The organism is Paenibacillus sp. Y301, assembly GCF_059445505.1.
Genome location: NZ_JCAIUL010000006.1, coordinates 230687 through 288357 on the forward strand (window position 1 = coordinate 230687; position 57671 = coordinate 288357).

Sequence of the window (57671 nt, forward strand, 5' to 3'; positions counted from 1 at the left end):
TTTTCCCGTAACCCCAGTAGAATGCAGACTTTTAGCATTGTTCATGCAGAATCCAGACCGTGTGTTGACCAAAAGGGAAATTTACAAGCAGGTATGGAATCATGAAAACTTTGATGGCAACAATTTGAGTGTTTTCATAAGCAAACTACGTAACATTCTTGAACCAACGGAGGGTTCTCCTCATTACCTTCATAGCATACGTGGAATCGGGTATAGGTTCTCAGGAGATGGACAATGAAGAATCAAACCAAGCTGTGGTTACTTATGCTTATTAGTGCAACCATCAGTATTCTTGTGTTTATTCCACTAAGCATCGTTATTGGGAATATAGGAAATCAGGGGTATGATCTAAAAAGCCTGAACAACGTCTCCCAAGAAATCCTTGATACGGTTGAAGACCATCGAGCTTTTCATGCTGCAGACATAACACCAATACTAGATAATGCTCATCGAAGCCATCCTAATATTCGCTTTGAGTGGATTGCAGCAGATGGTTTGACGATCTATGATACCTTCGGGGAAAAGAAACATTATAATTTTCAACAACTTGCAGATCGTATGATTCATATGCCCGAGACCCTATGGGGCACCGATGATCCAGTTACACTTACTTTTTCTATTAGCCAAGAGGACAAACCCTATTATCTACTCATGGGGTTGTCCAGTGACGCCATGAAAGAGGGCCAATTTTACTTTTTCATGCGTACCTTTAAAGCTCTGTCTGTTTTTATGTTACCGTTAATTGTTGCTTTCATCATTCCCTATCTACTATCTCTAAGGTTCTTCTCTTCCATGAACAAACGCATCAATAAGCTCAATTATGCTATGGGACAGCTTAACCTCCAAAGTGAAATCACTGTACTTGAAGACACCAAAAAGGATGAAATTGCCCTACTTACTGCGCATTATAATGCGATGGCTCGCCGTATCCAGAATCAAGCCGAACAAATCAAGCAATTTGATAATAGACGCAAACTATTACTGTCTAATCTTTCCCATGATCTACGCACCCCACTAACGATGATTTTGGGATACGCGGAAATGATTCGCACTGGATTATATAAGGATGAGAAGGAGCTGCAGGCAGGTGCAAAGGTTTTGCTGCAACGCTCTCGTTATATGGATAAGCTATTGGATCAATTGTTAGATATTGCTCGGCAGGATGAAGACAATATAGAGATTCATGTTACATTGGATAATCTATCTGAAATCATGAGAAAAATTGCTGCAGACTACCTAATGTTCTTAGAAGGGCTAAATTTCACTATTGAAGTAAATATCCCTGACAAAGATATCGAAGCTTGGATTGATTCATCCCTAATCGAACGTGCACTGAGAAACCTAATCGATAACGCGATCCGTTACGGTTCAGATGGTCATTACCTTGAGATCGGGATTTCGGAAAATGATGATGCCATATTCATGACGGTTATCGATAAAGGCCGTGGCATTTCTTTACAGAATCAAGGGCATATTTTTGAGCGGTTCTACCGTGTTGATAGCAGCAGAAATGGCGAAGGACTTGGCATCGGATTATCCATTGTTAAAGAGATCATTACCATCCATGGTGGGTCAATTATGTTGACCAGTACTCCTTATGAAAAGACAGTGTTTGAAATCCAGTTACCGCATCATCAACGTAAATAGTAGCAAATTGTTGGAAGAAAGCTATAATGATACACTAGATTCAGTGATACTTACTTATTTTACTAGTAAAGTGAGATGACGTTATAAAAAAAATATTATCTTTCATGGATTGGGGCATATTTACTCTTCGGTTCTATCATTATATTTTGTTGTTTATCCGGTTTTTCACAGAAAGTGAGCTTTCGAACCATACATTGTTAAACGTCATCTGGCTGATGGCAGCACTTATCGTTCCTATGATATTCTGGTTTCCTGGTCGGCGGATGAACAAAGTCTGGTTTTGCATACTAGAGCTATTGTTGGGCGGTTCTTACTATGTGAATTCTGTCTTCCATCCAGATCTGACTTCAAGAGCAGACTACTTGTTGCCTAGTCTTACAATGGGGTACTTATTGACTAAGCAAACGCTATGGGTTATTCCCGCAGTTACTTTAGTTCCTTTTATCCTTCAGTCTCACTTAAAATCACCTTGGGAACAAACGCTTAGTATCGGAGCAGACAATCTGTTATTCTGCTTCATCGGTATATGGGTAAGCTTCGTAGCCAATGCATATTATCAGAAAAATGAACTGGTAACCGAAGTGGAGCAGCAAAATAAGCTGTTAACCCACTACGCCGCTCAGATTGAGAAGATAACTTTGCTTGAAGAGCGCAACCGTATGTCCAAGGAGCTTCATGATACACTGGGTCACTCCTTTATCTCACTCATTATGAGCCTTGATGCTTCCATAGCCCTTATGGATCGCAAACCTGCCGAGGTCAAAGATCGGTTAATTCGTTTAAGAACATTGGCTGAGCAAAATCTGGACGACATGAGAAATATCGTACATGAGATGGGAGAAGAAGATGAAGAATCTACTCTTATGCAACAGGTTGAGGCGCTTATGGCTAGCTTCCAGGAGCACACTGGAACAATCGTGACTTTGAATACGCTGGGGGCAGAGCAGCCGATCCGTTTTGAAGTGCGACAAACGATTCTTCGGGTCATCCAGGAGTCTTTTACAAATGCATTAAAGCATGGGAAAGCGTCTCAACTGCATTTGGAGTTTCGATTCTCCGAATCAATGCTGCAATTATCCATTCAAAATAATGGAAAACCAATGGATAAGCTGGAATATGGCTTCGGCTTGACCTCTATGAAACATCGGGTTGAGCGGCTGGGTGGCCACCTGTTTGTGTCATCCATGGTGGGAACTGCAGCGATCACTGAAGTCAGATGTGAAATTCCGCTGAAAGGAGCGATGCTGCATGGCAAAAATTAAAGTGCTGCTTGCCGATGACCAAGAATTAATTCTGGAGAGTCTACATATCGTACTGTCCATGGAAGAGGATTTAGAAATTGTCGGGTTAGCCAAAAATGGGGAAGAAGCAATCGAAGGCTGTGAGCAGTTTCAGCCGGATATTGTGCTGATGGATATCAATATGCCCGTCATGGATGGGGTTGCAGCAACGGCCATCATTAAAGAGCGGATACCTTTAATCAAAGTTATCATGCTGACCTCCTATCGAGAAGTAGAATATGTGTTGGCAGCACTAAGCCATGGGGCTGAAGGTTATCTACTCAAAGCCATCCATCCCAAGGATCTGGCTGCAGGCATACGGGTGGTACATGCGGGAGGGACTTTAATCACGCAGGAAATGGCAAGTAAAATGATCAAAAATATGAACAATACCACCACCACAAAAAGTAATGAATACGGACTCAGCGCCCGTGAAATAGAAGTACTACATAAGCTGGCTTCTGGCTTGCGCAATCAAGATATAGCTGATGCGCTGTTTCTTAGCGAAGGAACAGTTAAAAATTACATCTCGACGATTTATTCGAAGCTTAATGTGAGGGGGAGACGAGAGGCCGCCCGTAAAGCCCGAGATTCAGGAATCATGGATCACTAATAAGCCGATATCCAAGAAGCTGGCACTTACTATGGGTGCCAGCTTCTTTTGGCATGGTCATATGAGTAAATCATGACAAAAGCGCACTCTCTCTATATGACTTTTTCAGCCTATACTCATAACTATCAAGCGATAGAGGAGCTGAAGCAAGACATGAAGAAAATGACTGTATACAAAGAAAAGCAGCAAATTGGTGAGAAATTAAGTATATGGCGTTCAATAATGAGCTTTCCAATCATCTGGATGATTGTAGGGACGATCGGCATTATTCTCGTGGATGCACTATTTCGGCCATTAGCAGAGCAAACAGCGGGATTTGCCTCCCTTCTTTTAACACTAACGGCTGGGGTTGTGGCCATCATCATCTATGGGCTAACAATGAAATACATCGCCCATCGATCAGTTCCTGAGATATCAAGAAAACACGCAGGAATTGAAGCTGGCATGGGATTACTAATCGGAGCAATCTTTATGATCGTGTCTACTTTAATTATTGTTGCTGCAGGAGGTTATTCCCTTCAATGGGCGGGTGCTGCGGATACGGGCTCTGTTATAATTCCTTCTATTACAGCAGCTCTAGGGGCAGCCATTGTTGAAGAACTTATCTTTCGCGGGCTTATGTTTCAAGCTATTCAGAAATTGGGGAACAGCTGGATTGCGCTGGCTGTGACCTCACTATTCTTTGGAGTTGCCCATCTTGGAAATCCAGGAGCAACGCTATGGAGTGGGTTTGCTATCACCTTAGAAGCCGGGGTTCTACTTGGAGCTGCATTCTTGTGGCGACGGAACCTGTGGTTTGCCATGGGACTACATTTTTCCTGGAATGCAATTGAGGGTCTGCTTGGGATTCCCGTTTCTGGGCACGCAGCAAGCGGTCTGTTTACTGTAAAGGTGAACGGTGCTGCACTTCTCACAGGGGGGGATTTTGGACTCGAGGGTTCTATTATTCCAGTTATAATCAGCCTTCTAATTGCCATTCCCATGCTGATTGGCGCTGCACGAAATCGGGCGTCGTTAGGAAAGCAATGAGCCAGAAAAACGCAAACAGACTGGATAAATAATAAATCAACTACCGAGGCATTTAGAAACAACAGGCACCTATTGAGGTGCCTGTTGTTTTCGCCCTACTTATGGTGCGGTTCGCCCGCTGTCTCTAACGGTGATGGCCCTCCCCTGATTCACTTTGATCATGTGTCTTGGATCCTTACTTGGATTCGATGCGACTTAACGGACTGGCACCCTCCTCCAGAGCTTTCTGGGCTGCCAGCCAGCTAGAATCGTTGAAATTGAGTGCATTGCAAAGATAAGAACATGTGAGCTGCTGGAGCATAGCAACTCGTTCGGGATTCTCGTCCGTTGTCTCCGCTACGTTATACCCGGCAATTCCGCCAAGAGTGTGTTCTGCCCCAAAGAGGGTGAGCAGGCTCTTGCTGCCCGGACTCAAGAAATAGGGGTCGGTGAACCAGTCCGGCCCCCGATTAGACAGCTGGGATTGGTCATGATCCCCTGCTACTATCAGGGTCGGCGTCTTCATGTCGGAGAAGCTCGGGTTCATAAATGGGAAGTGCTCTGCCGCAAACGGAGTCAAGTCAGCCCCCAGATAGGTTAAATATAAATTGAACCGGCCCCTTCCTCCAAATAACGGAGGGGCGTTTTCAATATACAGAGGGTTTCTCTCGACTAATAAAAAACTCACCCGCATTTCTACGCCGCTCATTTTGGCACCGAATAAGGAACCTAAGAAAATACCTAGTACTAAAAACACACCCCAATTGAGGAAATCCATATTCCCTGATACTAAGTACTGTAAAATGTTCGCCGATGGTGTTGTAATGCCTAAACCAAATATACGGCCAGAAGCCGCACTTAACGGCCAAGCTAATGTAGCAATTAAAGCAAATACACCAACGATCTGAATGGAAATGGCAATCAAAAGAGCATAAAATATACGATTGTCTTTCGCTATATACATATCTCTGAACCCAGAAAACCTCCATATATGAGAAAAAGCCACCTTTATATCGGTAGCTTCGGTCTTAGACCCAATTATGTTTCACTCTTTGTGTGAAATTGAGATTCGCCCTTTATAGAGAACAGTCCGCAGACCGTTCCCTTCGCTGTCTCACTTAGAAGCAGGTGAACGATCGAATCTGATTTAGATCAGTTCCGTAGTATCCCCAGAATATACCGACCCATCTGAACCCTGCAACAGAATTACGCCCAACGAAAACCGGGAAGAACCAGAATTGCTCTCCATTGTTCATCCAAATGTACGTGTTGCGGAATAGGCAGCCTCGGATTCCTCCGGGATCGACAGCAAATGTGGTGGTCTGCATTTGTGGTACGAATTGCGGTGGAGGAGCTGTTGGCGCTTGGGCGCCTCCTGGTGCACCTCCCGGAGATCCACCTGGAAACCCCGGCCCTCCCTGTCCTCCCGGAAATCCCGGCATGCCAGATCCTCCAGGTCCTCCAGGTCCTCCTGGGAATCCCGGAAATCCTCCGCCAGGTCCTGGTGGTGAAAATAAACCCATATGTGGTCACTCCTTTCAACTAGTAGGCATAATCATCATATGCTTTTGCTGAGAGAGCGCCTGTGTGAATGCCCATAAATCGGACATGATTAGTCTACCTGATTCAAATGCATCTTACGGTGTGAGCAAATTCCACTATCGACCTAGAGGAGATATTTTAGTTTTGTTTGATCACTTCAATATTGCCGTTATTCGATTCTATATCCACTAGATTTTCTCCTTTTCCAATGACCGCATCCCCCTTATATTTATTTATAATATTTATTTTACCGTTGTTAGATGAAACCTTAAAGGCGGTATTAGTCGGTTCTTTATCCGTTATAATCGTAACTTTGCCATTGTCGCTCTCTAATTGAATGTTCCGATCTAAGTCCTTTGTAGTGATTGTTATTTTACCATTATTTGAAGAACCCTTGATATTTCCTTCCACATCATTAAGATCCACTCTACCGTTTGCACTTTTCAAGTCAATGTTTTCTGCTACGATCTTCTCTAACTCAATATGACTATTATCCGTTTCCACTTTCAGATTCTTTATTTTTAGCTCAGACATGTTCGTTTTCCCATTTTTATTATCGACGATAAAGGAATCATATGACTTTTGCGGGACATATACGTAGTATAACTTAGATGATCGAATGTTAAATCCAATGCTGAAGGTACTGTGTTCTTTTAATCTAATGGTAAGCTTATTTCCGTCCACTTCGGCAGTGAAATCCAACTTAGAAACATCTATACCTTTTGTTACAAGCTCTACTGTAGTCTCTGTATCCGAAGTCGGAAGAACTTCTACAGTTGCATTGTCCGCTTGAATCTGAACCTCTTTCACCATATCGGAGTTTACCGTTTTCTCTGTCGTGATTTCTTCCCGATTGGTTTGGGAAAACGTAATGAAACTGCCTATACCGCCAATTAATAATAGAAGCACCGCAAGGATTGATAATTTTTTACTCATGCTTCAAACCACCCTTCACAACAGTAATGTTAAATTTCAAATAGCGAATAAATCCTTTAGTTAAAGCTTTTGTGGCTACGAGCATCCCCATCGCTATAAATATGCCAATCCCACAAAGAGCAAGTGAGAAGAACAAATCAGATAATATAAATTGACTCATAAATAGATTAATAACAACAGCGAGTGGTGAAAGAATGAATGCTACAGATACTAACCATCCGGATACTGCCACACATAACAGTACACAAAAGGGTGCGAGGACAATTAAGATATTAAAAAATCCCAACCCAATCAAAGACCAGACTGCACGGAAAATGTTTCCGGCAGAAGTTGTTTGTTCAACCTTATCAAAATGGTAGGAGGCGAGTAGCTCCTTAGCAATTTGTTTCGGGTTCCCAAGGGATGCTGAGATTTCTTGCTCTAACTTTCCCTGTTCCATCCCTATTGCGAAGTACTCTTCGTAATCTTGAAGAATATCTTGTCTTTCCTCTTTAGAAAGCCTTTTTAGAGAAGCTTCCAACTGCATTAAAAATTGTCCTTTATTCATTTGCGTACACCTTCCTCGATTAATTGATTGACTCCATTAGCAAATTCATTCCACTCTGTCAACAATTCGTGAAGGTATACCCGCCCTTTATCAGTCAACTTGTAATACTTACGCGGTGGTCCTTCTGATGATTCTTGTAAATATGTCGTAAAGTACTCTTCCTTCGTCAATCTTCGTAATAGTGGATAAACCGACCCTTCCGATATTTCAATCTGATCCGAAATCCTCTGAACTAGCTCGTAGCCATATCGGTCTTGCTTATCAAGTAATACAAGCACGCATAACTCCAAGACGCCTTTCTTAAATTGTACATTCAATGCACGAACACTCCTTTCTGGTAAGCTTAGGTACTATTCAATGAACAGTACTGAGCATCAACCAATACATCCTTTTTTAACAATTTACCACATGCTACTGTTTATTGCAAGGTACTGTAATTGTCGGATAGCCTCTTTCCTCGCTTAAGGAATTAATCATCTAGCAGACGACCATTATCGTTCCATTGTCCGTACATTTTATTATCTCTCGTGTTTGTTATGAATTTGTCTAATCTGCTTTTAAATAATTCTGGTTGATTCTTATAGCTTTGTATCGTGTCGATCCGAACTCTCTTATATAGATCTGGAAATCCCATGAAGTTCTCATGGACTTGCTTATCCTCTTTTAGCCTTTGCTCTATGACTTGATCTATCCTGAAAGAATTGTGATCCATATCAGGAAGAACCCTTCTACCCTCGTCTCTCATGAGCCCTGACTGTTCGAGGCGGCGAACACGTTCTTTATTTAATTCTGTCCATGAACTTTTTTTACTTCTAGGAGATAGTCTCTGAGCCAGCTCCTTATCGGAAATTTTCTTTTTGACTCCATCAATCCAACCAAAGCACAACGCTTCCTCGACCGCATCCAAATATAACAATATATCCGGGGTGGGCATCATACTAACCAAGACCCAGCAAGAATGTTCACTCTTACCATTGTTCTGCAACCAAATCCTTAATTCTTCTCGCGATTTCACGGGTATTAAATTATTAATATCCATAGATAGAATACATGATCCTTTCTAACTGAGGGCCAATAATACGATCCCACAGCCTGAATTAGTAAACAAAAAAATGGTCTTTGACTGCAAGACCATTTTTTTAAAATAAGTTACTGTTTGTTGGAAAGGACCTGATCCAAGAACTTATCAGCGTCACTATTGAACTTCCAACCCACACCAAACTTATCAACCAACATTCCGAAGCAAGATGACCAAGGCACTTCTGATAGCGGCATGGTAACATAGCCACCCAGTGATTTCTTAAATTATCCTAAATGATTTTTTTGACTATCCAATTAGCTCAAAAACGGCCGTTTTTGCAGCCATCTCACTAAGTCGATGAGATCGAAAAGAATCGCATAAAACAACTCGGAGAAAGACTTCGATACCGAGACAGCCTCAGGCAAACTCAACATCCAGATGCTTGGCGTAATCGCTGAATTCCAGAGAAATACCATCGTGGAAAGTGGTCGCGGCAAGGACTCAATCCTGAGGATCAATCACATAGAGGCAGAACTCGTGCGGAAAATCTTCCGGATGTACGGGACCCTAATACAGACCATAGTGAAGCGGATAGCCGTACAGCAAGGTCAAAAGCTTCAAGGCATTGAACTGGAATTCGACGAGACGCTCGGACAGTGTCTCGTCGTCGCTCATGATAGATCACTTATAGGAGACTCTTTGATCTTAGGTTTGCTTCTAATCTCAAATCGTGTTAACTCTTCCTCTGGTATACTAATCCTCTTTTTCTTCAAAAGCTGATCCTACTTGTCATAGACAAACGCACTAGAGGGATTCGTTCTTTTACTATAAAGATGATAACTTTTAGCCGAAGTATTTTCAACTTTTATGTTATCGCTTTTATAAACAAAGTGTCTTGAAGTGCTTATCAGCCAGTCATAAGCTTGATCGTGAGACTCGAAAGTCCAAACGATTTGGAGATTCCCGCTTATCGCAGGAATCCCCCTATTTTAAAGGGTAGAAAAAAGTTTGGAAAAACGAGACTGTTCAGATATGGAATGTTGTTGTAACATAGAATTACGCACCTTTCTTTTTGGCATGGTTGGTCGTACTTCCATGATACCAAACAAGAAGGGTGTTTTCTGTCAAGATGGGCACATTTATTGGATTTGTTCTTACTAGCTCTAGGTATTAGATTGATTTTCTAGGTGCGAAAGTTGAGTTATTTAATATATAATACAAACATTTACCTTTTACAACCATACAAAAGAAGGATAAGCCATCTTGTCTAAATCTAAAAGTTTTATTGATAAAAAGGGGTTCAAAACCAAAACCAGTGCTTGACGAAATAACCTAAGGTTGAAAATGGAAAAACATCTGCGAATCCTGTAATGTTGTAAGTCCTACCCAACAACAAAGGAATAAGCAGATGCAGACTAATTATATCAATGAAATGCTCAATATACCAGAACTAGAGATCCAACAGATTTTGCGGATAAGCGCAGATGAAATTCATATAGAAGCTTCGCCAGTAGCCTCCAAACAATGCTGCCCAATTTGTCGCTCCGCTGAATACGTCACTCGCAAAGGAAGCAATGAAACGCGTTCCGTACGACACCTGTCCGTGTTTGAGAAGATTGTATACCTATTAGTTCCAACCATTCGTATGCAGTGTTCGCAGTGTAATGTGGGTTTTGTTTGGGTGTATGACTTTGTTGGGCCTAAAAGATGATACAGCAACCTCTTTCGAGCGCGAGCAGCCGAGCAAGCTATTGGATCAACCGCAGTACATAGCGGGATTGGTATTAGGCGTGGATATGTTATTGAAGCCTTGCAAGAGGTTCGCAAAACCATACAGAGTGAGCTTTCGCCACGGGCAAAAGCTTGACTCAAAGCCAACCACCGCCTCCTAAATCCTCAAGAGGAATCTTTATGTGTTGAAAGTAAGAAAACGCTGGAAGAACTGCTCGATTACTCTGCGCTTCTACGAAAGTGCTGGGAATGGAAAGAAGCCTTTACGACTTGGTATAACTATTCACCAAATGTCGAAGTTGCAACACTTGGATTTAACCGTTGGTGTGAACAGGGCGATAAGATCGACCATAAAGCTGTTAAAGGCAGATTGAAAACCATGCGTAATTGGCAACATGAGATCATCAATTATCATCGATGTCGATGGACGAATGCAACCGTAGAAGGTCGTCATAATCGTATCAAAGCTTATCAACGTCGTCACTACTTCACACGTAATCGTGACCGCTATAAGATGGGAATCTTAGTAGAATACAATCGTAATCGGCTTAACTAATTAATCAAGCACTGATTTCGAGGTTGAGCCTAAAAAGGTAAGGAGAAAAGGAGTAATCATGAAAATTAGTACACTTTTGAAAACAACAGCAATTATTATGAGTATTTTATTAATTTTAAGTGGATGGAGTTTATTTTCATTAATAGGCGATACGAAAAAACAAACAGACGCCTTGAAGACGGATAAAGAATTGGAAGTGTTAGCTACACAATTACAAGGAGCTTCGGACTATTTAACTAATGAAGTTCGGGCATACACGCAATTTGGTGAGCAAAAATATTATGATAATTACTGGAAAGAAGCTAATGAAACCAAAACAAGAGACATGGTAGTGGAACGACTTATAGAATTAAAATTACCTAATAAACTATTAGATTTAGTTGAACTTGCAAAGTCAAATTCCGATAATCTCATTAAATTAGAAAAGCAAGCTATGGAGACCGTAGCCAATAATGATTTAACACATGCCCGTGAACTTGTTTATGGACCTGACTACCAATTGGGAAAAGAAATTATTTCAAAACCATTAAATGAATTTAGAACACAACTACAAGAATGGACAGCTGCTAAAGTAATTGAAACCGAAAATACTGTTATTAAAAAAACGACGATTTTAATTACCTTTATGCTTTCAGTCGGCATTGCAATTATTTTTACTTTTATCCTATTATCTATAAAAATAAAACCACTTAGGGCACTTACAGAATTAGCAAAACAACTTTCTTCGGGGAATTTAAAGTTCAACTCTTTACCTGTTCGTTCAAAGGATGAAGTAGCGACTTTAACAGAATCATTTAACATCATGTCTACACAACTAAGGGAAGTCTTATTGATAGTAAATAAAACCAGTGAAAATTTAGCAACATCGTCAGAGGAATTATTAGCAGGTACAGAACAAACAAATTTCGCAACACAGCAAGTTAGCAAGGCAATTGAGGAAGTTGCTAACGGTACAAATAAACAATCTCAACATATTGAAGAAAGTACAATCGCATTAAAAGAAGTATTACAAGGCATTCAAGTGATTGCGGATTCATCTTCTGCTGTGGCAGCTTCGTCAAAGGAGACGACACTTAAATCGCAATTAGGAAAAGAGAACATTAACAAAGCAATCTATCAAATGAAAACGATTGAAGGTACGGTAAAAGAAACAGCCGAGTCTGTCCAAATATTAAGTGCACGCTCTAAAGAAATAGAGGGAATCATCACTACAATCACGAGTATTTCCCGTCAAACAAATTTACTCGCTTTAAATGCAGCTATTGAAGCAGCAAGAGCTGGGGAAAACGGTAAAGGCTTTGCTGTAGTGGCAGATGAAGTGAAAAAATTAGCAGAAGAATCCAATCGTTCGGCACAACAAATTACTGATATTATTAATTTTATTCAAAAAGATACCCTATCAGCAGTTAATCAGATGAATGCAGTTACTGAAAATGTTTTAAATGGTGTGACGATCATTGAACATACAGGAAACTCTTTTGCCGAAATATTAGAGTCTGCAGGTGATGTTTCAGGGAAGATTCAAGAAATGTCGGCTGTTTCAGCACAAATAGCTGCAAGCACGGAACAAATCGTAAACTTTTTTAATACAGTCAATTTAATAGCAAAAAATACAACAACACAAACATATAATATGTCTGCATTAGCTGAAGAACAATTAGCAACAATGGAAGAAATTGCTTCTTCAACTGAAGTACTTACACAACTCGCCCTTGAATTAAACGATCAACTAACTAAATTTCAATTATAAAGCATTGACATTACTTGGTACGATTGCAGTGCTAGCCATTCCATAGCGGAAATGGGTTTTGCACGATGGATCAAACAATGTGAACAAATCGATGATTCAGCTCTGCAAAATTGTCTGAGAACCATGAAAAACTGGCAAGAAGAATTCGGCAATTACCATCACATACGTTTCACGAATGCAACCGTAGAAGGACGAAATAACAAAATAAAAGCGTTACAGCGCAGGCATTACTTCACTCGAAATCCTCCGCATTACAAACAGCGGATTTTACTAGAGTGCAACGAGGAGTTTCTTCGATGTTAAAGGTCTTCAAGTACGCGTTTTGGTGTTGATCCATTTTTTAATAGATCTATTCATGCATTACTTAATTCTTGATTCTATCAATCATGCGAGAAATATTAAGAATGTACCTTTAGAAAGAAAAGTATGCGAAATTATTATAAATTTCGCATATTTCGCATACTTTTCTTTCGTTATATTTAATATAAAAACCGCACTTACTTATGATACGGTTCAGCATATCACATATTAGGCGAAATCGAGGTGATATGTCTGCTGTAAATTATAATGCCTGGACTATTATTCATTATTCTCGACCCCATTCTACCCTTCCGGCACGGTGTTTCATCTAGTGAAATTTGTAAATGATGATGGATTGGGCAATAAACGTATCTCCCTTTCGCATGCCAGTAATCATAACGGTCTGATCCACAGCCAAATCTTTGCGTTCCGCCGCTTCATCTCTATAGGTCATTCCATTATCCTTGGATATGCGTCGCGTGAAGGTGGTCTTCGCCGTTAACTCAATCGTTACTTTTCTTACGTTCTTACCGATCCCAGTCGACATAATGGATGCTCCGTCTTCTAGATCCTGTACTGTTGCCAGATTGAGAACAAAGCCGATATCCTGTACTTCCAATACGCTGCCGTTCACTTCTTCCAATGGGACATCTTCAGAGAGGGGTTCCTTAAGGGGAACTCCCTGAGCGGGGATATCATGAGTCAGATCCTGTTCTTCCGTTTTCGATACTTGATCGGTTTGTACTTTCATCTGGCCGCCTTCCATCTTTAGCGGGGCAGCAAAAACAATGACCTCCGGATTGCCAGTCTTCGGATCCAGCCAGAGTGTGATTGTTGCCTTTTGTTCGATCCGGCTTAGTTCATCGGGCTCAGGCCGAATCTCCGTGTAACGAAACACAGCTTTCGATTTGGAGCTTTCAATAGTACGAACATATAATTTCGTTTTCTCCGTAATCAAAGCTTCCTGCTTTTTTAAGAACGAATTCGTCGTCTCATTACTAGATAATATCCCATTATAATATTCCAGACGTTGACCGGTGATCTGAATGAGCGTCCCTTCGCCATCCGCTTCCTGTGTCGGGATGTTTTCCATTCCCACGTAGACAGCCTCGAATTTCGTTAACCCGAGTAGATTCCCGAATTCCCCTTTTGCGACAAAAAAGGCCGGAACGCTGCAAATGACGATGAGTAGGAGCACCATACCGTGAATCATCACGATGTTCTGACGAACGCTGCGGGCAATCAATCGGTAGATCGCGACGCCGACGAGACCGCCTAACGTATTGAGGATCACATCGTCAATATCCGCGCTGCCTAGCGTCAATGCATACTGTAAGCTTTCAAATAAGACGCTTAAGCTGCACGCGATAATAACGGGAATGACGACTCTTTCTCTCATCTTCCCAAATAAAGCAGGGAGTAATAACCCTAAAGGGATAAATACGACCATATTTCCGAGGATATTCGAAATTCCCCGCAACCAACCGGAAGACCGGAACATCGATTGGTAATCCTTGAAAATTTGAAAAGGAATGAAGTTATACGAGCGATATCCATGCATGTTCCCATGAACGAGATCCGTTAACGAAATGGTTTTTAACATAATAATTTTAATTAACATGGCAATATAGAGGATAAATACTATGGATAATAACCCTTTTACAATGCGTTGTTTCATTTTCTAGCACGCTCTCTTCCGCCAAAATTGATCAAGACCTTAACTGAAAGGTTGCCGTTACGCACGCCCCTCCATTTTCTCCGTTTGCAAGTTCAATATTACCGCCATGTTTCTCGCATAATACTTTGCAAATATATAGCCCGATTCCGGATTGTCCTTTTACTACCGATTTATCATAATAGAATGGTTTTGTCGCCATTTTTAATCCCTCGCTGCTAAAACCTCTACCATCATCCTGGACTTGAATCGTCAATAATGCGGCTTTCGTTCCGCACTTAACCGTAATGCTTGAGTCTGCATAGCGTGACGCGTTGGAGATCAGGTTCTCCGCGACCCGCAGAACGAGCTTGTCATCTAATGGGATAACCGATTCATCTAAATCAAACATCAATGTAAATGAAAGCCATCCCTCAGGAATAAGGATATGCAACGTGTCCTGTAATACCTCTTGCAACCTTTCCGCCTTCACATGATGGATCTGCAGACGAATGTCCTCTAACCGTTGCAAACTGCTCATGTCAACGATATATTGCTCAATTCTCGAAATGCTTCCGGATATCGATTGCAGAACCTTCTCCGTCTTCTCCGGGGTAATTTTGTGATCAGGAAAATATTCTAACAAAAAATCGCAATACCCCTTAAGCGTGGTTACGGGTGATCGCAAATCATGAGCGAAGGCAGCATTTAACCGTTTCCGCTCTTCCATCGCACGCCACATGGTTTTGTTATTCTGCAACAAGGCATGGCGCATCTCCTCGAAGGCTTGGCACACATCATTCATCTCATCTAACTTGTCGTATTGCAACGCAAAATCAAGATTATGTTGGGCAATCTCCTCCGCCCCCCGGATTAACAACGACATCGGTCGTTCCAACTTAATCCGGTAGTAAAAGCGTGCCGCCAGAAAAATAAAAAAGCAAAAAATGAGGATCGGAGCTACCCAAGCCGCGGCTTTCAGCCATTGAATTAACGATTCATCCCGTGCGGAAAAAGGGGTGGTTATCTCCAAGACTGTACCCGTGTTAATGACCGTATACTTTTGGGTGATCTCCCAGATAATCTTCGCACATACATTTTGTGCGATATAGTTCAGCACGGAGGAGATCCCTACCGCAACAGCCATGGACAAGAATAGACTTGTTTTTAGGCTCAAGTTCCCTATTCTCCCCACTGATAACCGACCCCCCAGACCGTCTCAATGCATTTTTTGTCCGTATAGGCTGAAATCTTTTTTCGTATTTTACGGATATGCTCCATGATAACAATAGGATCGCCCTCTTTGTCATATCCCCATACACACTCATAGATGCGCTCCTTGTCAAAAACTAGGCCAGCATTTAAGGAGAGAAATTCAACGATATCGAATTCCTTCTTGGCTAGGTTAACCGCATGATTATTGACTGTCACTTTTCTTTTTCCGTAATCGATAACGATTTCACCTTGGAAAATGGCGCTCTGTTTGTTCCCGTTTCGCTGTTCCCTCCGCAGATGCGCCTCCACTCTTGCACCTAACTCTTTGATGCTAAACGGTTTTTCAATATAGTCATCACCGCCCATACGAAAAGCATTGATTTTATCCCTTTCTTCTATCTTTGCCGTCAAAAAAATAATCGGACAGGAAACATAATCACGGATCTTCCTACACACTTCGAAGCCATCTAAGTCCGGCATGTTAATATCCAACAAGATAAGGTCCGGTATTTTGGACACTTTCTCCAGTGCTTGCATCCCATTATCAGCAGTAATCACGGTGTAGTTGTTCATTTCAAAGTAGTCCTTCAGGAGCAACAAAATTTCTTCATCATCGTCCACGATTAACAGCTTGTGCACCCGCCTGCCTCCTCTAAGCCACTTTCTTTTTTACTTTTCGTTTACATTTATCAGTATAACGCGTAAAACTCAATTTTTTATCAAGACAAGTACAGTTAGCTATCTGCCCCTATGCCAGCAAAACTATACGCTTTATGTCATAAGCCTGCCCCGCACCAGATTTTTCGCTGATGAACGAAATTTAAGGGTACCCATTTGGGCACCCTTAATTATTGGAAGCGAGTTTACCCGGTTTTCGTAACCATGATCGCCTTGGAATATAACACTTCGCTTGGGTTAATCAACAGGCCCCCAAACTTTCCCTCATCTAAATATAGTTCGCCGTGCCCTTGCAACTAAAATATCGTAGGTTCTATCGGTCTGGAAATTAGTGCAAAGTGTTGCAATATGCAGTTTGCCACTTGAAAATTTCGCTCTATTTATGATACGGTTCACCGCGATTAATCTTAACCGCACGGTACACCTGCTCCGTGAGTACCAGCCGCATCAGCTGATGCGGCAACGTCATGCGCCCGAAGCTAAGCTTCTGCTGGGCGCGACGCAGTACTGCATCGGAGAGCCCATGGCTCCCTCCGATGACGAACACGACATGGCTCGTCCCATAGGTGCCGAGCTTGTCGATCTCTGCGGCCAGCTCTTCCGAGCTCCATAGCTGGCCACCGATAGCGAGCGCGACTACATGCGCCTCGCTCTTAATATGCGCGAGGATACGTTCGCCCTCGCGCTCTTTTACAATAGACACCTCAGCTTCGCTCAAGGTGTCCGGTGCCTTTTCATCCGCAACCTCCACCATCTGAAACTTGATGTAAGGAGTAAGTCGCTTAGCATATTCCTGTATGCCCAAGACCAAATACTTCTCCTTCAACTTTCCCACGCCAATAATCTGAATAAACACGCTATAATCAACCTCCATAATGTATATAGCCCTATAAAAGATGCCTACCTGCATCCACTATCTATTTTTTATTATTGAATTTTTATAGAATCATTATCTTCTTTACCTCATGATTGGTTCTACATCTATACCTTATTCTTTATCCCGGTCCTAGTCTTGGTTTTAATCTTGTCTTACCTTTACCTTGATCCTAGTACTGGTCTTATCCGCTTGAACTTGCCTTTGTCTTTGCCTTTGCCTTTGTCTTTCCCTTTGCCTTTGTCTTTCCCTTTGCCTTTGTCTTTCCCTTGATCTTTATCTTTGTCTTTGCACTTGCCCTTGTCCTTGGCCTTGACCTTTGCCCTTAGATGGCTAACATGAAATCAGCCTTCACATCTTTCATACCACACCGCAGGCAGGCGCGGACTTTGCGCTCTGCCACCCACAGTGGGCGCGAAGGGAGGTGCGAGCCTTCTGGAGCGTTAAGTGGTTCAAGTGCGTACCAGCGAAGAGAACGGAATTGTTCTGGAGAAGCGATAGCGCTCGCCTTTGTGCCCGGATTTCTACCGCTATAAGCGGTATTCCAATCAAGAAATCCGGGCACAACAGCGATCGGAAGAACAATCCGTTCTCGTAGCGGACTTCGAAGCACCCTTCGTAGCACAACTTTCGCATCACTCGCACTTCCTTCCATCCCCACAAACACAAAAAGGGCGCAAAATTCACGCCCCCTCCCCTTTTATACCACCAAATACTGCGCCGCCTGCTCACACTCAATACATTTAACCGGTGGATCCCAGTCGGAGAATTCGGTTTCCTTCAGATCGACAATATCTGGTGCATCTTCATATTCATCAACGAACTTATCAATCGCTAGTTCTACATGATCTTTGCATACCACGTACATGAATGAAAGCATCCTTTCTGTCCTACACTCTGCTGTTTATTATCTATTATAACCCGAATTCTCGTATTAGACATCCATAAACCGCATTTAGTTTTGCTCTCACTCTTCTACTGGCTTATCGCTAAGTTTCAATTTAGCTACCTTCAGTTCACCTTCACGGTAGTAAGTTACACTTAGCTCGTCACCAATTTTACGTTGATCATAGAGAAACTTACGAAGTTCCATAGTTGAACTAATCGGTTCATCATCCAATTTCGTAATCACGTCATTTAGCTTCAGCCCCGCATCAAGTGCTGGACCTACTGCATCCAGTACAACAATGCCTTCTTTCACATCACTTGGTAATTTCAGATTCTTACGTTCATCCGCATCCAAGGGAGCAAAAGAATTATTTAGATCGACGGTGTATACGCCTATGTATGGACGAGTGATTTTACCTGTGAGCATCAATTCATTTACGATTTTCATGACCTGCTCCGTTGGGATAGCGAATCCAAGTCCCTCTACACCCATATCAGATATCTTCATCGTATTAATGCCAATAACCTCACCGTTCAGATCAACTAATGCTCCTCCCGAGTTACCCTCGTTAATGGCTGCATCCGTCTGAATGACCTCTTGTTCCCAATCGTAGATACCATCTTTATTCAGAGATACCGGAATGAGACGATTCGTGTAACTTACAATACCTGAGGTAAGAGTGTCACCTAGCCCTAGTGGATTCCCTATAGCAATCACCGTTTCACCTAATCGGAGTTTACTTGAGTCACCAATCTTAGCAACGGTATTAATTTTCTTTCCTTCAATAGAGAGTACCGCAATATCGTTAACTGTGTCTGTACCCACTAACTTCGCTTTGATCTTTTCACCGTCAACCGTCATCACTTCCAGTTCTTCTGCTTCAGAGATGACATGATTGTTCGTGATAATATAAGCTAGATCTTTCTCTTTTTTAAAAATCACACCTGATCCGAGACCAGACTCCTCTAAACTCAACTTATCCTTGTTATGGTCCTTGTAATTCGAAATGCTTACGACCGCAGGGCGAACCTTCGCTGCCGCTTGAATCAACCGTTCATAAGGATCATTCTCAAGCTTTAATTGTACTGCGCTCACAGCAGATGCGTGGGGAGTTGAAGAGGGTGCTCCCGTTATTACACTAAATAATACTACTGCCACCACTGAGCTAATTACCGAGCTAATTACGGATATTTGCATGGTGGACATGCCCCGCCGACGGGTTCTAGACCAGCTTACGGGGTTTGTTTTTACTTTGGTATGCTCTTTTCTCTGTCTTGACACCTTTGTCGAATAAAAATCATCTTCGAACAAACCCATAGTAAATCCTCCCCTTTGTTATTACCCTCTAAGACTAAAACGTTTCTTCATCCCAGCCAAGCCCGAATCTTGACTTTCATATATTATATATAACTCCTTTATGACCCAAAAAGTTGCATGTTTAATTTCTTTAATTTTAAATTACCACATTACCGCTTTTCTAAACAGAAAAATGGCCAATTCCACATAAAAATAACCAATTTTATGATCATGTATGACTTCAATTCGTTCTCTCAATCTCTCTAGTAACCTTTATAAATCAATAGGAATATTTTATGTTAAAAGAGACTACACTAATAATAACTCTCCCGTAAAGAATTCATAGATTAGTACTGTTCATTGTAACATACGTGTCGCTTACTACATAATATTTCACCATTAAATTTAATAGTTAAATATGGACTGATTTCCATATATATAAGAGAGGAGGCATGTATTTTGGAACGTTCAAATGTATCGATGGACATTGTCCATATGATGGCTAAGCTAGGAGATATGAAGGACGAGCATTATCGTAATATCCTTGCCATTAGTACCATCATTGAACTTCTTATAGAAAAAGGTATTCTTACTCGTGAGGAATTGGCTATAAAAGCCGACGAACTAGATCAATTTATGGCTTCATCAACCGATCACACGGTGTAATTGGTAGGTGGATTATAATAGATGTCAATGTATGCCTTGCGCGCAAAAAATGCGACCCGCCCCTCGTGAAGGGGCAGGTTGCACTTTGTTGTTTACTTTCTATCCAAACCGCTTTTTCAATCCCATTTTCTTAGACTCTTTAATGAGTTTTTCTATTCTATTTCTTTGCCTTCTGAGCCTTTGCCACTTTGTCAGCAGCAGCTTTAGTCCGAGTCTGAATAGTAGCCGTTGCTTGGTCTAATGATTTCTTTCCTTTTACTACCTGTGACAGTTCCGCCTCCATAATCATCCAGAATTCACCTTCCAAATCTTGTGATTTCTTCCCCAGTAAATGTCCTGTTATAAATTGATCGAAATTAGGTTTTAGTTTATAAAAAGCATCCAGCTTGTAGCCTGAGTACTCCTTAATCATGCGGGATAGAGGAGCCCCAATACTATTATTAGAGGTATTAGGTTTATAGTATTCGTTAGCAAAGTCATCTCCATTGAAATATTTAATGAAGTCCCAAGCCGCATTCACATTTGATGCATTTGCTGGAATAGCGAGTATGTCAGAAATATATGTATTTCCTGTTGACTTTCGATCCTTAGAATCCGCAGGGCCGGCAACCATACCAAGCGTGAAAGGTTTATAATTCTTCACACTACTTTTTGCTGCTTGCAAGGACTGCAGCGAAGAGATCGAAGATATTGCCATAGCTGATCGTCCCATAATAAAGGCGCTACCCTCCAGGTAACTTTTTTCAGAAATAGTGCTCCCATCGGTAAGCGCCCCCGACTTTATGGCTTCGACGGACAGACGATAGGCATTTTTCCACGCTTTTGTATTCGCAGTAGCCTCTAGAGTGTTCGGGTCTATGTACGTTAACCCTTCTGTTCTAGCGATATCCATGGCCAAATTACTGACACCAGAGTACCTTAAGCCCCAAATTCGGGTGTTCTTATCTCCTGTAGTAGGAAACTTACTAGCAAGCGTCAATATCTCTTCCCACGTCACTCCGTCGCTTGGTGCTTTAACATTATACTTTTTAAACAAATCCGCATTATACAGAAGCGCGTATGAGTCCGTTCTTGGGCTTAGCCCGTAAAGGTTCCCACCACCTTGTTCCTTCAATTCCTCTAGTATTCCAGGATATACGGTTGTCATGTCATACTGATCTCGCTTAATTAAGGGCTCTAAATCTGTCAGTTTTTTATTTTTAGACATTTGTTTGTAATCGGACGGAGGCAGCAAAACAAGATCTGGTGAATACTTTTTGATAGCCGCATTGTAATCTGTAATCGAACTCGTGCCTGTAGGTGCAACTACTTGAATGTTTGTATTCGGGTATTTCTCATTAAACAAATCCCCATATGTCATTTTGAAATCGCCTGCGTTCCAGTACAATACTTTTAAAGTTCGTTTCGTATCGACCTGGTTGTCCGAATTGGCATAAACTGAATTACCTGTGCTAAGACCTACCGAAGTACCGATCAACATCACACCGAGACTAGCAAGCATGACCTTCTGTAATATATTTTTCTTCAAAAATAAACCCTCCACTCATTTAATGTTCAATGATTATTAGTGTATGAACTTAGTATAGAGGAGGAAGCTTATCATCTTGCTACCCAACTTCTTATCATTTCCTTAAAAAGACGGAGACGCGTGGAAAACATAGAGCCCATTGTCAGATCGTAATGATCTGACAATGGGCTCTTATAGGCATATAAGTGCGTTATCAGCAAGCTAAGTTTCCTGAGTTACTTTTTCGCCTTTTGCTTTTTCACAGCATCATTAAGGCTCTTTTGAACTTGTGTTTGAATGGAAACCATTGCTTTATCCAGTGTTTTTTTGTTGCTGATTACCTGTTTAAGTTCATTATATACAATAACTGTATACTGCAAATTGTTAAATGGGATTCCTATTGGGTTGATATGTGGAGGTGTTTCCAGATTTGGTTTTAATTTATAGAAGGCCTCCAGACTATATCCTTTGTATTCTTTACTATAATCCATGCGAGATAGGGAATTAGAGTAAGGTTCCTCAGCTCTGAATTTAGCATAGTCCACACCGTTATAATATTTGATGAAATCCCAAGCAAGCTCTTTATTCGCTGAACCCGCTGGAATCGCCATGATGGTTTCAATGTACACGCTTCGTGTCATGTTACGGTTCTTAGGATCGGCCGGACCCGCAGCAATTTTAACGTTAAAAGGTTTATAGTTAGCTACAGCAGATTTATCTGCAATTACTTCTTTTAAAGTTACCATACTTTCAACACTTACCTTCATAGCCGCTCGTCCCATAATGAAGGGATCAACATCAAATCCAACTAAATTTGAGCCTTCTATGGTATTGGACTTTATGGCATTGATAGCCATACTATATACTCTTTTCCAACCGGCTGTATTTAATGTTACTTTTAGGGTATTTGGATCAAACTTATTTAACCCTTCAGAAGTTGCTATGTCATTTATTAAATAGGTGTAATTGTCAAGAGGATAGTCAAGTCCCCAGATCCGGGTGTCCTTAGTTCCGGTAGTTGGGAATTTAGCGGCTAATTTCAGTATTTCTTCCCAAGTCATTCCGTCCTTCGGCAATGGAACATTATATTTTTTGAATAAGTCGGCATTGTAAAAAAGAGATTCTGTGCTGAAGAATGGACTTAACCCGTAGAGTTTTCCATTCACTTTCAAGGTGTCCAACAATCCGGGATATAAGGTTGCCGTGTTATAATTGTCGCGTTTGATTAACGCTCCCAGCTCTGCTAACTTATTCTCCTTGGACATCTGCTTATATTCGAGGGGATTCATCATAACGATGTCAGGGGATTGCTTGGCAATAAACGTCTTCAAATCTGATGTGCGATCCCATTTAACTTCCTGGATCTGTACATCAGGAAATTGCTGTTTAAACACATTCTCATCGAAATAAGCTTTATTATTGTACATCACCTTTATCGTTTGCTTCGTCATTGCCTGGGAATTCGCAGACACTTTTTCATCCAGACTGCAACCTACTGAGACAGCCAATAGCATTAAGCTCAAAGTAGCAATTGATACCCTTTTAAAAATATTTTTCTTCAAAAATAAAACCTCCACTCATTTTTTGTTTAAGCGATTATTCCTTATGCTTGAACTAAGTATAGAAGAGGAAACTTATCATCTAGCTACCCAACTTCTTATCATTTCCTTAAAAAAGGCTAACGTTATTTATTGCATAAGAAAAATCGCGTATACTTATTGTTCTGATCTTCAACTTAAGAGGGATTCAGGAATCAAGGGAGGATCTATATTGGAAAGTACGATTTTGATGGTGGATGACGAAGCGGAAATTATCCAATTAATGAATATTTATTTTAATAACGAGGGCTACAAGCTCCTGCAAGCGTCAAATGGCCTGGAGGCGCTGGAGATTCTACAGTCTCAACAAGTCGATCTAATCGTACTTGATCTAATGATGCCTAAGATGGACGGATTGCAAGCTTGTATGAAAATTCGAGAAAGTAATCCGATCCCCATCATCATGCTCTCGGCTAAAAGCCAAGATATCGACAAAATATCAGGCCTCAGTATCGGCGCTGACGACTACGTAACCAAACCTTTTAACCCGCTCGAGTTGATCGCACGTATCAAGTCGCAGCTTCGAAGAATGAACCAGTTCAACTCTGTTTCAGCTAACGCGAACGAAATACATATCGACAACATCGTGATTAATATTCCGTCCCATACGGTAACGGTCGACCAGCAGGAAATCAAGTTGACTCCTCGAGAGTTCGCGCTCCTTCATATGCTGGCTGTTAATAGGGGGATGGTACTAAGCATGGATCGCATCTACGAAGAGGTCTGGAACGAACCATTTATGGAGTCGAAGAATAGCGTTATGGTTCATATCCGAAAGCTTCGTGAGAAGATAGAACCTAATCCACGCGAACCGCAGATAATCAAAACCGTGTGGGGAATTGGATACAAAATTGAAAGCGATCTTAAGAAAAGGGATGAGTAAAATCCAACCACAATGGCTGTATACAATTCGTTGGAGATTAATGTTAATCATGGTTGCAAGCCTGGCTTTAACAGGTGCAGCTATCTTTTTCGGGTATTACTTGGTGGGAGCGTTGCAAAAAATTGATTACGTAGCTCGCCCGATCAATTGGACAATTGTGCATGCTGGATCCTTTCGCGTGATGATTATAGCCTATATCCTTCTCTTTCCCATCATGTTCTTCCTTGCTAGCATCCGGTTGGTTAAAGACTTGCACGAAATCAACACAGGGCTGGAAAAAATGTCAGCAGGTCAGTTCGGGCATGTGGTAACGGTCAAGGGCAAGGATGAGTTAGGCAATATCGCAGAGAGTATGAACCAGTTGAACAGCGAATGGAATCATTACTTTTCCGAAATCACGCATGGCTTGGAGGAAATCGCCAACGGACAGTTCGACCATCAAATACCGGAACTTACCGATAACAAATTGGGTGAGATCGCGCTCAGTATCAACCAGATGCGTATGCAGTTGAAACATTCGAGAGCAGAGGAACGCAAAGCGGAAAAGACCAAAAACGATTTAATTACCGGTGTATCACATGACCTACGCACCCCCCTGACCTCGATTCTCGGCTTTCTCGAAGTGATCGAGAAGGATCGATATCAGGACGAAGTAGAATTGCGTTATTATGTCAACATCGCGTATGAGAAATCTTTGGCACTTCGGCGTTTGATCGACGAACTGTTCGAATATACGCGGATCAACAACGGCATGCCTTTGGAACGGAGCGAGCTTAATATCTCCGGGTTAATCTCTCAGCTTGCCGAGGAATTCGTGCCGGTTACGGAGAACGCAGGCATGGAAATCAGGCTTAACATGCAGGAAGGAGAATTCAAGATCCAAGCGGATGGAGGATTATTAGTGCGAGCGTACGAGAATATTATCGCCAATGCCATCCAGTACGGACAAGCGGGTAAATATATTGATATCGATATGGCACAGGATGGAGATGTGCTGGCCGTGCGAGTCCAAAATTATGGAGACCCCATACCAGAACGGGATTTACCCTTTGTGTTCGACCGCTTTTATCGATTGGAGAGCTCTAGATCGAAGCAGACCGGGGGTACAGGTCTTGGTCTGGCCATTACGAAAAGCATTATCGAGGTACACGGGGGGGACATCACTGCGCACAGCAGCAGGAAAGCAACCTCATTTGTGACACGATTCTCGATTTCTGGCCTTAATCAGGCGCACGCGGCAACTTCAGAAGAAATACAACATGATATCGAGCCGGAACCGACCGTGCTTCCCGAACAAGGCCCGGCACCGAAACAAAGAAGGTTTACTCAGCAACGAGGCTTATTTCAAACTAGGGTAGCCGCAGTGTCGATGATCGTATTGCTTGTCTGTGCAGTGGTACTATTCAGCGTTAAAAATCCATTTACCTCCGCGATCGTGCCCATTTTGACTAAATATAGCGATCCAGCGCTGATGCCAACAGGCGGATTTAATGAGATGCTTGTAATAACTGCTAAAACAGACAAAGGCTATACCCTTCTCATTCATGAATACTTTTTTAACGGCCATAGTCTTATTATTCGCTACTCAATGAAACATTCTAACGAGATAGCGGAATCGCAATGGGTGAATCAATCGCTCAAGCCTACTTTTCAACTGGACTCTTCAACAATACAGGCGGTTCCCGGCATCGCTACGGATTCAGGTGTCATGTTGGCCAAAAACGGCACCATCAATTATCATTTTACCGGAACCACACCTCCAGACAAGTTCATGTTACAAGTCAACGTAAAAAGTATAGCCCTATCCGATGACTCCAATCAGCAGCGTCTGCTCGCTGGAGACTGGAGCTTCGAAATTCCCGTGGAGAAAAATTATAAATTAAAATCCAACGGCCAAAGTGCGCCGCTGGCAGATTTCGAATAAAATTTATAGTGGAATAAAGCAATCAAATCAAACTCAATTCATTTATGACTTGCTCACGCGATCCCACGGTGTAGGTCGATCATAGTAGGTGTCACACAATTTGAAATCCGTCTCTTTGAAGAAACACCCGCGTTCTTCCATTGCATCACGTACGGACATTTTAGCTAAGTCCATCATGTTGTGATCTCGACTTAAGTGTGCCAAATACGTACGTTTCGTATCACCTGTAAGGAGTTCGCTCATCGCTTCCCCAGAGGCTTCGTTTGAGAGATGCCCTAGGTCTCCTAGGATACGCCGTTTGGTATTCCAAGGATACCGTCCCATACGTAGCAATTCGACATCATGATTAGCCTCAAGCACTAATACATCTGAATTCTCGATAGCCCGCTTCACTTTTTCACTAACATAACCCAGATCCGTAGCTACACTAAGCTTCTCATCTCCATCATAGAAGCTGTAACCTACGGGTTCTGCTGCATCATGAGAAATACCGAATGATTCGACACGAAGTGTTCCGAAGTCTTTCACTTCACCACTATCTAACACAATACGATTCTCTTCTGAGATTGCACCAATCGATTTATTCATAGCATCCCAAGTCTTCTCATTAGCATAGATAGGTAGATTATATTTACGAGCTACTGGCCCTAGACCCTTGATATGGTCAGAATGCTCGTGTGTTATTAATATCCCATCAATTTCACCGCCTGTCATATCACGTTCCTTCAACAATTCATCAATCCGACGTGCACTGAATCCTGCGTCGATTAATAGGGTTGTCTCCCCATTCGTAACTACGGTCGCATTTCCTGTCGACCCACTAGATAGTACTGTAAATGATATCCCCATAACAATTGTCCTACTCCTTTGTTTTATCTGTTTTGGAACTAATAACGTCCCCACTGATGCCCTGCACATAGTAGACTTCATTCTCTAATGTGAACCGCCATGCAGGTGCTGCTACTTGATTCTCGGAGTTAAACATCTCTCCATAATACCCGAGTTGAATATCTTTCACCGTTGAATTCGGCGGAATATAGTTATTATTAATTAGCTTTGCTAATGCATCTGACGCATGCAACACTTTCTGCTGCTCTTCTTCGTTGGAGGGTATAATCTCCGTATCCGACAGTTGATAGGAAGTGATTTTTTGCTCGTGGTACAACAGCTTGAGCTTCACTTGATCATTGAAAAGTGGCCATTCCCCATCGACTACAGGGTGAAACACAAATGTCCCATCTTCACTTTCCATAGGGTCATAGCGATAGTTTCTGAATTGAGGAATCTGACCTTCAATTGCTGTCGCCAGCTCGTTACCCATAAAGACAAGCTTACTATCTAGAGGTTCCTTAAGCTCGACTGGGTTTGTATTTAGCCTACTTATGAAATGATAGGTGATCTTAGGGAGAACCGGATTTCCAGCAGGTATAAGGCATAACAACTGAATATTCTTCTCCTGCATGATTTTTTGTGTATTCTCATCTAGTGAAGTATAATCCAGATTCGTAATGGTTTGTTCTCTCACATCGTTCCATAACTGATAGCCTAACAAGAAATTCAGCAACAAGAATGCGTAGATCAATACATTTTTGGCTCGTCCCCAATCCATCCATGTCCCCCCCTTAGCGCCAACAATTATTTTTCTAAATAGGTTCCAAATTCATATCTTTATTCAATGGTAATCACAACACCGCTACGAAGCTTAACTGCCCATACAGCGGTTAAATGTAACCCTTCCTTCGTGAGCGTTGGCTTGTAAGCAGGATAAAGGTCCGCTATAGCTGATTGTTCACTTACGTTTTTCAACTTCGCTATTAACTCATCTCCACCCGGTAACAACTTCATTTGCTTGTTTTGTTCTTCAGGTTTCATATAGATAAGAGATCGTTCATAAGCAGATACCGTCCCTTGGTGCAAATCAAGGTTAATCGTACCATAGTGGAATTGAGAAGTATCTAGAATAGGATAGGTGCCGAAGTACTGTTGAAAAATCACCTTATTCTTATCTATCCCACCTCCAGCTAGACTTAAGCGATAGTCACCATTCCAACCACCATGTTTATTCACGAAATCAACCGCTGCTAGAACTTCTTTATCGATATTACTCTCTCCCTCAGGCATAGCTGCTGGGTCGGTGTAACTGATCCATTTCTGTTCTTGTCTTACTTGCAAGCTACGCTTACTATCTGTATAGATTTCAGAGCCATCCTTTTCCCTAATGTTACGGGTAATACTTGAATCAAAAAATAAACTTCGTTGCATTTGTTCTGCTGTATACACATCCATGCCTAATGTGGATTCAACCATCTCTATCGATGTATCCGGAATATAATAGGAACCCTCCCTCGCTGTATAAGGGGTCCACGTTAGACCGAAATCAACATGTTGCTGTACATCCTGCACGGTAAGGTCAGCTTTACCTGCCTCATATACCACTCCACCCTCTGTACTAAAGAACAAAGCATGTGCTTTCGATTCATTATTGACGTTATATATCCAGATCCGATCAATCTGCTCTGCTTGAAATAACGAATCCGGCTGAATCTGCATCACACGCTGCAATAGTGTCACAGGTACACCTGATCCAAAGGTCAGCTCAATACCCGAGTTCTTAGAACGTATTTCATCCACGTCTACATCCTGTAAAGAAAGCCGTTGGAAACTATCGAAACTTCGCCCTTCAAGCAAGGAGAAGATCAAGTTGTAGAACGTTGAATTAGGATAGAAAACAGTATGATTATCGTCACCCATATGAATAACCATTTTGTCCGGATAAATAAGGTTCTCAACATTCGTCTCAGGCCCCATATTATCCGTCTTAATATACTTCGTGGCCGACTTAATGACAGAGTCACTACCTGGAAGGCGATACATGAGATAATAACTCTCCACGAGGCTACTCACAACTAATAAGACAAGTAGGATTGACTTCAACTTCTCCTTCATGTCGTCACACCTCCATCATCAACCAAAGGAAGCGTGAAGCTGACCTTCGTTCCTTGACCTAATTCAGATTGGAGTATCATGACTCCCCCATGAGCGCTAACAATTTCCCGGGCAATGGAAAGACCTAGACCCGTTCCTCCCATATTACGTGAGCGAGCCTTGTCCACTCGATAGAAGCGGTCAAATATATGCTCCAGATCCTTCTTAGGAATACCAATTCCCGTATCTTGTACAGAGATTGAAAGCCTTGAATCTTCTGTAAGCTTAGCTTCGAGCGTGACCACGCCACCCTCAGGAGTATATTTGAGCGAATTAGATACAAGATTATCTAACACTTGGTCAATCTGATCACGATCAAACCATACGCTGCCTATGCCTTCTTCCACCCTCACCTCGGATTCAATACTCTTTTGCTGCATTTGAAAAGAAAACCGATCTTTTACATCCTCCAACATTTCCAATACTTCCGTTGGTTCTTTTCGAAGGGAGGCTTCTTTATTATCCAGCCTTGATAAGTGCAGAAGATCTGTTACTAGGCGAATCATACGTTCCGTCTCATTCTGAATGACCCCAATAAAACGAGGTGCTAATTGCGTATCTTCAAGTGCCCCATCATCTAGCGCTTCTGTATAGCTCTTAATTGTCGTTAACGGGGTACGTAACTCATGAGATACGTTAGCTACAAATTCACGGCGTGAAGCTTCCAACTTCTCCTGTTCCGTTACATCCTGTAGTACGGCTATCGTACCAGTAATACCGAATTCCCGACGGTGAATAGGTGTGAAAGTTACCTTTACTTTAAAGGACATTGCCATATCCTCTGGGCTGATCTCCATAAGAGCTGTATTAATAGCCCCCTCTGTAAAAAAACGCGTCTGCTCAGCATTAAAGCCAAGTAGTTCAGTAATGTCGCGCTGATCTAAGTCTTCTTCATCCAAGCCCAACATCGCAGCAGCTCGTCTATTCATGAGAATGACATGTCCCGCTTCATCCGTCGCAATCACACCATCACTCATATTCGTAAGGATTGAGGCTAATTTCTCCTTCTCCTCTTCATTCTGTAAGAGAGCATTTCGGAGACGACTCGTCATATAGTTAAAAGCTTCACTCAATTTCCCGATTTCATCATCGCCAAACACTGGCATCTTCTGATCGAAGTTCCCCTCTGCTACTGCTGTAGCATGGCGTGTCATTTCTTTAATTGGCTGAGTAATAGTATGTGCTAGAATAACACCCACGATCGCTGTCAAACCTAGTGCAATCAACATGCCGGATATAAAAATATTGTTCACACGGCCCATTGTATCGTGCAGTTCATTCATAGAGGCTACAATATAGATCGCACCGACAATTTTACTGTTATAAATAACAGGCTTGGCAACCACCCGCTTGCGCTCATTGTCTTCATCAATCATATATTCTTCATTATCGCTAATGCCCTGAAGAGCACGGCTAACAACGGTCTGCGTATTCTTACGTCCTACGTAGTCTTCATGGGTTGATAAGGAAGTAATCAATACCTTACCACTGACATCAAGGACTTGAATCTCTACACCGCTGAGATTGAATAGGTTATTGACGATAATGCCCAAGCTCTCAACAGAGTTCTTCCCCGCTTCACCGTCACTGCCCAATTTCTCAGCTGCCATCACAGAGAGTAACTCCGCTTGTTCTTTCAGATCATTAGTGAAATTGCTCGTTAGTGAATTTTTCATTGCGCTCACGAAATAGACACCTATCAATTGCATCGCAATGAGAATCAGCAGCATATATACAATAATAAGTTTTGCTTGAATAGTACGAAAAAAAGAAGCTAACTTCATCAGAGCCCCCCGTTTTTAAGGCTTCGCATAACATACCCAAGCCCCCTGCGGGTAAGAATATATTCTGGCTTGCTAGGGTTCTCCTCAATTTTCTCACGTAATCGGCGGATCGTAACATCCACAGTACGTACATCGCCGAAATATTCAAATCCCCATACCGCTTGTAGCAAATGTTCGCGTGTCATCACTTTACCCGCATGTTTCACAAGGTAGACTAACAACTCATACTCTCGATGGGTCAGATCAAGCGGTTCTCCACTCTTAAATACCAGATACATATCTGTATCAATAAACAATTCAAAGAGTTGTATCCCTTGTTTCTCTTCACCCACGGTTTCTTCTGAGGGCGCGACTGTTTTGGTGAGTCTCCGCATATGTGCCTTGACGCGGGCTAGCAGTTCACGTGTACTAAATGGCTTAGTTACATAATCATCTGCACCCAACTCTAATCCGAGTACCTTATCGATTTCTCCATCCTTTGCTGTAAGCATAATAATAGGGAAGAACAATTGTGCTGCACGAATATCTCGGCATACATCCATCCCGTCCTTACCAGGCAACATCAGGTCAAGTAACATGAGATCTGGCTTTTCTGAAATGGCTAACTCAACAGCTGTAATCCCATCCGGCGCACAGATCACATCGTATCCTTCTTTTTCTAAGTTAAATTTCAATATATCAGCAATGGGTTGTTCATCATCTACTACTAGAATCGTTCCTTGCATGAATGTATCCCACCTTATATTTCAAGACATTAGTTGTTATTCCTGCTCCTATTTTACCACACCTGATAGCCTGTAACATCCTCATAAGTATCTAATAAACGGCAAAAAGAGCACCCCCGTAGTACTAATCATAGGGTCATGCTCTTCTTTCATCATGCTTTAATCATATCTTGTGTTAATTTAAGTATTTCATAGGGTTCTGGGCCACATTATTCTTCTTAATCTCAAAATGTAAATGCGTACCTGTAGAACGTCCCGTATTACCCATCACGCCAAGACTACTACCTTTTGATACGGTCTGGCCCTGAGTAACAGAAATACTACTCATGTGACCATATAACGTAGTATAGCCATTACTATGATTCACAATGACAGCATTACCATAACCACTTATCGTTCCAGTAAAAGTAACTGTCCCTTCATCCGCCGCCATAATGGTACGGTTACTAGACACCATATCAAGTCCTTGATGTTGTTTGCCCCAACGTGAACCATACGTGCTAGATATCCGTGCGCCTTTCACAGGCCAAGCGAATTGTCCTGATCCTTGCCCTGCAATCTTCGTTCCTTGGAGTACAACTTCTGTTACAGAAGATTTCACCACTTTTTGACCAATCCATTGTTCATCAATCGCTTGGCCATTTTCCTTGGTTACTAAGTACTGCATGACTTTAAGTCCTTCTTGTCCAGGACGAACCACTTTTGATTTACCTGCAGCAAGTTCTGTCGTTTTTCTAATTTCTATAGCTGGAGCCGTTACAATCTCTTCAGAAATTTGTTCTACCGTTGTAACTGTAACTGGAAGTTTAGGCACCGTTAACTTTAACTTATCTCCGATTTTAAGATATTTCTCTTCAATACCAGGGTTGTTTAGATAGATCTGCTTTTCCGTAATCCCATATCTCTTAACAATAGAACTAAGCGTATCACCTTCCGCTATTGTGTAAACGATAGGAGCATCTTCACTATTCGTGAGAAGTACCGTTACTTCCTCAGCGCTAAGCACCTTATTAGGGTCGGTGTTAACTGACGCAACATCTACTTTTTCGGCTATTTTTATAGATTTCACAGTTGAGTCTGGCGCAGACCCCGTACTAATTGTAGATGCAGTCACAGAAGCACTCATGTTTTTTATTTTTAGTTGCTTCACTTCTTCAGCTGGTAAATACCTTGATTTCACTTTCTCTAATATACTATCAACTGTTTCTTGATCCTTTACAATCGCTATAACCTTACCGCCAATTTTGAGCTCTACACCTTTGGCATAGGCAGTCAACATACCATCTAGCTTCCCGAGCGTGGCTTCACTATCGACTTCTGCTTTATAGGATTTATCAACTTCGGTTGTGATGCCTTTGGTCTGTAGGATCATTTCTATACCTGGATATTTATCCTTATACTCCTGCCGCTTTTGGCTAAATAATTGCTCAATCTGAGTTGGTTCCTGTACATTACCAATCATCTGACCCTGAACAAACACATTATAATACGAAACCTGGTTAGCATTGACATACTGCTTACCTGCAAATACAAGTCCTACTATAATGACAACACTCGATGCCGTTATTACCATCCATTTATTTTTAATTAATTTTGGTTTTTGCCCAATCATGTCCGGTGATTTCATGCTGTTTTCATTTTGTTTATGGATCGGTTGGATGCCGGTATAGATCTTGTCCCACATCTTTCCTACCCAACGTATGTTATTGAAACCCTTCATGCTTTTTCTCCTTTATAACCAGGTCTATATATTTGACAGATTTAGATTCGTAAGTACTGTCTAACTTATTAAGCCAATATTATGTCCAAACGTTATAGTACCCCATTCATGCAATTATAAGTACGGGTATGTAAATAAATCACTCTAAAAGGTTTCAAAATTTTAACTTTTTGAGTTCTTTGTATACTTTAACATAAGGTTTATAAATAATTCAACTTTCGCCAAACACGAAAAAACCCGCTAATTTAGCGAGTTTCCTATCCTTTTCCTATATTTACATGAAACATTAACTTATGACAATTCAGTGATTTTTAAATGATTTTAGGATTTAAGTAACGTCATTAACTTACTATATTCGTCTTTACTCAGATACTTTGAAATAATATCTTCCACTTGTTTAAGTTCCTGTTCTGTTAGGCCATTCTCCATAGCTACCGTTATTTCTTGTATTTTATCTTGAGGTAGCTTAGTCATTAGTATGTTAAATACCTCTTCCTTTTCACTAGCAGGTAAGTCATCCTTTTTACGTGCAACATCATCAGGTGTAACAACAACCTGTTGATCTTGTTGTCCCATCCCAAAAGCCTCTGAATCAATCCCACCCATCACGGATAATGCATCCTCAGGAACTTCTTCATCCACAACTGGTGAATCCTCCTTGACCGATCCTGGGGAGCTCTCACCATTCCCTTTAACCTCATCCCGTTTAGATGAATCTAAGTCTTTCGTTATGCTTGAAGTTCCCACTACAGGTTCCTTATCTTCTATTACTGGTTTTTTACTATCTCTTTCCTCGGTAGATGAAGAGTTGTTGCCCCCCATCATTCCTTGAAGCATACTTCCCCAAGCAAAGGGTTGTCCCTCAAGCTGTATATTAAAACTATTTAATATAGACTTAATATAGGCATTTACAACCATTCCTGTCGTGAACACCGTCAATGAACTGACCATTAGAACAACTAGCACCATCTTACACAACCAACCCATAAATTTCATAATAAAGTCCTCCTATACATCCCCTGATCCGATATCTTCAACGTTACTCTCTTTGGCAGTATTGACCAGAAGGAGGAGGTTTAACCTACGTAATTCGTAATAATCATATAAAAAAAGCCTGTCTAGCCACAGTTGTGACAGACAGGCTCATATATTCTTATCTTCCTAATCTCATAACAGATATCCTATTCGTAAATCTTAATAACTTGGTTCGTCTGATCACGATTACGTCCTACGGAGAAGATCGCAATTGGAATTCCAGTAAGTTCAGAGACACGAGTTACATAATTACGTGTGTTCTCTGGAAGATCTTCGAGTGTCTTAGCACCTGTAATATCTTCGCTCCAACCCGGCAATTCTTCATATACTGCTTCACATTCTGCAAGCATCTTCAAGCTTGCAGGATAAGTAGTAATCACTTCTCCACGATATTTATATCCTGTACAGATCTTAACAGTCTCAAGTCCAGACAGTACATCAAGTGAATTCAAAGATAATCCCGTTAATCCACTTACGCGACGTGCGTGACGTACAACCACACTATCGAACCAACCTACACGACGTGCACGGCCCGTAACTGTTCCATACTCATGGCCTGTTTCACGAATAATATCTCCGATTTCATTGTTTAATTCCGTAGGGAAAGGACCGTCTCCTACACGAGTTGTATAGGATTTAGCTACCCCAATAACTTGTTTAATCTTAGAAGGACCCACACCAGATCCAATACACACCCCACCTGCGGAGGGATTAGAAGAAGTTACGTAAGGATAAGTTCCTTGATCTATATCTAGCATGACGCCTTGAGCACCTTCAAATAATACTTTGCGGTTCTCATCAATCGCATCATTTAGGATAACGGAAGTATCCGTTACATAAGGTCGAATAAATTCTGCATATTCTAGATACTGTTTCAAGACTTCCTCCACATCAAGTGGTTCTGCACCATACACCTGTTCAAGAACATGGTTCTTCTCGATCATCATATGACGAAGTCTTAATTCAAATTCTTCTGGATCAAGCAAATCCGAGATACGAATACCATTACGTGCAGCTTTATCCATATAACAAGGGCCGATCCCTTTACGTGTTGTACCGATCTTATTAGCACCTTTACGATCTTCTTCTAATGCATCTAGAACCATATGATAAGGCATAATGACATGTGCACGGTCACTAATTACCAAGTTGTTTGTAGTAAATCCATTATCGTGAATGTATGTGATCTCTTGAATAAGAGCCGCTGGATTAATAACCATTCCGTTACCAATAACGCAAATTTTATCTTCATAAAATACGCCTGATGGAATTAGACTCAACTTATATTTTTTATCGTCAATCAGAATGGTATGGCCGGCATTGTTCCCGCCCTGATATCGAGCTACTACATCTGCGCTCTCTGCCAGAAAATCCGTGATTTTGCCTTTGCCTTCGTCTCCCCATTGTGTTCCCACAACGACTACTGTTGACATATTCATTCCCCTTTTGGTGCTGTCACACCTCGTATTATTTCTTATTACTTTGAGCTTAGCATATGAACTTTACATGCAAACCATTCACTGCATAAGCAGCAATAATAGTGTAACAGCCCCCATTTTTAAAGTCAAATAAAAAACGAACAATCCGACTTGTCTAAGTTGGATCGTTCGGAAATAGATGCCTTATGGATAAGCTAATGTCTTCATATCGACATTATCCTGCAAATGAGTCTGAATGTGCTCGCTCATAATTGACAAACTTATTGAAGTTTTTAAGAAATACGAGTTCTACTGTACCCACTGGACCGTTACGTTGCTTAGCGATAATAATTTCGATAATGTTCTTTTTTTCCGTATCCGCATTATAGTAATCATCACGATACAAGAAAGAAACAATATCCGCATCTTGCTCAATCGATCCCGATTCACGCAAGTCACTCATCATGGGGCGTTTATCTTGTCTTTGCTCGACACCACGGCTTAACTGTGACAGGGCTACTACAGGTACTTCAAGCTCACGAGCAATCTGCTTCAATGTACGAGAAATTTCGGATACTTCCTGCTGACGGTTCTCGCCAGCTTTTCCTCGTCCATGAATGAGTTGAAGGTAATCAATAACGATCATTCCAAGACCCTTCTCTTTCTTCAATCGTCGACACTTAGCTCGAATGTCTGCTACGGTGACGCCGGGTGTATCATCAATATAGATTTCAGCTTCAGATAGGGACGATATCCCCATCGTTAACTTCGCCCAATCATCATCTTTGAAGTCGCCTGTACGCATCACATTCGCATCCAGATTAGCCTCAGCACAGATCATACGTTGCACAAGCTGTGGTGCTGACATTTCCAGGCTAAATATAGCTACGGTCTCTTTAGCGCGAACCGCAACATTCTGAGCAATATTCAGAGCAAATGCCGTTTTACCTACAGATGGTCTGGCTGCAACGATAATGAGGTCATTACGCTGAAATCCGTTCGTCATCTTATCTAGATCAACGAATCCCGTTGGAATTCCTGATGTTCCACCTTTGTTCTCATGCAACATTTCTACTCGATCGAATACTTCCATCAATACATCACGAATTAAGACAAACCCGCTTCCGCTACGCCGATTAGAAATCTCCAAGATTTTACGCTCTGCATCGCCGAGCATGCCAGAGACATCTTCGCCACCCGTGTAGCCTTCACTGACAATTTGCGTAGCTGTTCGGATTAGTCGGCGTAACATGGATTTCTCTTCAATGATCTGCGCGTAATAATCTACGTTCGCCGCGGTAGGAACAGCATGAGCCAACTTCGCCAGATAGCTCACACCGCCGATTTCCTCTAACTGTCCACGATCTTGCAACAAAGAAGTCAATGTAATCAGATCAATCGGTTGATTACTTTCACCTAGCTGTAACATGGCTTCAAAAATTAATTGATGAGGTTTATCATAGAAATCTTCCGTGTGGACACGTTCCATCACGGTAATGATAGCTTCATCTTGTAATAATATGGCACCTATAACAGCTTGCTCTGCTTCTAGATTCTGAGGAGGAATTCGATCGAAAAAGAGCTCTCCGCCCATCTTAACCCTCCGCTACTTGAACCTTGAGTGTTGCTTTCACTTCAGGGTGTAGCTTCACTGGAACTTGGGTAACACCCAAGTGGCGAATGGGTTCATTTAACTCTATCTTACGTTTGTCTATTTTTACGCCTTTAGCCGCAAGTGCCTCTGCGATTTGTTTACTAGTAATGGCTCCAAACAGACGTCCGCCTTCCCCTGCTTTGGCTGCAAGTTCAACGATCATCTCTTCAAGTTTCTTACCAAGAGCTGCTGCTTCATCTTTCTCTTGTTGTTTACGTTTTTGTTCTGCTGACGTTTGATTCTCAAGCGTCTTCATGTTGCCATCTGTTGCTGCACGTGCCAATCCACGAGGAAATAGGAAATTCGCTGCATACCCTTCTGAAACTTCCTTAACGTCTCCCTTTTTCGCCTGACCCTTAATATCTTTTACAAATATAACTTTCATTCAAATAGACCCTCTTTCTCCTCAATTTGCGTTAACACTTCTAGTAATTGTGCTTCAGCTTCACCGACTGTGCCTTTGAGTTGTACAGCAGCGTTGGTCAAATGGCCTCCTCCGCCTAACATCTCCATAACGACTTGCACATTCATTCTACCTAGTGAACGAGCACTTATGCCAATCATACCATCCGGTCGTTCACTAATGACGAAGGAAGCTACTACATCTGTCATTGTCAAAAGCGTATCCGCCACCTGTGCTATCAGCAATTGTGGAATGACCACACCTGATTCGGTCGCCGCTAGTGCGATATGATTATGAATCATTTTTACCTTTTTAATAATCTCAGCCTTAGCCAAATACTCTTGAAGATCCTCTTTCAACATTCGTTGGATCATCACGGTATCTGCCCCACTTCGGCGTAGGAATCCAGCAGCTTCAAAGGTCCGTGAACCTGTATGAAGTGCAAAATGCTTGGTGTCTACGATAATTCCAGCTAGTAGCATGGTGGCTTCTAATGGATTAAGTTGTGTTTTTTCATGGATATATTGAAGCAACTCCGTCACTAACTCACAAGCGGATGAGGCATACGGTTCCATATATACAAGCACAGCGTCATTTATGAACTCTTCACTCCGACGGTGATGATCTACCACCACAATTCGTGATGCATTATGCACTAATCGTGGCTCCATCGTCATGGATGCCTTGTGTGTGTCTACCACAACCAATAGGCTGTGTTCCGTGAGCATCTGCAAAGCCTGTTCTGGAGTTACAAAACGTTCTGATAATTTCTCATCTTTCTCCACCTGTACAAGCATACGCTCAATCGATGGATTACTTCCCGATAACACGATATACGCATCAACATTATACATTTGTGCTGCTTTTAGTACGCCAATAGAAGCACCTATAACATCCATATCGGGCATTTTGTGTCCCATGATTAGTACTTTATCGCTTTCTTGCATGAGGTCACGAAGAGCATGAGCAATAACTCTAGCTCGAACACGTGTCCTTTTCTCTACAGCATTTGATTTGCCACCATAAAAGGACAGTCGTTGTCCCGCCTTCACAGCCGCCTGATCGCCTCCACGTCCTAGAGCCATATCAAGACTTGATTGAGCAAGTTCACCCAATTCAGAGATATCCTCAGGTCCAAAGGCAAGACCTATACTAAGTGTCATAGGCACTTTCAAATCGGCAGTCATTTCTCTCACCTCGTCCAAAATAACGAAGCGGCTTTTCTCTAATTCTTGCAGCGATTTATAACTCAGCATCATAAGATAACGATCCGAAGAAAGACGTCGCAGATAAACTCTATATGTTTTAGCCCAAGACGTTATTTCATTTGCTACCTTCGCAATAAGCGCCGTACGTTGTTGATCGTCCATTCCTTGCGATGCTTCATCAAGATTGTCCAAATTGATAATTCCTAAGGCTAACTTCTCATTCGCATATCGCGTTCTAAGTACTACCAATTCTGAAATGTCATGCATATAAATAAGTCGCTCATCTGGAATGACAACAAGTTGATAAAATCGATCTTCGTATTGTATTTCCAATTGTTGTTCTTTATGAGGATAATCCTTGTTGCCTTCTTTCTTATCGGTACCAAAAGATGAAGGTAACTGCGGAAAGACTTCTTGCAAGGAAAACCCAATCAGTGACTTACGTCTGCACAATTCGCTAACGTAATGATTATTCCACTCGACAGTACGCTCCTCGCTGTACAGTATAATACCAAAAGGAAGCATACTCATCGCTTCACCTTCCACCCGCTTAATACGGAATGAAAGCCCATTGATATATTCAAGTAAATCTTTACGAAACGTCATTTCAGTCTTTAACGTTAGGTAGCTAAGAACAGATACAATGCAAAGACAGAATATGCCGAGTGGCCAATTATACCAGGATACAAAGATGACAAGCAGAAGTAGAAGCATGAACGCCCAGACGCTATGGTAGCCGTGCCAGCGTTTCTGTAGAAATTTAGGCATGACTTCTCATCCTATCATTTTGATTTGGTCATCATCTGACGCAGTGGAAAGGCAATATCTAGAATACCGATAATAGCCATCGGGGGAAACAAAATCACAGGAATAGCTATTATACATGGGAAAACCGGGTGCCATTTACGGTGATATGCAAGAAAAAAGAAAAATCCGATGGCTTGAATACCAAACAATATATTCAGTGAAGGAACTAAATTAGCCGAGATCATTGTTAAGTAACCACTATCTGAGTTTACCGCAATAATCTGAATCAGAAAACCGAGCAAATAGTACCATACCAGCGATCGAGGAAACTTCCATTCTCTTGCAGGTTTTAATTTTATTACAGTAAAACCCATGCTGCTTAATATCGGCCGGGCGATGCTGTGTGTGATAAACGCAACTATGAAAGAACTAAGAATTAAGGCAAAAGGAATCTTCTGCACTGTCATATCCATTAGACTATCCATATATTCTTTTGTCATCACAAAATCTGTGGAAACTGAGCTATTCGATATCATATCTTGAAGTGGCTTCATCGTCACATTCACCATATCTTGAACATACACAGACAAGTCGAATTGGAACAGTAATGTACCAATAAGGAGGAGTACTAACATTTCAGTCAAAATTGTAGCGGCTCCGACTAATAAAGTACGTAAAGCGGAGGCATGTTTTTTATAACATATTCCCATTAGTATTCCTGGAATAGCGAAATATACAGCCAACATTAAATAAATGGGATGAATTAAACATGCGATCAACCACACAATGATGACATGAATAAAAAACTTTCTCGTACTTAATATGTTAAACAGTACAATCACCGGTACAATTAATAAAAATACGGTGATAATCGAGAAGCTGGTCAGCAACGATAGGATAAGGAGTAAATATATCCCCGTCCATAATATAGCCATGGAGCGCGATTTCAAGTCAGTTCACCTCTTACGCAAATGTTCTTCAAGTGTTGATATATCTTGATACCAATCTTCCAATTGATGTCCTTCTTGCTTATGCTTCTTAAGTTTGTCAATCAATAGCTCATCGATCTCCCGATAAGACACACCAAGCCTTCTACCCAGAATATACGAGCTCATAATCAAGCTAGCTATGCTGTCACTTACCCGAGCCGTACTTCCTTCCCATAGTGCCTTAAATAATCGAGATACATGGTCTACAACCTCTGTCTTTAGCCATTCAATCACTTTAGCGCGTTTGGCTACATCCAAATCCTTTGGCATGTTGGACACATTAACCTCCCTGAAAAAGCTTTATTCTCGATTATATCATAAAAAGAGATTACCTACACATTGTCTCGCCGGGAAGATTGGAGCAACTCGCGAAGTTCATTTTAGCGAGAATCCATGGATTCCCTAGATACAAATTTCTCGCAATATTCAATGATCTGACTTCTACGTACAATCCCAATGAATCGGTTCATATCGTCTACTACAGGGACAAAGTTCTGTACTTTGGCTAGGTTAATTAAATCCTCCATATCGGCCTCGATGGATACCGGCTTATTACTTGTCTTTATAGGAATATCCTTAATCAGAAACTTCGAAGCGTTCTCAAATGTAACTTTTCCTTCAGAGTTCTTCATATACCACAACAAGTCACCTTCTGTGATTGTGCCTGCATACTGTCCATTATTATCTAACAAAGGTACAGACGTATATCGATGATATTCCATTCGTTCCAAGGTCTGCCTTAGTGTCGATTCAAGGGTTAAACAAACCACTTCTTGTTTGGGAAGCAGAAAAAATGCAATATTCATATCATTCTATTCCTCCTAGATCTTAATACAAGTTCTCTTCCTTCTTACGTTTACAGCCTATAAATGTTCCATTTAAAAGTTAAACCAGCAGCCCTACTCGGCTGGGCTGCTGGTTTAGCTAACTACTCTGCTTCTTTCTGATCCTCTGGCATCAGTAACTCATTTGCTGGTGTAGAGCTACTCATCCAATTATCAATTAAGTCTTGAGCAAATTCCAAATCTTCTTCATCTGCTAAATCATAAGAGATCCCGTGCATTCGTGTACTCTCTCCCATTACTGTATAACTTGTGATCTCAACTTCCCTTCCAGTAAGTAACTGTTTACCCAGATCAATAATGAACTTTGGTTGCATATTCGTTTGAAGATTAGTGCCCATAATATCTAGTAATTGTGGAATCTTAGTGACTTGGTTAAGATTCATCATTTTCTTAGCTACTTGATCTATAAATACTTGTTGTCTCTTAGTCCGGTTAAAATCATTGTCCTCACGATAACGTACATAGTTTAAAGCATCCGTACCCCCGTAAATAGGTTGATTGGCTTTGATCGTGAATTTCTCGTGATCCGCACCTTTATTGACGATATCCTTCTGAATCGGAAGTTCAACGCCTCCAAGCGCATCAACAGCATCTCTTAATCCCTCGAAATTAATCGTAGTATAATAATCTAACGTGTGATCAAGGAAGGCTTCCATCGTATCTTTAGCCATCTGTTGTCCACCAAAAGCAAAAGCATGGTTAATTTTATCCTTCTTATCTTTACCTATGATTTCTGTATAAGTATCTCTTGGAATGGAAACTAACAATATCTTCGACTCTTTAGGTCTGATCACCGAATAAATCATCGTATCCGAACGCGCTGGTTCAGTTCCACGCTGATCAGTTCCTAATAGTAAGACGGAAAGTGGCTTGGTTTGAACTGCAATAGGTTCAGCTTTAGGTGTCATTGTATCGCCTTCTAAGGGCTTATATGACTTTGCTTGAAGTGTATCTTCTATTTGATCTGAAAGAAATATGTCAAACGCAAGCACAGCGAGCGATTTACGAAAAGTAAAGGCTCCACCAGCAATCAACAACAGCATTACAGCTGCTATGACATACTTTTTTGTTCTCTTTTCCATGATTGGAGTTCCTCTTCTATATGTGGAATATAAATAAATAGCGTAAATGTGAAAATGGACTACGAAGACGTACCTGACCCAGCCTCCTTTCAGTATTAAACAGATAAATACGTCATTGAAGCAGATATATGACCATAGTCATACCAAACTATTGTAAACGCTAAGCGGATAAAAAGAAACTGATAAATGCTTACAACCCTTGTTTTACTGCACAATTTTTAACATATAACCACATAAAATAAGCGTATCTCTTGCGAACTTACTATGGCTATGATAGAATTACTTTTGCTGTGGAAAGGTACCCAAGTGGTCCAAGGGGGCTGACTCGAAATCAGTTAGGCGTCGCAAGGCGTGCGTGGGTTCGACTCCCACTCTTTCCGCCATCATTATTACCCTATAATACATAACCAAGCTAATTTAAACCTCCTATGAATATGGGAGGTTTTTTTGTTTCATGATTGACGCAAATTATTAAATGAGCGTACATTCAGGGATTAATTAACATATAATACTTTATTGAATAGAACACAGACTTATACCGAGGACTAGCTATTAATGAAGGTGTTTTATTTGAGGTTAATTTAATGACATCTAATTTCAGCTATATAGTAGTAGGACAAGCCAAAGAAGGACCCTATCGGATCCTTCTTGACAGCGGTACATGTCGATTTGGAACTCTTATACATTCACAATAAAAGGTTACTTTCGCTGTGTTGCCATTAGATTTCCGGTGAGCTGTTAAGAAACTAACAAAAGTTATGTTTTACGATAACCCAAGCCTATTTCTCGCAGAATGACTACCACCCTCTAAAGGGAAGGACGTCATATCTACTGACTGTGAAGTCCAACGGAACCACACCTCTCTCCTGTACCGCTTGAAAATAGTATGATCCACATGAGCGGTCTCTATACATTCTCTAAAAATTAATGTGACTTTTCTTTGTTTTTCTTTTTCCATATCCGATTCTGATTAGATGTTTCAGGGAATCGCTCACCTTTGTGTAATTTCACGTGCTTAGGGTCAAGAATTGGGGTGTCTAACCCAATCTCACCAAACTCCATGTAATGGCCGTTATTAGGTGCTTTATCACCTGGTCTGAATTCTTGCTTTTCGCCCATCTGAATATCCCCCTTAAAAAAATGAAGTTCATCCTTAGTGTGTACCAGCTGAAGAGAATCATGTGTCCATCTATTGGAAGTAAGGAGCCAAGCAGTCTTGCATATGACTTGGCAATTTGTTATAGTAATGTAGTGCGAGTTTAAACTCGTTCCTTGCTCCTGAGTAAGATCAGGGGCCGTGAGTCCATAAGGAGGTGAAAAAATATGCGCAAATATGAAGTGATGTACATTATTCGTCCAGACATTGAACAGGATCTAGTTCAAGCTACAGTCGAAAAATTCCAAGGCATCATCTCCAACGGTGGAGAAATTACAAAGCATGACGTAATGGGTAAACGCCGTCTTGCGTATGAGATCAAGAAATTCAATGACGGTACTTTCGTTCTAGTTAACTTCAACGGTACACCAGAAGTAATTAACGAACTTGAGCGTCTAATGAAGATTTCTGACGAAGTAATTCGTTATCTCATTACGAATGACGTAGCTTAATTCATTTCGGTTTTGTAGTTAAAACGCTTGAGGGAGGGGACTTAAATTGTTGAATCGTGTCATACTGATCGGCCGATTGACTAAGGATCCTGAATTGCGGTACACACCTTCGGGTGTTGCAGTAACGCAATTTACGCTCGCTGTAGACCGTCCGTTTACGGCTCAAGGCGGGGAGCGCGAAGCGGATTTCATTCCGATCGTTACCTGGAGACAACTTGCAGAGACTTGCGCCAACTATTTGCGTAAAGGCCGCTTAACAGCAGTTGAAGGACGCATTCAAGTTCGTAATTACGAGAATAACGAAGGAAAACGTGTATACGTTACTGAAGTTATTGCCGATAATGTTCGATTCTTGGAATCATCAAAAAGCGAAAGCGGAAATGGTGGAAATAGCAGTGCTACGCGTGAAGAACCTTCTTATGGAGGCGAAGGACGTGGAAATCAATCCTCTCGCAATAAAAACAACAATCAGGATCCTTTTTCCGATGACGGAAAACCGATAGATATCTCGGATGATGATTTGCCATTTTAACAACGGAAAGGACTGACTAGCATGGCTTTTAAACCAAGAGAAGGCGCCGATAACGATAAGAGACCGGCACGCCGTGGTGGACGTAATAAACGTAAAAAAGTATGTTTCTTTACTGCCAACAAAATTACTCATATTGACTATAAAGATACTGACTTGCTCAAGAAATTTGTTAGCGAACGTGGAAAGATTTTGCCACGTCGTGTAACAGGTACTAGTGCAAAATATCAACGTGCTTTGACTATAGCTATCAAACGCTCACGTCAAATCGCATTGTTGCCATATACTACTGAATAGTAGTTCATATTGGTATCATAGAAAGACGATCTCAATTTATTCGTAAATTGAAGATCGTCTTTTTATTTTTCTTTAATGTTATACATATACTACCTCCTTTATACCTCACCTTCACGAAAAAACCGCTAGGATCATACATCCTAACGGTTTATTTCTATATAAAGATTATATTGAGTTATTCAAAGCACTATCTTTTAAACAAAGTGACAAGCAACTAGATGTTCGTTACCTAGACTACCTACATCACGATACTCCGGCACTTGTTGCTTACAAATATCTGAAGCTATAGGACACCGTGTATGGAACTTACACCCAGATGGTGGATTTGCCGGACTCGGTATATCCCCTTGAAGAACGATTCGCTCTCTCTTCAACGTCGGATCAGGAATGGGTATAGCAGACATCAATGCCTTAGTATAAGGGTGTAGTGGATTACGGAATAACTCTTCCTTACTACACATCTCTACCATAGCACCAAGATACATAACCCCTACTCGGTCACATAAATGCTCTACCACACTTAAATCATGGGAAATGAACAAGTACGTTAGTTGCTTTTCACGTTGCAAGTCACTTAGCAGGTTAATAATCTGAGCTTGGATAGAAACATCTAGTGCAGATACTGGCTCATCTGCTACAATAAATTCCGGATTCATGATCAATGCGCGTGCAATCCCAATACGTTGTCTCTGTCCACCAGAGAACTCATGAGGAAAGCGATCATATTGATAACTAGCAAGACCACAGATAGCCATAGTCTCCATTACGCGTTCCCGTACTTCCTTAGGATTGGTAACTCCATGATCATAGAGAGCTTCTCCAATTGCATGTCCGACCTTAATCCGAGGATTCAATGAACTGAAAGGATCTTGAAATACAATTTGAAGCTTCGGACGTAAACGACGCAGTTCCTCTTTAGGCAACTTATACAGGTCTTGGCCTTGAAATAGGACCGTACCATCCGTCTTTTCGTTCAATCGAAGAATGGTTCTTCCAATTGTACTCTTTCCACAACCAGATTCCCCTACTAAGCCAAATGATTCACCTTTATGAATACGAAAAGAAACATCATCAACTGCCTTAACATGGCCTACTGTACGTTGAAGGATCCCACCAGTTACGGGGAAGTATTTCTTCAGATTGTCTACTTGCATTAAGACTTCACTCAAAGTACTTCCCTCTCTTCTTCATATAACCAGCAGGCTGATTTATGGTTCTCATTATCGTGTGCTCTAAATGGTGGTTGCTTCACCTTACAAATATCCATGCAAAATTCACAACGATCGTGAAAGTGGCAGTTATCTCCAAGATCAATAGGATTCGGAACTTGACCAGGTATAGAATAAAGACGCTCTTGCCTCTGATTAATAATAGGCTTGGCTTTGAGCAAGCCTTTGGTATATGGATGCTGTGGATCTCGGAAGAGCTCCAAGACCGGTGCTTCTTCAATCACCTTACCTGCATACATAACAACAACATAATCAGCCATCTCAGCTACTACACCTAAGTCATGTGTAATTAACATAATAGAAGTATTGAGCTTATCTTTAATGTCTCTCATCAAATCTAGAATCTGCGCCTGAATCGTTACATCGAGTGCGGTCGTCGGCTCATCTGCAATAAGCAATTTAGGATCACAGCTTAGAGCAATGGCTATCATTATCCGCTGACGCATTCCACCACTTAACTCGTGTGGATAGGAATCAAATATTTTCTCCGCACGTGGAATACCTACGAGCGTAATTAATTCAATTGCCCGTTTCTTGGCAGCTTTACGATCTAATAGCATATGCAACATTAAGGGTTCACTAATTTGATGTCCAATGGAAAGTACGGGATTTAATGATGACATCGGTTCTTGAAAAATAACGGATATCTCATTACCACGAATTCTAGACATTTCTCTTTTATTTAATTTAAGAAGATCTCGACCTTCAAATACAATTTCGCCCCCGACAATTTTTCCATGTGGTGCTTCAACCAACCGCATAAGTGACATCGCTGTCACGCTCTTACCGCAACCAGACTCACCTACAACACATAACGTTTCGCCTTCACGAATAGTAAAACTAACATTATCTACAGCCTTAACCGTACCTGCTGATGTTTGAAAGTGTGTTTCTAAATTACGGAATTCTACTAAATCTTTTGCCATATTGCATCTCCCATCTTGAAGATATCGATCTCTTTTTACGAGAATCGATGTTGTTCAAGGAAGCAGTTCTCACTGCTTACATCTATCACCTATACTTTTATTACACAAATTATTTTTTTGATTTAGGATCCATGGCATCACGAAGTCCATCACCAATCAAGTTAATGGCTACCGCTGTGATCAGAATACACGTCCCTGGTGGAATCCATAGCCATGGTCTTTTGCGAAAATCAATCAAGTTGTTCGCCGCTGAGATCATGTTACCCCAAGATGGAGTAGGTGGAACGACACCAATACCTAAGAAACTAAGTGCTGACTCTGATAAAATTGCACTTGCAACACTAAGCGTTGCTGCAACGATAATGACAGGAACTGTGTTCGGGAGCAAATGCTTAAATATTTTACGTCTATCCTTTAAGCCTAGCGCTTCAGTCGCCTGCATAAACTCTTGTTCACGAAGCGTTAGAATTTGTCCCCGTACAAGCCGTGCCAGGGTTGTCCAGTTAAGAACACCAATAATGACCATTAGGAAATATATTCTTTGTGAAGGAGCAACTTTTAGATCAGATAAAACTGCTCCAAGAATGATAAGAATTGGTAGTGATGGAAGAGCCATAAAAACGTCAGCTACACGCATAACAATCGTATCAATAAACTTACCATAAAATCCAGCTAATGCACCCAATGTTGCACCGATTATAACTGTTATAAAGGTAGCAACAAGGCCAACTAATAGAGAGATTCGACCAGCCAACATCATACGAAGCAAAATATCGCGACCTAGCTTATCCGTTCCTAACCAGTATGTTCCATTAGGACTCAAATTCTTATGTTTCAAACTGTAATCAAATAGATTATGTGGTGACAATAAGGGCCCTATGAAACAAAGTAAAAACATGAAGACTAACATGATAAATCCAAATACCGCAAGCCGATTTCGTGTGAAACGACGCCAAGTTGACTTCCAAGGTGTTTCAACAGGTTTTACCTTGGTTTTTTTATTTTCTGTTATAGGCATAACATCAGCAGACAACGCAATCTCCTCCTACTTTAAACGAATTCTGGGGTCTGCAATTCCGTAGAGCACGTCGGCGAGCAAATTACCCACTAGGGTCAACATAGCTAGAAAGACAGTAAACCCAAGCATAAACGGATAATCTCTCATATTAATTGAATTAAGATAGATGTGACCGACACCTGGCCAAACAAATATTTGCTCCAGAATCATGGCTCCACCAAACAGTCCTGGAAGTTCAAACCCGAGTAGAGTGATTGCAGGAATCATTGCATTCCGAAATGCATGCTTGAAAATAACGGTCCGTTCTTTAAGGCCTTTAGCCCGGGCAGTCCGAATATAATCTTGTCGAATAACTTCGAGCATACTAGTACGGAAATACCGTGTTAATCCACCCGTATTCAACATAGTCAGTACCATGACCGGTAAAAAGCTGTGTTTAAGCACATCCTTGATGTAAGCCCATCCATCAGCATTTAACCCAGAAGTGATCATTCCCCCAACCGGGAACAATTTCACATCTAGTGCCAAGAACTTGATAAGCAACAGTCCTATAAAGAACGAAGGTAGTGACATACATACAAATACTAATAATGTGACTATTTTATCAAAAAATGAATATTGAAATTTGGCAGAAAATATACCGGTTACCATGGCTATAAACCAACTAAAAATCAAAGAAAAGAATCCGATTATAAATGAATTCCATACATACGTGTTAATAACAGTTGTGACGGGTTGCTTGTGCTGCATTGAATCCCCGAAATTCCCTTTAAGCATGTTTCCAGCCCATATGAAATAACGTTGATAGTCCGGCTTATCCAGTCCGTATATGGCTCTAAGTTGCTCTTGTTTCTCAATAGACATATTCGGATTCGCCCGAGCTGTAATGTAATCCCCTGGTACCATCGCTGAAATGGCAAAAATAATGATAGATATGCCGATTAGCGTGGGTATCATTTGCAACAGCCGTCGAATGATATATTGCTTCATTCCTATTCCCCCTGGCTATAAGTGGATATGCTCAGCTCTTATGAGCTGAGCATATCAGAACATACTTTATTGTTGCAATTCAACTTGATACAGACTGAAAGGGAAATCCTTGTATGGAGAGATATCGAAGCCTTGTGCTCTAGCATCAACAGCCGTCATATTCGTTCTTTGATACATAAAGATTACAGGAATATCCTTGTTCATCTCTTGATACATTTCTTTATAAATGGTTTTACGTTTTTCTAGATCCATTTCCTTCTTACCTTTTGCCATCAATTCATCGACTTTGGCATTAGAATACCCAATATCATTTTGCGCTCCATCTGAAGTATATACTGTGTTATCAGGATCTGGTGTTAAGCCCCATGCTGCAAAGTACATGTCGAAGTCTCCAGCTGATTTCTTGTCAGTGATTGCATTAAAGTCTAGTGTTTCGGCAATAATCTCAATCCCTAGATCTTTGTAGTTTGTAGTCATAATTGGTAACAATGCTTCTACAACTGGATTGTCTGCAGTAGCCGAGAAGTTGATTTTGAATTTCTCTCCATCTTTCTCACGAATACCATCTGCTCCAACAACCCATCCTGCTTCGTCAAGCAATGCTTTTGCTTTTTCTGTATCGAAATCATACGTTTCGATATTCTCATCCGTATATGCCCAAGATACTTTCGACTCAGGGATGTTAATAACATCAGCAAACGGTCCGTAGTAACCCTTCACGATATCCGAACGATTCAACCCATAAGTAAGTGCTTGACGTACTTTTGGATCTTGGAATTTCTTAAGCTTATGGTTAAACCCAACGTATCCATAACCATTGTTTGGAAGAATGTTAATGTCTAGGAATCCTAATTCCTTCAACGCTTCCACATTATCTTCAGAAACAGAAACTTCGTCCATGTCTGTTTCACCAGATTCTAACATTGCCATTTTCGTTGAATCTGATGTTGTCTTGAAGATGACATTCTTAATCTTTGGAGTTCCTTTGAAATAGTTAGCATTAGATTCCATTACGATTTCTTGTCCTGCTTTGTAACTTGTAATCTTATATTGTCCACTACCAAGTGGTTTGCTGTTCAATTCTTTTACAGAAGACAAGTCACCTTGTTTGTAGCCTTTTCCGTAGTAAGACTCAGGCAAGATATACTGAGTTCCCAATTCAACTGGAGACAATGCAGAATATTCTGTCAAGCTTACTTCTACTGTTAGATCATCAATGACTTTGATACCCGAAATATCAGCTGATTTACCATCGTAATATTCCTGAGCACCTACGATATGATAGCTTAGTGGATCAGATTCACCATCGTAGCTCTTATCAAGGTAAAGTTTCATTGTAAACAAGTAGTCGCTAGCTTTCATTGGGCTACCATCAGTGTAAGTAATACCTGGTTTGAGGTGGTAGGTATATTTCAAGCCATCCTCAGATACATCAACTTTCTCTGCCAGACTGTTTTCATAGCTTCCGTCAGCCTTAACTGTAATGAAAGAATCAAATAATGAATAGTTTACATAATAGTCATAAGCCGTTTCCATAAACAGTGGGCTGAATACCCCTTTTGGATCTGTCATACCTACAATCAAAGTATCTTTGCGGTTCTTAGCTAGCTCAGGAATAAGAGAAGTATCCGTTGCTTTAATTACCCCAGTAGTTTGATCCTCAGCTGGTGCTGTAGGTGTTTCTGTTGTTGGTTCCACTGCATTCGTGCTGTTCGTTGGCTCCGTTGGTGCAGCCTCTTTGTTGTCCCCACCACATGCGGAGAGTACCATTGTTAGTGAAAGCAAAAGTACTATTGCTACATTCTTTTTCTTTGTCATGCAAAATCTCCTCCTTTTAGTAATTTTTAATATATATTATGAAGATAATATATCCCACAAATATTATTAACCCGATGGGTTAAATGTAGTTAAAACTTGCAATAATGACCACAGGTCAATTTTAAGAACTGCTTACCCAATGTGGGATTATATATGTGAGGTATATTAACATATTCAAATCAATTTAATTAATAATATAACCTAATTATCAGAATATTCCAAGCATTTTATATTACAATATGTTTATGGATGCTTAAACATACAATAAAATCAATCAAAGAGGTTAATCTTTCACTACTTTTTTGTTATCTAATCTACTCATTTGTGTTAGAGATCAATAACATCATTAACAATAATCCCTATTTTGCGAGTCACCCTTTTTATGTAATGATTAAATTTTATATTAACTTTTTATTGTTATCCCTAGTTAGCCTTATAGTCAGTGGTTATAACGGACTGTTATGCTTTACACACCAAAGGCACCTCGTGTTGGTGCTCCTCAAAGATCACAATCATCACTTTTCTTATGTTGCATTATTTAGTTTCCGAATTGGCCTTTTTTTGAATTCAATTTCATAGATTCTTTTATTGTATAATTTTACCTTGTACATGGTTGTTATTCAACACTTTTTCCATTAGTCGTTTCAAATATTCTATAACTTATTTTGTGAATTTAACACTTATTTTTTTTAACAATCTATTAGGCTCATTTTATATGTGAAAATAAATTTCTATGTATTTATATGTACTATAATAAATATAGCAATACCTGACACATAAATTACGTATAATGTCGTATATATTTTTTTATTATAAGATTTTAGCTTAATATTTACGTAAATATAAAGCATACGCATGTGTCTGTATACTTTATTTAACACGTTTTGTTATTTTTAATTTAATTCTAACAAAAAAACCTCCTACAATTAAATGTAAGAGGTCTAATAGAACCAAAGTAAACCATTCAAAGAAAACCCTATATTGTCTTTATACCTCAGGTGGCAAATTGGAACGCAGGACCTTTTTCATGTTTTTTTCAAATTTCACACGTGGAATAAGTACGCTATGCTGGCACCCAACACACTTAACTCGAATATCCATTCCCATACGGATAATCTCCATTTCATTACTTCCACAAGGATGTTGCTTCTTCATCTGTACGATATCCCCTAATTGAAATATCTTACGTTCCATCTTCAACCCCCCCTTTATCTTCAGTCGTCGCAGCATGTTCAACCCTAGCTAATTGAAGTGCATCTTCTTCTTCAAATATCTGCTTAATTCCCATTTGAATATCACGTTCTACCTTATCCCGTGTGTTCGGTAAACAATCTGCTACAATCCGAATTGCATATTCACTTGTATTTAATGATTGTACACCTAACACATTTGCTGTTGAGATCATCTCTGCACTACTCTTCTGAATATTGTCTAGCGCATGTTTAATAAGTTCTATAGTATCTTCGAGATTACGTTCATTCTTAATAGGAATATCTACAATAGCTAATGCATTCGATAATGAGAAATTTGTTACAGTGGCGATGGCACCATTAGGTAATATGTACACTTCGCCCGTAAGGCTTACGATCCGAGTCGTACGAATTCCAATCATCTCAACAGTACCTTTGAAGGTACCTGTCTGGATTACATCTCCTACTGCAAATTGATCCTCTAATATAATGAAGAACCCTGTAATTACATCCTTTACCACGCTCTGTGCCCCGAACCCTATTGCTAACCCTAGAACTCCAGCTCCTGCAATAAGTGGTGCAAGGTCGAAGTTAAATTCCGATAGAACAATTAGGACCATAACAAAATTACAAGCAACCGAGGTTACGTTCTTTAACAACCCACCTACTGTCACAAAGCGACGTGGATTCATTCTTAGCTTACTATTTTCCTGACGAGCTAATGTTTGGTCGATTATTTTATATACTACCTTAATAATTAAACGAGTTAATAGGAATATAACTATGATTCTTATTGCTGCAAATAGAATAACCAACCACATATCCGTATCCGTTAGCCATTTCCATGCTATGTCTTTAAATTTAAGCGCCTCCTCTATGACTGCCTGCGGAGTTTCAGGTTCATTGCCCGAATTCTGCAAGATATTCCGCCCCCTTACATCTCGATGATTTCATAGTGCTCTAAGTTGTTTTTAATAAAGATTCCCCGAATCTCTACCTTTTCTTGATTAATGATATCCCACACGACTAGCAAGTCCCTCTTTGGAAAAAGAATGGATAATGCACAGCCTGCAGTAACATCTTTAGGTGTAGGAAATAAGTCAATCTCAATCTCTGCATACTCTAGTAACATTTCAGCCCGCAGTGCCTGCTGAGTGGAATCAAATGCAATGAGAAGCCATTCCTCCATCATACAGCCCCCTGTGTTGTATCTTCCATACGTTATAATTTCCAACATTGGATTTTGAGTATAAATAATGATTTTCATCCATATACTAGTACTACTATCCGCATACGAAAGGAAGATCTTATGAGTCCTGTGACCAATCCATTCTCACAACAACAGCAACCTTCTTGCTTAAAAATACCACATACCGATCCTGAAATCCATTCCGCTATCATTCATCGGTTGTTGTTTCATTTAGCTCAAGTAAAAGAGGGTCAACCTGTTATTATTGTATGCATAGGAACAGATCGATCCACAGGGGATAGTCTTGGTCCTCTTGTTGGTACTTCTCTATCTCGGTATAAAAGTCATCTCTTTCGTATATACGGCACATTAGATGAACCTATCCACGCTGTTAACTTGCAGGAAACCATATCTTCTATTAACGAACTCTTTCATCAACCTTTTATTATTGGTATTGATGCCTGTTTGGGTCAATCCTCCAGTATAGGTTGTATACAAGTGGCTGATGGTCCTCTGAAGCCTGGAGCTGGGGTAAATAAACAATTACCGCCGATCGGCGATATCCATTTAACTGGCATCGTTAACGTCGGCGGCTTCATGGAATATTTCGTATTACAAAACACACGTCTAAGTCTAGTGATGCGTTTGTCTGAGATTATTGCAACAAGCGTCTACTCCGCCATTAAGGAGTGGAAATCTCACTCTACATTTTTTGCTTTGCGAGAGTAATAGCTTCCTTCTCCTCTGTTGATAAGGAGTGCTTAGAATCACCTTGCTCTAGCGATTTAGCATAGATATAAGAATTATCTCTATTATAGATAGAAGTAAGTACAACTCCATCTAATCGATCATCTAATATTGCTACAGAGAAGCTTAAGTCACTACCTCTCTCCCCAAATGCATTGTATCGAATAAGACCAACGTGTCCTTTTACAGCTTGTAGTTTATCTACGGTACTCTTGAGCAGTTCTCGTTGTTTCTTTTGATCATCTTCCATACTATCCAGTTGGACCTTAAGATCGATCAGGAGTGACTCTAAGTTCTCTACACCACTACCAGACATCATCAATTCGTATCTCTGGCGTAGTTTGGTTAACTTAGATAATTGAGTAAACATCAGTATCAACAACAATAACACCACAAGCACGATAACTCCGATAATCAAAGATAAATGTTCCAAAAATAAATCATTCAGTTCAGACATTGATGTTTCATTCCCTTTCCTCTTCCTCAATCTTAGAATAGATCTATATTTAAACTTCTATCTACAAAGTTGTTTTACAGCCTTAATAAGAGTTTCAATTTCCTTTTCTGTCGTGTTGAATCCTACACTGGCACGTACCGCGCCTGTTTTTTCTGTATGAACAGCATAGTGCGCTAATGGGGTACAATGGAAGCCTGCTCGGACAGCAATGCCATATTCACGATCTAACTGAAATGCTAATTTTGATGAATCCAATTGGTCTACTACAAAAGAAACAATACCTGTCCGAGGTAATCCTGGATCAGGCCCTAATATAGTCATACCACTAATGTTTTTTATGCCACTTAATAACTGTTGCGTAAGATTCCACTCATGAGTATATATCCATTTAGGGGTAAGCTCAACAACTTTTTCTATCCCTACTCGTAAGCCTGCAATTCCTACCGTATTAGGCGTTCCTGCTTCATAACGATCTGGACGAACAGTAGGCTGCTCTTTCTCTTCAGACTGACTTCCTGTTCCGCCGTGTAGCAACGGTTCCAGGTCCACATGAGGGGCAATATAAAGACCGCCTGTCCCTTGGGGTCCTAACAACCCTTTATGACCTGGAAACGCCATTAGATCAATTTTCATGCGTTCTACATCTATATCGAGAATACCCGCGCTCTGCGCAGCATCTACTAAGAATATAGCCCCAGAATTGTGAGCAAGGTTACCTATTTCCTCTACAGGCAATATACTTCCCAACAAATTAGAACTGTGACTACAAATAACCAGTCGAGTTGATTGTTTCAAGGCTTCCTTTATATCAAGAAGATTCAATTCACCTTTCCCATTAACTCTTACATAATCAACAGTAATTCCGAGCGTTCTCTTTAAATATTCTAAAGGGCGTCGAACAGAATTATGTTCAACCATCGTGGCGACAACGTGGTCTCCCTCTCGCAGCAATCCCTTTATTGCTAGATTCAAAGCCATGGTGGTATTAGATGTAAATGCAATGTCATTAGCATTATTTATATGGAACAATTTAGATATTCCCATTCTGGTCTCAAATAGCACACGACTAGCCTTTACAGCCATCGCGTGGCTTCCTCTTCCAGGATTGGCCGCTGACTGTTGCATAGCGAACTGCATCGCATCCAACACACCAGGAGGTTTAGGCCAAGAGGTAGCCGCATGATCTAAGTAAATAACTGAATCCATACCTAACCTCCTCTAACAACAGAAAGACATATCCTTTTCCACAACGGAATAAATCAAGATATGCCCTCCTCCCTCTTTGACATCAACTATTGTTTCAATACACTAACATTGTTATTGTCTTATGATTTCTGTAGTAATTCTAACAACCGCTCTAAATCTTGTTTACTGTAGTAATTCAGTTCAATCTTACCTTTATCTTTATTATGCTTAATCTTAACCGTCGTATGGAATCGATCACGGAGAGATTCCTCTAGATGATTAATATAGGGATCACTCTTTTTCGTTGTTGGTTTTTGCGTCTCTACAGGCTTACGGTCCAAGTATTTTACCGTTTCCTCTAACTCTCGAACGCTCCATTCATTTTCTACACATTGTTTCGCTAAATCCTTGATGACAACTGAGTCCTTAATTCCTACAATAGCTCTCGCGTGACCCATTGATAATGTTCCACGTGAAACATAGTCCTTCACTTCTTCAGGTAATGATAATAAGCGTAGAAAATTGGCAATATGAGACCTGGATTTACCCACTTTAAGCGAAAGTTCTTCCTGTGTTAGATTATACTGATCCATGAGTCCTTGGTAAGCAACGGCAATCTCAAGCGTATTTAAATTTTCGCGTTGTAAATTCTCAATTAGTGCAATTTCCATCACTTGTTGATCTGAGAAATTACGAACTACAGCAGGAATCGTTGCTTTCCCACAATACTGAGATGCTCTAAAGCGACGCTCACCTGCAATGATTTCATATCCCCTAATAACACTACGAACAATAATAGGTTGAATTACACCATGTTGGCGAATCGATTCCGCTAATTCATGAATAGCCTCTTCCTTAAATTCTTTACGTGGTTGATATGGATTAGCACGTAATTGACTCAATGGAATTTCAACAATCTTATCATCATCATTAATGGAGAGAGAAGGAATAAGTGCATCTAATCCTTTGCCCAACCGTTTACTCATATGAAATCACTTCCTTTGCCAACTCTAAGTACGCTTCAGCACCTTTAGAGCGTGGATCATACGTTATGATCGATTTTCCATGTGATGGTGCTTCACTCAAACGGACGTTCCTTGCAATAACTGTCTTGTATACTTTATCTTGAAAATATTTTTTAACTTCTTCAATAACTTGAATTCCCAAGTTTGTTCTTGCATCAAACATAGTCAACAATACACCCTCGATTTGCAAAGATGTATTCAGATGCTTCTGAACTAATCGAATGGAGTTAAGTAATTGACTTAAGCCCTCTAATGCGTAATATTCACATTGTATGGGAATAATCACTGAATCAGCAGCCGTTAGCGAATTAATTGTTAGTATGCCTAGCGATGGTGGACAATCTATTAAAATGTAGTCATACATATCTTTAACTAAATGTAATGACTTTTTAAGGCGTAGTTCTCTAGAAATGGTTGGTACCAATTCTATTTCTGCTCCTGCCAGTTGAATCGTAGCAGGAATAATATGTAGACCTTCTACATCTGTATGCGTAATGGCATCTCTTGGATTAACTTCATTTATTATGACATCATAAATGCAGTTCTCCACATCTGCTTTATTTATTCCGACCCCACTTGTGGTGTTACCCTGTGGGTCAATATCAACGAGAAGCACTCTTTTCCCTAAAGAAGCCATGCCTGCACCCAGATTGACGGAGGTGGTAGTTTTACCGACCCCGCCTTTTTGATTTGCTATGGCAATAATTTTGGACACTCATTTCACCTCAATATATAATTGACTCTTCGTGTAGT

At 40.8% G+C, this 57671-nt stretch carries 56 protein-coding genes, 1 tRNA gene and 3 pseudogenes (1 of these 60 cut by a window edge); 16 read left to right on the forward strand and 44 right to left on the reverse strand.

The genetic code is table 11. From position 1 onward, the window contains the following. From AC1D69_RS12975 to AC1D69_RS12995, 5 genes are all read left to right on the forward strand, one after another. Nucleotides 1-238 carry the 3' portion of a winged helix-turn-helix domain-containing protein gene (locus tag AC1D69_RS12975; RefSeq protein WP_495456653.1) on the forward strand. The gene continues 44 nt to the left of window position 1, outside the view, so 238 of the gene's 282 nt are visible here — the last part of the coding sequence; the start codon falls outside the window, past its left edge; the stop codon is at nucleotides 236-238. Beyond that, the gene (locus AC1D69_RS12980) at nucleotides 235-1647 is read left to right on the forward strand and encodes a HAMP domain-containing sensor histidine kinase (RefSeq protein ID WP_495456578.1); all 1413 of its coding nucleotides are present in this window, start codon (nucleotides 235-237) and stop codon (nucleotides 1645-1647) included. The genes AC1D69_RS12975 and AC1D69_RS12980 overlap by 4 nt, the downstream gene beginning before the upstream one ends. Nucleotides 1648-1751: 104 nt before the next feature. Beyond that, nucleotides 1752-2909: a sensor histidine kinase gene (locus AC1D69_RS12985; protein WP_495456579.1), complete on the forward strand. Its 1158-nt coding sequence runs from the start codon at nucleotides 1752-1754 to the stop codon at nucleotides 2907-2909. Continuing rightward, nucleotides 2896-3540, forward strand: coding sequence for a response regulator transcription factor (locus tag AC1D69_RS12990; RefSeq protein ID WP_495456580.1), 645 nt, complete (start codon nucleotides 2896-2898; stop codon nucleotides 3538-3540). The genes AC1D69_RS12985 and AC1D69_RS12990 overlap by 14 nt, the downstream gene beginning before the upstream one ends. Nucleotides 3541-3612: 72 nt before the next feature. Beyond that, complete coding sequence (locus tag AC1D69_RS12995) at nucleotides 3613-4569, forward strand: CPBP family intramembrane glutamic endopeptidase (RefSeq protein WP_495456581.1); 957 nt, start codon at nucleotides 3613-3615, stop codon at nucleotides 4567-4569. A gap of 682 nt (nucleotides 4570-5251) precedes the next feature. Here the strand turns inward: AC1D69_RS12995 and AC1D69_RS13000 are convergent. From AC1D69_RS13000 to AC1D69_RS13030, 7 genes and pseudogenes are all read right to left on the reverse strand, one after another. Continuing rightward, nucleotides 5252-5434: pseudogene (locus tag AC1D69_RS13000) on the reverse strand (YeeE/YedE thiosulfate transporter family protein); the annotation flags it as partial. Between the two features lie 232 nt (nucleotides 5435-5666). Then, entirely contained in the window at nucleotides 5667-6071 is a 405-nt protein-coding gene (locus AC1D69_RS13005) for a collagen-like protein (RefSeq protein WP_495456582.1), read from the reverse strand. A gap of 157 nt (nucleotides 6072-6228) precedes the next feature. Further along, nucleotides 6229-7026, reverse strand: a complete 798-nt coding sequence (locus AC1D69_RS13010; RefSeq protein WP_495456583.1) for a DUF4097 family beta strand repeat-containing protein — start codon at nucleotides 7024-7026, stop codon at nucleotides 6229-6231. Continuing rightward, nucleotides 7019-7573 (reverse strand): DUF1700 domain-containing protein, encoded by a 555-nt coding sequence (locus AC1D69_RS13015; RefSeq protein WP_495456584.1) that lies wholly within the window; start codon nucleotides 7571-7573, stop codon nucleotides 7019-7021. Before AC1D69_RS13015 ends, AC1D69_RS13010 begins: the two co-directional genes overlap by 8 nt. Then, nucleotides 7570-7890 carry a PadR family transcriptional regulator gene (locus AC1D69_RS13020; protein ID WP_495456585.1) on the reverse strand — a complete coding sequence of 107 codons (321 nt, stop codon included), beginning with the start codon at nucleotides 7888-7890 and terminating at the stop codon, nucleotides 7570-7572. The genes AC1D69_RS13015 and AC1D69_RS13020 overlap by 4 nt, the downstream gene beginning before the upstream one ends. A 152-nt stretch (nucleotides 7891-8042) precedes the next feature. Then, the gene (locus AC1D69_RS13025; protein ID WP_495456586.1) at nucleotides 8043-8612 is read right to left on the reverse strand and encodes a YdeI/OmpD-associated family protein; all 570 of its coding nucleotides are present in this window, start codon (nucleotides 8610-8612) and stop codon (nucleotides 8043-8045) included. 110 nt (nucleotides 8613-8722) lie between these two features. Further along, a pseudogene (locus AC1D69_RS13030) lies at nucleotides 8723-8869 on the reverse strand (VOC family protein); the annotation flags it as partial. A 1133-nt stretch (nucleotides 8870-10002) separates the two neighbouring features. Here AC1D69_RS13030 and AC1D69_RS13035 point away from each other — a divergent pair. From AC1D69_RS13035 to AC1D69_RS13045, 3 genes and pseudogenes are all read left to right on the forward strand, one after another. Beyond that, nucleotides 10003-10881: pseudogene (locus AC1D69_RS13035) on the forward strand (transposase). 58 nt (nucleotides 10882-10939) lie between these two features. Continuing rightward, on the forward strand, nucleotides 10940-12631 hold the full coding sequence (locus tag AC1D69_RS13040; RefSeq protein ID WP_495456587.1) for a methyl-accepting chemotaxis protein: 1692 nt from the start codon (nucleotides 10940-10942) through the stop codon (nucleotides 12629-12631). A 9-nt stretch (nucleotides 12632-12640) separates the two neighbouring features. Then, the gene (locus AC1D69_RS13045) at nucleotides 12641-12934 is read left to right on the forward strand and encodes a transposase (protein WP_495456654.1); all 294 of its coding nucleotides are present in this window, start codon (nucleotides 12641-12643) and stop codon (nucleotides 12932-12934) included. 325 nt (nucleotides 12935-13259) lie between these two features. Here AC1D69_RS13045 and AC1D69_RS13050 read toward each other — a convergent pair whose 3' ends face one another. The 7 genes from AC1D69_RS13050 to AC1D69_RS13080 form a co-directional block, all read right to left on the reverse strand. Beyond that, the gene (locus AC1D69_RS13050) at nucleotides 13260-14609 is read right to left on the reverse strand and encodes a VanZ family protein (RefSeq protein ID WP_495456588.1); all 1350 of its coding nucleotides are present in this window, start codon (nucleotides 14607-14609) and stop codon (nucleotides 13260-13262) included. 31 nt (nucleotides 14610-14640) lie between these two features. Beyond that, nucleotides 14641-15762, reverse strand: coding sequence for a HAMP domain-containing sensor histidine kinase (locus tag AC1D69_RS13055; RefSeq protein ID WP_495456589.1), 1122 nt, complete (start codon nucleotides 15760-15762; stop codon nucleotides 14641-14643). Between the two features lie 5 nt (nucleotides 15763-15767). Further along, nucleotides 15768-16439: a response regulator transcription factor gene (locus tag AC1D69_RS13060; protein ID WP_495456590.1), complete on the reverse strand. Its 672-nt coding sequence runs from the start codon at nucleotides 16437-16439 to the stop codon at nucleotides 15768-15770. 415 nt (nucleotides 16440-16854) lie between these two features. Continuing rightward, complete coding sequence (gene rlmH, locus AC1D69_RS13065) at nucleotides 16855-17334, reverse strand: 23S rRNA (pseudouridine(1915)-N(3))-methyltransferase RlmH (protein WP_458632808.1); 480 nt, start codon at nucleotides 17332-17334, stop codon at nucleotides 16855-16857. Nucleotides 17335-17677: 343 nt separating this feature from the next. Continuing rightward, complete coding sequence (locus tag AC1D69_RS13070; protein ID WP_495456591.1) at nucleotides 17678-18007, reverse strand: hypothetical protein; 330 nt, start codon at nucleotides 18005-18007, stop codon at nucleotides 17678-17680. A 45-nt stretch (nucleotides 18008-18052) separates the two neighbouring features. Next, nucleotides 18053-18220, reverse strand: a complete 168-nt coding sequence (locus AC1D69_RS13075) for a CxxH/CxxC protein (protein WP_495456592.1) — start codon at nucleotides 18218-18220, stop codon at nucleotides 18053-18055. 99 nt (nucleotides 18221-18319) lie between these two features. Then, nucleotides 18320-19558 (reverse strand): S1C family serine protease, encoded by a 1239-nt coding sequence (locus tag AC1D69_RS13080; protein WP_495456593.1) that lies wholly within the window; start codon nucleotides 19556-19558, stop codon nucleotides 18320-18322. A 459-nt stretch (nucleotides 19559-20017) separates the two neighbouring features. On the opposite strand from AC1D69_RS13080, the gene AC1D69_RS13085 reads away from it, so the two are divergent. Next, nucleotides 20018-20203: a hypothetical protein gene (locus AC1D69_RS13085; protein WP_495456655.1), complete on the forward strand. Its 186-nt coding sequence runs from the start codon at nucleotides 20018-20020 to the stop codon at nucleotides 20201-20203. Nucleotides 20204-20360: 157 nt separating this feature from the next. Here AC1D69_RS13085 and AC1D69_RS13090 read toward each other — a convergent pair whose 3' ends face one another. After that, nucleotides 20361-21731 (reverse strand): ABC transporter substrate-binding protein, encoded by a 1371-nt coding sequence (locus AC1D69_RS13090; RefSeq protein WP_495456594.1) that lies wholly within the window; start codon nucleotides 21729-21731, stop codon nucleotides 20361-20363. 215 nt (nucleotides 21732-21946) lie between these two features. Further along, complete coding sequence (locus tag AC1D69_RS13095; protein ID WP_495456595.1) at nucleotides 21947-23272, reverse strand: ABC transporter substrate-binding protein; 1326 nt, start codon at nucleotides 23270-23272, stop codon at nucleotides 21947-21949. Nucleotides 23273-23477: 205 nt separating this feature from the next. Here AC1D69_RS13095 and AC1D69_RS13100 point away from each other — a divergent pair, with 205 nt between their 5' ends. Together AC1D69_RS13100 and AC1D69_RS13105 are read left to right on the forward strand one after the other, a co-directional pair. Further along, a complete protein-coding gene (locus AC1D69_RS13100; RefSeq protein ID WP_495456656.1) occupies nucleotides 23478-24191 on the forward strand; it encodes a response regulator transcription factor in 714 nt (237 codons plus the stop codon). Further along, entirely contained in the window at nucleotides 24184-26115 is a 1932-nt protein-coding gene (locus AC1D69_RS13105; RefSeq protein WP_495456596.1) for an ATP-binding protein, read from the forward strand. The genes AC1D69_RS13100 and AC1D69_RS13105 overlap by 8 nt, the downstream gene beginning before the upstream one ends. Before the next feature lie 42 nt (nucleotides 26116-26157). Here the strand turns inward: AC1D69_RS13105 and AC1D69_RS13110 are convergent, their stop codons facing one another. The 15 genes from AC1D69_RS13110 to AC1D69_RS13180 all read right to left on the reverse strand — a co-directional run bounded on the left by AC1D69_RS13110 (nucleotide 26158) and on the right by AC1D69_RS13180 (nucleotide 42710). Then, nucleotides 26158-26964 carry an MBL fold metallo-hydrolase gene (locus AC1D69_RS13110; protein WP_495456597.1) on the reverse strand — a complete coding sequence of 269 codons (807 nt, stop codon included), beginning with the start codon at nucleotides 26962-26964 and terminating at the stop codon, nucleotides 26158-26160. A gap of 10 nt (nucleotides 26965-26974) precedes the next feature. Further along, nucleotides 26975-27724 carry a two-component system regulatory protein YycI gene (gene yycI / locus AC1D69_RS13115; RefSeq protein ID WP_495456598.1) on the reverse strand — a complete coding sequence of 250 codons (750 nt, stop codon included), beginning with the start codon at nucleotides 27722-27724 and terminating at the stop codon, nucleotides 26975-26977. A gap of 59 nt (nucleotides 27725-27783) precedes the next feature. After that, nucleotides 27784-29061: a YycH family regulatory protein gene (locus AC1D69_RS13120; RefSeq protein WP_495456599.1), complete on the reverse strand. Its 1278-nt coding sequence runs from the start codon at nucleotides 29059-29061 to the stop codon at nucleotides 27784-27786. Next, nucleotides 29058-30884 carry a cell wall metabolism sensor histidine kinase WalK gene (gene walK / locus AC1D69_RS13125; RefSeq protein WP_495456600.1) on the reverse strand — a complete coding sequence of 609 codons (1827 nt, stop codon included), beginning with the start codon at nucleotides 30882-30884 and terminating at the stop codon, nucleotides 29058-29060. Before walK ends, AC1D69_RS13120 begins: the two co-directional genes overlap by 4 nt. Next, nucleotides 30884-31609 carry a response regulator YycF gene (gene yycF / locus AC1D69_RS13130; protein WP_495456601.1) on the reverse strand — a complete coding sequence of 242 codons (726 nt, stop codon included), beginning with the start codon at nucleotides 31607-31609 and terminating at the stop codon, nucleotides 30884-30886. The genes walK and yycF overlap by 1 nt, the downstream gene beginning before the upstream one ends. A gap of 175 nt (nucleotides 31610-31784) precedes the next feature. Further along, nucleotides 31785-33329, reverse strand: coding sequence for a peptidoglycan DD-metalloendopeptidase family protein (locus AC1D69_RS13135; RefSeq protein ID WP_495456602.1), 1545 nt, complete (start codon nucleotides 33327-33329; stop codon nucleotides 31785-31787). A gap of 321 nt (nucleotides 33330-33650) precedes the next feature. Further along, a complete protein-coding gene (locus tag AC1D69_RS13140; protein WP_495456603.1) occupies nucleotides 33651-34325 on the reverse strand; it encodes a hypothetical protein in 675 nt (224 codons plus the stop codon). Nucleotides 34326-34510: 185 nt separating this feature from the next. Next, nucleotides 34511-35797, reverse strand: a complete 1287-nt coding sequence (locus AC1D69_RS13145) for an adenylosuccinate synthase (RefSeq protein WP_495456604.1) — start codon at nucleotides 35795-35797, stop codon at nucleotides 34511-34513. A gap of 220 nt (nucleotides 35798-36017) precedes the next feature. Further along, the gene (dnaB, locus tag AC1D69_RS13150) at nucleotides 36018-37376 is read right to left on the reverse strand and encodes a replicative DNA helicase (RefSeq protein ID WP_495456605.1); all 1359 of its coding nucleotides are present in this window, start codon (nucleotides 37374-37376) and stop codon (nucleotides 36018-36020) included. A 1-nt stretch (nucleotide 37377) separates the two neighbouring features. Continuing rightward, on the reverse strand, nucleotides 37378-37821 hold the full coding sequence (gene rplI / locus AC1D69_RS13155) for a 50S ribosomal protein L9 (protein ID WP_495456606.1): 444 nt from the start codon (nucleotides 37819-37821) through the stop codon (nucleotides 37378-37380). Further along, nucleotides 37818-39815, reverse strand: coding sequence for a DHH family phosphoesterase (locus AC1D69_RS13160; protein WP_495456607.1), 1998 nt, complete (start codon nucleotides 39813-39815; stop codon nucleotides 37818-37820). Before AC1D69_RS13160 ends, rplI begins: the two co-directional genes overlap by 4 nt. Before the next feature lie 14 nt (nucleotides 39816-39829). Further along, entirely contained in the window at nucleotides 39830-40729 is a 900-nt protein-coding gene (locus tag AC1D69_RS13165; protein ID WP_495456608.1) for a DUF2232 domain-containing protein, read from the reverse strand. Between the two features lie 21 nt (nucleotides 40730-40750). Next, a complete protein-coding gene (locus AC1D69_RS13170) occupies nucleotides 40751-41053 on the reverse strand; it encodes a MazG-like family protein (protein WP_495456657.1) in 303 nt (100 codons plus the stop codon). Between the two features lie 110 nt (nucleotides 41054-41163). Continuing rightward, the gene (locus AC1D69_RS13175; protein WP_495456609.1) at nucleotides 41164-41589 is read right to left on the reverse strand and encodes a CBS domain-containing protein; all 426 of its coding nucleotides are present in this window, start codon (nucleotides 41587-41589) and stop codon (nucleotides 41164-41166) included. A gap of 122 nt (nucleotides 41590-41711) precedes the next feature. Next, on the reverse strand, nucleotides 41712-42710 hold the full coding sequence (locus AC1D69_RS13180) for an LCP family protein (protein ID WP_495456610.1): 999 nt from the start codon (nucleotides 42708-42710) through the stop codon (nucleotides 41712-41714). Nucleotides 42711-43002: 292 nt separating this feature from the next. On the opposite strand from AC1D69_RS13180, the gene AC1D69_RS13185 reads away from it, so the two are divergent. Beyond that, nucleotides 43003-43093 (forward strand) — tRNA-Ser (locus AC1D69_RS13185). Between the two features lie 541 nt (nucleotides 43094-43634). Here the strand turns inward: AC1D69_RS13185 and AC1D69_RS13190 are convergent. After that, nucleotides 43635-43829 carry a YjzC family protein gene (locus AC1D69_RS13190; RefSeq protein WP_495456611.1) on the reverse strand — a complete coding sequence of 65 codons (195 nt, stop codon included), beginning with the start codon at nucleotides 43827-43829 and terminating at the stop codon, nucleotides 43635-43637. Between the two features lie 204 nt (nucleotides 43830-44033). On the opposite strand from AC1D69_RS13190, the gene rpsF reads away from it, so the two are divergent. The 3 genes from rpsF to rpsR are packed head-to-tail and all read left to right on the forward strand — an operon-like array spanning nucleotide 44034 to nucleotide 45144. Then, nucleotides 44034-44318, forward strand: coding sequence for a 30S ribosomal protein S6 (gene rpsF / locus AC1D69_RS13195; protein WP_495456612.1), 285 nt, complete (start codon nucleotides 44034-44036; stop codon nucleotides 44316-44318). Nucleotides 44319-44364: 46 nt separating this feature from the next. Further along, nucleotides 44365-44850, forward strand: coding sequence for a single-stranded DNA-binding protein (gene ssb, locus AC1D69_RS13200; RefSeq protein WP_495456613.1), 486 nt, complete (start codon nucleotides 44365-44367; stop codon nucleotides 44848-44850). A gap of 21 nt (nucleotides 44851-44871) precedes the next feature. Further along, on the forward strand, nucleotides 44872-45144 hold the full coding sequence (rpsR, locus tag AC1D69_RS13205; protein ID WP_495456614.1) for a 30S ribosomal protein S18: 273 nt from the start codon (nucleotides 44872-44874) through the stop codon (nucleotides 45142-45144). Between the two features lie 194 nt (nucleotides 45145-45338). Here the strand turns inward: rpsR and AC1D69_RS13210 are convergent, their stop codons facing one another. The 8 genes from AC1D69_RS13210 to AC1D69_RS13245 all read right to left on the reverse strand — a co-directional run bounded on the left by AC1D69_RS13210 (nucleotide 45339) and on the right by AC1D69_RS13245 (nucleotide 53504). Then, complete coding sequence (locus tag AC1D69_RS13210; protein ID WP_495456615.1) at nucleotides 45339-46313, reverse strand: ABC transporter ATP-binding protein; 975 nt, start codon at nucleotides 46311-46313, stop codon at nucleotides 45339-45341. Beyond that, entirely contained in the window at nucleotides 46310-47299 is a 990-nt protein-coding gene (locus AC1D69_RS13215) for an ABC transporter ATP-binding protein (protein ID WP_495456616.1), read from the reverse strand. The genes AC1D69_RS13210 and AC1D69_RS13215 overlap by 4 nt, the downstream gene beginning before the upstream one ends. A gap of 109 nt (nucleotides 47300-47408) precedes the next feature. Then, entirely contained in the window at nucleotides 47409-48332 is a 924-nt protein-coding gene (opp4C, locus tag AC1D69_RS13220) for an oligopeptide ABC transporter permease (protein ID WP_495456617.1), read from the reverse strand. A gap of 12 nt (nucleotides 48333-48344) precedes the next feature. After that, on the reverse strand, nucleotides 48345-49307 hold the full coding sequence (locus AC1D69_RS13225; RefSeq protein ID WP_495456618.1) for an ABC transporter permease: 963 nt from the start codon (nucleotides 49305-49307) through the stop codon (nucleotides 48345-48347). Between the two features lie 66 nt (nucleotides 49308-49373). Next, nucleotides 49374-51125, reverse strand: a complete 1752-nt coding sequence (locus AC1D69_RS13230; protein WP_495456619.1) for an ABC transporter substrate-binding protein — start codon at nucleotides 51123-51125, stop codon at nucleotides 49374-49376. A 987-nt stretch (nucleotides 51126-52112) separates the two neighbouring features. Next, entirely contained in the window at nucleotides 52113-52319 is a 207-nt protein-coding gene (locus AC1D69_RS13235) for a DUF951 domain-containing protein (protein ID WP_495456620.1), read from the reverse strand. Then, nucleotides 52309-53136 (reverse strand): mechanosensitive ion channel family protein, encoded by an 828-nt coding sequence (locus tag AC1D69_RS13240; RefSeq protein ID WP_495456658.1) that lies wholly within the window; start codon nucleotides 53134-53136, stop codon nucleotides 52309-52311. Before AC1D69_RS13240 ends, AC1D69_RS13235 begins: the two co-directional genes overlap by 11 nt. Before the next feature lie 113 nt (nucleotides 53137-53249). After that, complete coding sequence (locus AC1D69_RS13245; RefSeq protein ID WP_495456659.1) at nucleotides 53250-53504, reverse strand: putative Se/S carrier protein; 255 nt, start codon at nucleotides 53502-53504, stop codon at nucleotides 53250-53252. Nucleotides 53505-53624: 120 nt separating this feature from the next. Between AC1D69_RS13245 and yyaC the strand changes: the two genes are divergently transcribed. Beyond that, on the forward strand, nucleotides 53625-54233 hold the full coding sequence (gene yyaC / locus AC1D69_RS13250; RefSeq protein WP_495456621.1) for a spore protease YyaC: 609 nt from the start codon (nucleotides 53625-53627) through the stop codon (nucleotides 54231-54233). On the opposite strand, the gene AC1D69_RS13255 is transcribed toward yyaC, so the two are convergent. The 4 genes from AC1D69_RS13255 to AC1D69_RS13270 all read right to left on the reverse strand — a co-directional run bounded on the left by AC1D69_RS13255 (nucleotide 54208) and on the right by AC1D69_RS13270 (nucleotide 57633). Beyond that, complete coding sequence (locus AC1D69_RS13255; protein WP_495456622.1) at nucleotides 54208-54708, reverse strand: DUF4446 family protein; 501 nt, start codon at nucleotides 54706-54708, stop codon at nucleotides 54208-54210. The two genes, yyaC and AC1D69_RS13255, sit on opposite strands and share 26 nt — an antisense overlap. A 57-nt stretch (nucleotides 54709-54765) precedes the next feature. Then, entirely contained in the window at nucleotides 54766-55914 is a 1149-nt protein-coding gene (locus tag AC1D69_RS13260; RefSeq protein WP_495456623.1) for an aminotransferase class V-fold PLP-dependent enzyme, read from the reverse strand. A 119-nt stretch (nucleotides 55915-56033) separates the two neighbouring features. Then, the gene (locus tag AC1D69_RS13265; RefSeq protein ID WP_495456624.1) at nucleotides 56034-56879 is read right to left on the reverse strand and encodes a ParB/RepB/Spo0J family partition protein; all 846 of its coding nucleotides are present in this window, start codon (nucleotides 56877-56879) and stop codon (nucleotides 56034-56036) included. Then, complete coding sequence (locus tag AC1D69_RS13270) at nucleotides 56872-57633, reverse strand: ParA family protein (protein ID WP_495456625.1); 762 nt, start codon at nucleotides 57631-57633, stop codon at nucleotides 56872-56874. Before AC1D69_RS13270 ends, AC1D69_RS13265 begins: the two co-directional genes overlap by 8 nt. Nucleotides 57634-57671: the final 38 nt, after the last annotated feature.

Excerpts from the sequence above, each read along its gene's own strand:
- walK (WP_495456600.1), bottom strand. The coding sequence starts at position 30,884 with ATGAAGTTAGCTTCTTTTTTTCGTACTATTCAAGCAAAACTTATTATT.
- AC1D69_RS13005 (WP_495456582.1), bottom strand. The coding sequence starts at position 6,071 with ATGGGTTTATTTTCACCACCAGGACCTGGCGGAGGATTTCCGGGATTC.
- yycF (WP_495456601.1), bottom strand. The coding sequence starts at position 31,609 with ATGCAAGGAACGATTCTAGTAGTAGATGATGAACAACCCATTGCTGAT.
- AC1D69_RS13010 (WP_495456583.1), bottom strand. The coding sequence starts at position 7,026 with ATGAGTAAAAAATTATCAATCCTTGCGGTGCTTCTATTATTAATTGGC.
- AC1D69_RS13180 (WP_495456610.1), bottom strand. The coding sequence starts at position 42,710 with ATGGAAAAGAGAACAAAAAAGTATGTCATAGCAGCTGTAATGCTGTTG.
- AC1D69_RS13240 (WP_495456658.1), bottom strand. The coding sequence starts at position 53,136 with ATGTGGTTGGTTATTCTATTTGCAGCAATAAGAATCATAGTTATATTC.
- rpsR (WP_495456614.1), top strand. The coding sequence starts at position 44,872 with ATGGCTTTTAAACCAAGAGAAGGCGCCGATAACGATAAGAGACCGGCA.
- AC1D69_RS13105 (WP_495456596.1), top strand. The coding sequence starts at position 24,184 with ATGAGTAAAATCCAACCACAATGGCTGTATACAATTCGTTGGAGATTA.
- AC1D69_RS13255 (WP_495456622.1), bottom strand. The coding sequence starts at position 54,708 with ATGTCTGAACTGAATGATTTATTTTTGGAACATTTATCTTTGATTATC.
- AC1D69_RS12980 (WP_495456578.1), top strand. The coding sequence starts at position 235 with ATGAAGAATCAAACCAAGCTGTGGTTACTTATGCTTATTAGTGCAACC.
- dnaB (WP_495456605.1), bottom strand. The coding sequence starts at position 37,376 with ATGGGCGGAGAGCTCTTTTTCGATCGAATTCCTCCTCAGAATCTAGAA.
- yycI (WP_495456598.1), bottom strand. The coding sequence starts at position 27,724 with ATGGATTGGGGACGAGCCAAAAATGTATTGATCTACGCATTCTTGTTG.
- AC1D69_RS13015 (WP_495456584.1), bottom strand. The coding sequence starts at position 7,573 with ATGAATAAAGGACAATTTTTAATGCAGTTGGAAGCTTCTCTAAAAAGG.
- AC1D69_RS13085 (WP_495456655.1), top strand. The coding sequence starts at position 20,018 with ATGGACATTGTCCATATGATGGCTAAGCTAGGAGATATGAAGGACGAG.
- AC1D69_RS13120 (WP_495456599.1), bottom strand. The coding sequence starts at position 29,061 with ATGAAGGAGAAGTTGAAGTCAATCCTACTTGTCTTATTAGTTGTGAGT.
- AC1D69_RS13235 (WP_495456620.1), bottom strand. The coding sequence starts at position 52,319 with ATGGAACGTAAGATATTTCAATTAGGGGATATCGTACAGATGAAGAAG.
- AC1D69_RS13190 (WP_495456611.1), bottom strand. The coding sequence starts at position 43,829 with ATGGGCGAAAAGCAAGAATTCAGACCAGGTGATAAAGCACCTAATAAC.
- AC1D69_RS13140 (WP_495456603.1), bottom strand. The coding sequence starts at position 34,325 with ATGAAATTTATGGGTTGGTTGTGTAAGATGGTGCTAGTTGTTCTAATG.
- AC1D69_RS12985 (WP_495456579.1), top strand. The coding sequence starts at position 1,752 with ATGGATTGGGGCATATTTACTCTTCGGTTCTATCATTATATTTTGTTG.
- AC1D69_RS13160 (WP_495456607.1), bottom strand. The coding sequence starts at position 39,815 with ATGCCTAAATTTCTACAGAAACGCTGGCACGGCTACCATAGCGTCTGG.
- AC1D69_RS13170 (WP_495456657.1), bottom strand. The coding sequence starts at position 41,053 with ATGCCAAAGGATTTGGATGTAGCCAAACGCGCTAAAGTGATTGAATGG.
- AC1D69_RS12990 (WP_495456580.1), top strand. The coding sequence starts at position 2,896 with ATGGCAAAAATTAAAGTGCTGCTTGCCGATGACCAAGAATTAATTCTG.
- AC1D69_RS13225 (WP_495456618.1), bottom strand. The coding sequence starts at position 49,307 with ATGAAGCAATATATCATTCGACGGCTGTTGCAAATGATACCCACGCTA.
- AC1D69_RS13230 (WP_495456619.1), bottom strand. The coding sequence starts at position 51,125 with ATGACAAAGAAAAAGAATGTAGCAATAGTACTTTTGCTTTCACTAACA.
- AC1D69_RS13025 (WP_495456586.1), bottom strand. The coding sequence starts at position 8,612 with ATGGATATTAATAATTTAATACCCGTGAAATCGCGAGAAGAATTAAGG.
- AC1D69_RS13265 (WP_495456624.1), bottom strand. The coding sequence starts at position 56,879 with ATGAGTAAACGGTTGGGCAAAGGATTAGATGCACTTATTCCTTCTCTC.
- AC1D69_RS12995 (WP_495456581.1), top strand. The coding sequence starts at position 3,613 with ATGACAAAAGCGCACTCTCTCTATATGACTTTTTCAGCCTATACTCAT.
- yyaC (WP_495456621.1), top strand. The coding sequence starts at position 53,625 with ATGAGTCCTGTGACCAATCCATTCTCACAACAACAGCAACCTTCTTGC.
- AC1D69_RS13135 (WP_495456602.1), bottom strand. The coding sequence starts at position 33,329 with ATGAAGGGTTTCAATAACATACGTTGGGTAGGAAAGATGTGGGACAAG.
- AC1D69_RS13080 (WP_495456593.1), bottom strand. The coding sequence starts at position 19,558 with ATGGGTTTGTTCGAAGATGATTTTTATTCGACAAAGGTGTCAAGACAG.
- AC1D69_RS13040 (WP_495456587.1), top strand. The coding sequence starts at position 10,940 with ATGAAAATTAGTACACTTTTGAAAACAACAGCAATTATTATGAGTATT.
- AC1D69_RS13110 (WP_495456597.1), bottom strand. The coding sequence starts at position 26,964 with ATGGGGATATCATTTACAGTACTATCTAGTGGGTCGACAGGAAATGCG.
- rpsF (WP_495456612.1), top strand. The coding sequence starts at position 44,034 with ATGCGCAAATATGAAGTGATGTACATTATTCGTCCAGACATTGAACAG.
- AC1D69_RS13145 (WP_495456604.1), bottom strand. The coding sequence starts at position 35,797 with ATGTCAACAGTAGTCGTTGTGGGAACACAATGGGGAGACGAAGGCAAA.
- AC1D69_RS13215 (WP_495456616.1), bottom strand. The coding sequence starts at position 47,299 with ATGGCAAAAGATTTAGTAGAATTCCGTAATTTAGAAACACACTTTCAA.
- AC1D69_RS13070 (WP_495456591.1), bottom strand. The coding sequence starts at position 18,007 with ATGGAAGGAAGTGCGAGTGATGCGAAAGTTGTGCTACGAAGGGTGCTT.
- AC1D69_RS13165 (WP_495456608.1), bottom strand. The coding sequence starts at position 40,729 with ATGGCTATATTATGGACGGGGATATATTTACTCCTTATCCTATCGTTG.
- AC1D69_RS13075 (WP_495456592.1), bottom strand. The coding sequence starts at position 18,220 with ATGTACGTGGTATGCAAAGATCATGTAGAACTAGCGATTGATAAGTTC.
- AC1D69_RS13175 (WP_495456609.1), bottom strand. The coding sequence starts at position 41,589 with ATGAATATTGCATTTTTTCTGCTTCCCAAACAAGAAGTGGTTTGTTTA.
- AC1D69_RS13245 (WP_495456659.1), bottom strand. The coding sequence starts at position 53,504 with ATGGAGGAATGGCTTCTCATTGCATTTGATTCCACTCAGCAGGCACTG.
- rplI (WP_495456606.1), bottom strand. The coding sequence starts at position 37,821 with ATGAAAGTTATATTTGTAAAAGATATTAAGGGTCAGGCGAAAAAGGGA.
- AC1D69_RS13260 (WP_495456623.1), bottom strand. The coding sequence starts at position 55,914 with ATGGATTCAGTTATTTACTTAGATCATGCGGCTACCTCTTGGCCTAAA.
- AC1D69_RS13050 (WP_495456588.1), bottom strand. The coding sequence starts at position 14,609 with ATGAAACAACGCATTGTAAAAGGGTTATTATCCATAGTATTTATCCTC.